Source organism: Pseudomonas sp. PvP028 (genome assembly GCF_017832255.1).
Classification (GTDB): Bacteria; Pseudomonadota; Gammaproteobacteria; order Pseudomonadales; family Pseudomonadaceae; genus Aquipseudomonas; species Aquipseudomonas syringae.
Genome location: NZ_JAFIBL010000001.1, coordinates 556,295 through 612,926, shown reverse-complemented (window position 1 = coordinate 612,926; position 56,632 = coordinate 556,295). Strand labels below are relative to the sequence as shown.

Sequence of the window (56,632 nt, the reverse complement as noted above, 5' to 3'; positions counted from 1 at the left end):
GTGTTCATCTCTCCAGCAATATAAGTCGCTAGCTCTTCCATCCTGTCAGGGTGTTTGCAAACAACAGATTCCGCTTTTGACTCAGGCTGCGCATCTGACTTCTTACCGGCTGCCTTAGGATCTACCAAAGCATTCGCCGCCAAGGCTTTCTCCGTGAGCTTCGGGTCAGACAACAAGGTCGCCATCTTCTCGTCGTCCACGGAACCGTCTGGCCGGAAGGCCCCTAGCGCCATGAAGTTAATAAGGGTCGCGCCACCAGCGTCACCCATGACGAAGCCGCCACCAACATTGGCTGAGCCTGTGATGATTGTCCCGCCGTGACTGGTGGGGCTTCCGAGGTGGGCCATAGGACGGCCATTCACCAGAATGGAAGGAAAGCCTGTAGTGATGACCGCGCCACACCCACAGGTATCCCCCACACGTGCCGCGCCCATGCCGTTGATGTTGACGTCACCGGATGCAGAAGCGATAGGCGTTGTACCGTGACCCGGCAATGGGCAGGCGTGCGTGTCGCCCAATCGGGCTGAAGAAATCATTGCATGCCGTCCCTGCGTTTTTGATCCGTAGACAACCAGCGTTTAATTGACGCGTGGGAGGCTACCGGAAGCGCAAAAAGCGGTATGTAGGGGAAATCTTAGTTTTGCGAAGGACCTTGAGAACCTGATCGAAGAGTCGGGGTTACCTCAATGGTTGCGAACCAGCATCCGTGTCACAAGCCGTCGGCCAACTCCGGTCTGCCCCGCTACGATACGGCCACCTGATCCCTTAAAAATCTGTCACTGAAGGAAGCGAATAGCGCGGTTTTCCCCCAACAAAAACCCCTTATTCAACTCCGTCACCTCCCGAATGTAATCCCACAGCAACGTGATCCGCTTGAGCTTGCGCAGGTCCTCCCGGCAGTACATCCAGAATTGACGAGTAATGTTCACTTCCTCCCTCAGCACCGGCAGCAGTCGTGGGTCTTGAGCGGCGAGGAAGCATGGCAGGATGGCCAGTGCGCGGCCTTGCAGGGCGGCGGTGTATTGGGCGATGACGCTGGTGCTGCGCAGCTGTGCCTGGGCGTTGGGCAGCAGGTTGCTCATGTATAGCAGCTCGGAGCTGAACGCCAGGTCGTCGACGTAGCTGATGAAGACGTGCTCGCTCAGGTCCGCCTTGTGTTCGATGGGCGGGTGGTTGTCGAGGTAGGCCTGGGTCGCGTACAGACCCAGGCTGTAATCGCAGAGCTTGCAACACACGTAGGGGCCGTGTTCGGGCCGCTCCAGGGTGATGACGATATCGGCCTCGCGTTTCGACAGGCTGATGAAGTGCGGCAGTGGCAGGATGTCCAGCGAAATGCTCGGGTAGCTGTCGAGAAAGTGGCTCAGTTGCGGGGTGATGAAGAAGCTGCCGAAGCCTTCGGTGCAGCCCATGCGCACATGCCCGGACAACGCGACGCTAGACCCGGAAACCTGTTCGCAGGCCATGTGCAGTGTGCTTTCGATGGACTCGGCATAACCCAGCAGGCGCTGACCTTCGGCGGTCATGATGAAGCCATTGTTGCGCGATTTCTCGAACAGCAGCGTGCCCAGCGAGGTTTCCAGCGAGTTGATGCGCCGCGATACGGTGGTGTAGTCGACGCCCAGGCGGCGGGCCGCGCTGCTGACTTTTCGGGTGCGTGCCACCTCAAGGAAAAACTTCAGGTCATCCCAGTTCAACAACCCTAGGGAGGTGATGTTTTTTTGCATGTTGACCCTGCTTTTATCTGCGTTCTTGTTAGAAGTTTGCACATCTATACTCCAAAGCACGCCCCCTGACCAATTCAAAAACAAGACTGCCGGGAGGCCACGATCATCCTTCTGCACAGGCTGTGGATGCGTGGTTTGCTGAAGGGAGAATCGCTGAAATGAATGCCTCACTGAACCACACGACGACCTCGATTGCTCGCGTGAAACTGCTGATCAACGGCGAGTGGACTGACTCGCAAAGCAGCGAATGGCAAGACATCGTCAACCCGGCCACTCAGGAAATCCTCGCCCAGGTACCATTCGCCACGGCCAGTGAAGTGGACGCCGCCGTCGCAGCCGCCCACGCGGCCTATCGAACCTGGCGTGAAACACCGATCGGTGTGCGCATGCGCATCATGCTCAAGTTGCAGGCGCTGATTCGCGAGCACTCCAAGCGTATCGCGGCGGTACTCAGTGCCGAGCAGGGCAAGACGCTGGCCGATGCCGAGGGCGATATCTTTCGGGGGCTGGAAGTGGTCGAGCACGCCTGTTCGATCGGCACGCTGCAAATGGGTGAGTTTGCCGAGAACGTCGCCAGTGGCGTTGACACCTATACCCTGCGCCAGCCGATCGGCGTGTGCGCCGGGATCACGCCGTTCAACTTCCCGGCGATGATTCCGCTGTGGATGTTTCCGATGGCGATCGCCTGCGGCAATACATTCGTGCTCAAGCCTTCTGAGCAGGATCCGCTGTCGACCCTGTTGCTGGTCGAGCTGGCGATCGAGGCGGGGGTGCCGCCCGGTGTGCTCAACGTGGTGCATGGTGGCAAGGAGGTGGTGGACGCGATTTGCACGCACAAGGACATCAAGGCTGTTTCCTTCGTCGGTTCAACGGCGGTCGGCACGCATGTCTACGATCTGGCCGGTCGGCATGGCAAGCGGGTGCAGGCAATGATGGGGGCGAAGAATCATGCCGTCGTGCTACCCGACGCCAACCGTGAGCAAACCCTGAACGCGCTGGTGGGCGCAGGTTTCGGTGCGGCGGGTCAGCGGTGCATGGCGACTTCTGTGGTGGTGCTGGTCGGCGCGTCTAGACAGTGGCTGCCCGACCTCAAGGCGCGGGCGCAGAAACTCAAGGTCAATGCCGGCCAGGAACCGGGCACCGACATCGGGCCGGTGATTTCACGACGGGCCAAACAACGCATTCTGGATCTGATCGAGAGCGGCGTGCGTGAAGGCGCGACGCTGGAACTGGATGGTCGTGAGGTTTCAGTGCCGGGGTACGAGGGCGGCAACTTCGTAGGGCCGACCTTGTTCTCGGGCGTCACCACCGACATGCAGATTTACACCCAGGAGATTTTCGGGCCGGTGCTGGTGGTGCTGGAGGTCGATACCCTCGATGAGGCTATCGCGCTGGTCAACGCCAACCCGTTCGGCAACGGCACCGGGCTGTTCACCCAGAGCGGTGCGGCGGCACGCAAGTTTCAAAGCGAGATTGATGTCGGGCAGGTCGGGATCAATATTCCGATTCCCGTGCCGGTGCCGTTTTTCAGTTTTACCGGCTCGCGGGGTTCCAAGCTGGGCGATCTGGGCCCGTACGGCAAACAGGTGGTGCAGTTCTACACTCAGACCAAGACCGTCACCAGTCGCTGGTTCGATGACGAGAGCGTCAACGATGGCGTGAACACCACGATCAATCTGCGCTGAGCGCTGGCGGTCAATTCGCCCGGGAGAACAACCATGAACATCGCATTTATCGGTCTGGGCAATATGGGCGCGCCCATGGCCCGCAACCTGATCAAAGCCGGTCACGCCTTGCAGGTGTTCGACCTCAACAAGAGCGTACTGGCTGAATTCGCCGAGCTGGGCGCACAGGTCAGCGACTCACCCGCACAGGCGGCCCAGGGCACTGAACTGGTCATAACCATGCTGCCCGCTGCGGCGCATGTGCGCAGCGTTTACCTGAACGACGACGGCGTGCTGAAAGGCATCGCGTCCGGTGTCCCGGCAGTTGATTGCAGCACCATCGACCCGCAGACCATCCGCGACATTGCCGCTGTTGCTGCGCGGCAAGGTGTGGTGTTGGGCGATGCACCGGTGTCGGGCGGCACCGGTGGTGCGCAGGCCGGAACCCTGACCTTCATGGTCGGAGGTTCTGCCGGGCATTTCGCTGTGCTCAAACCGGTGCTGGAACAGATGGGCCGCAACATCGTGCATTGTGGTGACGTGGGCACCGGCCAGATCGCCAAGATCTGCAATAACATGCTGCTGGCGATTTCCATGATCGGCGTGGCCGAGTCCATGGCGCTGGGCAATGCACTGGGTATCGATACCGAAGTGCTGGCCGGCATCATCAATACCTCGACCGGTCGTTGCTGGAGTTCCGAGGCCTACAACCCGTGGCCCGGCATCGTCGAAACCGCTCCCGCGTCACGCGGTTACAGTGGCGGCTTTGGCGCTGAGTTGATGCTCAAGGACCTGGGGCTGGCAACCGAGGCCGCGCGCGCTGCGCATCAACCGGTTGTCCTCGGCGCAGTGGCGCAACAGCTTTACCAGGCCATGAGCCTGCGTGGCGATGGCGGCAAGGATTTCTCGGCGATCATCGAGGGGTATCGCCCGAAAGCCTAGGCGTCACCCGTGTCGGGAATCAGTGGGGCGTTGATGTGTATCCGGTTTTTACATTAGGAAAACGCGGCAGAACCGGCTACTTTGGACCCCGTCAGACCCGCGCAGGGATGCTCGGTACGCTTCGATGAGAAGTGCCGCATCCTCGCCTGGAGGCTGGCGCTTCACTCATCAAACGTCCCTGACCCAGAAAAAGAAGAGATCGACCATGAAGTTCGAACCCCTCGCCAGATCGTTGATCGCGACGGCACTGATTGTCGCGTATTCCCCCACATTCGCCGCGTCACAAGCCCCGGTCGCTGCCGAAAACGGCATGGTCGTGACGGCTCAGCACCTGGCTACTCACGTGGGTGTCGATGTACTCAAGGCTGGCGGCAATGCGGTCGATGCGGCCGTAGCGGTTGGCTACGCGCTGGCGGTGGTCTATCCCGCTGCGGGCAACCTCGGCGGGGGTGGGTTCATGACCATTCAACTGGCCGACGGGCGCAAGACCTTCCTCGACTTCCGTGAAAAGGCGCCGCTGGCCGCGACTGCCAACATGTACCTGGACAAGGACGGCAAGGTCATCCCCGACCTGAGTGCCAAGGGCCATCTGGCCGTCGGCGTGCCGGGCACTGTGTCCGGTATGGAAATGGCCCTGAGCAAGTACGGCACCCGCAAGCGTGAAGAGGTCATCGCCCCGGCGATCAAGCTTGCCGAGGAAGGTTTTGTGCTGGGGCAGGGCGATGTCGACATGCTGTCGAGCGCCACGGATGTGTTCAAGGCGGACATGGCCGATTCCGGCTCGATCTTCCTCAACAAGGGCGAGCCGATGCAGGTCGGTCAGAAGCTGGTGCAGAAAGACCTGGCCAAGACTCTCAAGGAAGTGTCCGAGAAGGGCAGCGACGGTTTCTACAAGGGCTGGGTTGCCAAGGCGCTGGTCGATTCCAGTCAGGCTGGCAAGGGCATCATCACCCAGGCGGACCTGGACCATTACAAGACCCGCGAGCTGGCACCGGTCGAATGTGATTACCGTGGCTACCACGTGGTCTCGGCACCGCCTCCGAGCTCCGGCGGTGTGGTCATCTGCCAGATTCTGAACATCCTCGAAGGCTACCCGATGAAAGAGCTGGGCTTCCGCTCGGCGCAGGGCATGCATTATCAGATCGAGGCCATGCGTCACGCCTACGCGGACCGCAACAGCTACCTGGGCGACCCGGACTTCGTCAAGAATCCGGTCGAGCACCTGCTGGACGTCAAGTATGCCGCCAAGCTGCGCGCTGCCATCGAGCCGCAAAAGGCCGGTGACTCGAGCAAGATCAAACCCGGCGTCGCGCCCCATGAAGGCAGCAACACCACTCACTATTCGATTGTCGACAAGTGGGGCAATGCGGTTTCGGTGACCTACACCTTGAACAACTGGTTCGGCGCGGGCGTCATGGCCAGCAAGACCGGCGTGATCCTCAACGACGAAATGGATGACTTCACCGTCAAGGTCGGCGTGCCCAACATGTACGGGCTGGTGCAGGGCGAAGCCAACGCGATCGCGCCGGGCAAGACACCGTTGTCGTCGATGAGCCCGACCATTGTCACCAAGGACGGCAAGGCAGTGATGGTCGTCGGCACGCCGGGCGGCAGCCGCATCATTACCGCCACGCTGCTGACCATGCTCAACGTCATCGACTACGGCATGAACATTCAGGAAGCGGTCGACGCGCCGCGTTTCCACCAGCAATGGCAGCCTGAAGAAACCAACATCGATACCTTCGCGGTCAGCCCTGACACGCTGAAGATTCTCGAGAGTTGGGGTCAAAAGTTCGCAGGGCCGCAGCCGCTCAATCATGTGGCGGCGATTCTGGTGGGCGCGCCTTCGCTGGGTGGCAAACCAGTCGGTAACAACCGCTTCTACGGCGCTAACGACCCGCGTCGCAACACCGGCTTGTCGCTCGGCTACTGAGTCACGCTGCTAATCACGCCACGGCCCTGAGCTTCAGGGTCGTGGCGTTTTGCGTTCTGAGGTCTGCTCAGTTACGCACCCAGCGCTGCCTGCTCCAGCCGCTCAATGCGTCGACGGCGAATACCAGTATCAGCATCGCCAGAATAACGGTACTGGCCTGCGCTTCCTGAAACAGGCTGAGGCTGACATACAGCATCTGCCCCAGACCGCCTGCGCCGACAAAGCCCAGCACGCTGGCCATGCGAATGTTGTTCTCCCAGCGATACAGCGTATACGCCAGCAGTTGTGGCCAGAGGTTGGGCAGGGTGCCGTAGCTGAACGCCTGCCAGGCGCTGCCGCCCTGCAGACGAATCGCTTCAGCGGGTTGCGGCGCGGTATTTTCCAGCGCCTCGGCAAACAGGCGGCCCAGAACGCCCGTGGTGTGCAGCGCCAGTGCCAGCGTGCCGGCATTGGGGCCGAGCCCGGCAGCCAGCACCATCAACACGGCCCACACCAGTTCCGGAATAGCGCGCAGCGCATTGAGCAGCAGGCGACTCAGGCTGCGCAGGAACCAACCGAAGCGTCCGGCAGCGGGCAGTGCCAGGAGCAAACCTGCAATGGCGGCCAGCAAGGTGCCGAGTGCCGACATGGCCAGGGTTTCCAGGGCGCCCTGGCCGATTGCCTGCAGATGAGGGCCGCTCAGGTCCGGGCTCATGAAGCGCAACGCGTAACGGCCCATCTGCGTCAGGTTGTCGTGGCTGCCCAGGGTGAGCAGGTCGAGGCCGAGGTACACGAACGATGCGATCACTGCTGCGATCAGCGCCAGCACCAGCAGCAGATTGCCTGCGCGCTTCATGTGAACTGCCTGCGCAGCAAACGGCTGAGCTGGTCGGCGAGCAGCACCAGCAGCAGGAAGGTCAGCAGCATGCTCGCCACTTCGTCACCGGCGAACATGCGCATCGACAGGTCGATCTGCTGACCCAGTCCGCCTGCGCCGACGAAACCCATGACCACCGAAGCGCGCACGGCGCACTCCCAGCGGTATACGGTGTAGGAGGTCAGTTCGGCTGCCGCGTTGGGCAGGATGCCGTAAGCCAGCGCGGCCAGGCGACCGCTGCCTGCCTGGAGCAGCGCGTGGGCCGGGCGTTGGTCCACCGATTCGAAAATCTCCGCGTACACCTTGCCGAGCATGCCTGCATAGGTGATGGCGATGGCCAGCACGCCCGCCGTCGGGCCCAGGCCGACCGCGCGCACGAACAGCAGCGCCCAGACTATTTCCGGCACGCTGCGCAGAAAGATCAGTACCCCGCGTGCCGGCCAGCGCAGGCACTGGCCTAGCCAGCCGGGGCGGCCGCCACGTGAGGCGGCCGACAGCGACAATGCCTGGCTGGCGAGCAGGCTTGCCGGTACGGCCAGCAGCAAGGCAAGGGCAATGCCGGCTGTGGCGATCGCCAGGGTTTGCAGCGTCGCATCCAGCAGCAGCCCGAGGAATTCCGCAGAGTGCGCCACCGGCCAGAACCCGGCGAGAAAGCTGCCCATCGTCCGCGCATTATCGGCTTGCAGCAGCACCAGCGGATTCAGTTCGGCCAGACGAATGCCCGGCCAGAGCAGGGCGACCGCCAGCAATGTCAGCAACAGGCGTGGCGTTGCCGCCGGGTCGCGCTGATCCCGACTCAGCATCGTGGTGTCCAGCGTGTTTCAGCTGCATCCGAAACCGGCTGAGGGCTGAGTTGTTCGTTGGCATATAGCGTGTCGAGATGCTCCCGGCCGACCTCGCTGGCGGCGAGGTCGAAGTGAATTCGCCCGTCGCGCACCCCGATGACCCGCGGGAAATGTGCCAGCGCCAGTTCCACCGCATGCAGGCTGGCGACCAGCGTCACGTTGTGCTCGATGGCATGCTGACACAGCAGCGCCAGGGTGTGATCGGCGAGGCGCGGGTCCATTGCCGAAACCGGCTCGTCGGCTAGCAGCAGTTCGGGTTGCTGATACAAGGCGCGGGCAATGCCGACACGTTGCAGCTGTCCACCGGACAACTGCTGGCAACGTTCGAAAAGTTTGTCCGCCAGGTCCAGACGCGCCAGTACCTCGCGGGCGCCGCTGATGTCGAGTGGATGCAGCAGGTTCAGCAGGCTTTTGCCCAGCCCCCACTGACCAAGCCTGCCCGCCGACACCGCAGTCACCACCCGCTGGCGTGCCGGCAACGGCGGTGCCTGATGAATCAGCGCAATGCGGCTGCGCAGGCGCTGGCGTCGTATGCTGGAGAGCTGCCAGGGATCAGTCCCCAGAACCTGCAGCTGTCCGGCACTGGGCGGCAGAGCGCTGGCCAGCAGGTTGAGCAGCGTGGTCTTGCCCGCACCGGACGGCCCGATGATCGCGACCCGTTCGCCACGAGCGATGCTCAGGTCCAGGCCGCGCAACGCCAGTGTGCCGTCGCTGTGGCGCAGCTCGATGGCGGACAGACGCAGGGTCATTTCAGCAGGTCGGCAGCGCGTGCGGCTTCTTCGATGCCTTTGTAGTTCTCGGGCTTGGTCTCGATGAAGCGGCTGGCGGCCTGAAGATCGAGGATTGCCTTCTGCTCCGGGTTGGCCGGGTCGAGGTCGAGGAAGGCCTGTTTGATCTTCGCTGCCAGTGCCGGGTCGAGGCTGCCGCGCACGGTCCAGTTGTAGTCGAAATAAGCCGGCGTGGTCTCGAAGACATGAACCTTGTTGGTGTCAACCTTGCCGCTGGCGACCAGCTTGTCCCAGACGCTGGCGTTGAGCACGCCTGCATCGACCTTGCCCGCCTGAACCCATGCGGCGGTTGCGTCATGTGCGCCGGAATAGGCGACGCGGCTGAAGAACGTTTCCGGCTTGATGTTTTCCTTGAGCATGAAATAGCGCGGCATCAGGCTGCCGGATGTCGACGACACCGAGCCGAAGGCAAAGGTCTTGCCCTTGAGGTCTGCCAGGGTTTTCACGTTCGGATCGGAGGTGATGAATTTGCTGGTGAACTTGGCGTCCTGCTCACGCTGTACCAGTGGCACCGCATTACCGGTCTTGAGGTTGACCTGAACGAAGGTGAAACCGCCCAGCCAAGCCATGTCGAGCCGGTCAGTGGCCAGCGCTTCGACCACTGCCGGGTAATCCGCGACCGGAACGAACTCGACTTTCATGCCCAGCCGTTGCTCCAGATAAGCCCCCAGCGGCTTGAACTTGCGCAGCAGTTCGGTGGGCGCTTCGTCGGGAATGGCCGAGACGCGCAGGGTGTCGGCAGCGTGGCTGGTCAGGGCGGAGAAGGACAGGGCAAGGCCGGCGGCGAGCGCCAGGGTACGCTTGAGCATGGAGGTTCTCCGGTTCAATAGCGGAAAAAGGATAACGTGAAGCCCGCCTGCACGAGCAGGCGGCGCTTCACAGGATTCGGTGGTGATGCGCGGGGATTATAAGAGGCATGGCGAGAAAGGCCAGTTCGGCAGATTCACCGCCCAAATGCACGGCCGGCGCACGACGCGGTTTGCGCTGATAAGGGAACAGCCCCTAGACTCCACAGCCTGTTTCCCGGTAACCGAGAGTGTCGCGATGAATGAGCCAATCCGCCTGACCCAGTACAGTCACGGAGCAGGGTGTGGCTGCAAGATTTCCCCCAAGGTGCTGGACGTGATCCTCGCTGGCAGCGGCGCTCAGAACCTTGACCCCAGACTCTGGGTTGGCAATGCCTCGCGTGATGACGCGGCAGTCTATGCGCTGGATGACGAACGCGGCGTGGTCTCGACCACGGACTTCTTCATGCCCATCGTCGATGATCCGTTCGACTTCGGCCGTATCGCCGCGACCAATGCCATCAGCGACATCTATGCGATGGGCGGCGACCCGCTGATGGCCATCGCCATTCTCGGCTGGCCGGTCAATATCCTGCCACCCGAAGTGGCGCGTGAAGTCATTCGCGGTGGCCGTGCCGTCTGCGACGCTGCCGGTATCCCGCTGGCGGGAGGGCATTCCATCGATGCGCCTGAGCCGATCTTCGGTCTGGCGGTGACCGGCGTGGTGCAGAAAAAGCACATGAAACGCAACGACACTGCCTTGGCGGGGAGCACCTTGTACCTGACCAAGCCCCTGGGCATCGGCATCCTCACCACGGCCGAGAAAAAATCCAAGCTGCGCGATGAAGACATCGGTCTGGCGCGTGACTGGATGTGCACCCTGAACAAGCCGGGCAGCCGTTTCGGCAAGCTCGACGGGGTGCAGGCAATGACCGATGTCACCGGCTTCGGTCTGCTCGGGCATCTGGTTGAAATGGCGGACGGCGCAGGTCTGACCGCGCGTCTGGACTACGCTGCTGTACCGCGTCTGCCCGGCGTCGAGCATTACATTGCCGAGGGCTGTGTGCCGGGCGGCACATTGCGCAACTTTGAAAGTTACGGCGACAGGATCGGCGCACTGAGCGATGCCCAGCGTGACCTGTTGTGTGATCCACAGACCAGCGGCGGTCTGTTGGTCGCGGTCAGCCCTGAAGGTGAAGCCGAGTTTCTGATCGTGGCTGCCGAACTGGGGCTGCTGCTCAACCCTATCGGCACCCTGCACGAGCGACAGACCCACGCCGTCGAGGTGTTCTGATGGCCGACAACAGCAGCGACTACCGTGCACTGTTTCTCAACGACGTGCCGATGATGGACGCTCGCGCTCCGGTGGAGTTTTCCAAAGGGGCTTTTCCTGGCGTGATCAACCTGCCGCTGATGAATGACATCGAGCGGCAAAAGGTCGGCACCTGCTACAAGCAACACGGCCAGGACGCCGCTGTTCAGCTCGGGCATCAATTGGTCTGTGGTCAGGTCAAGGATGAACGCGTCAATGCGTGGATCGAGTTCGCCAAAGCCAATCCGGATGGCTACCTGTATTGCTTTCGCGGCGGGCTGCGCTCGCAGACGGTACAGCGCTGGCTGAAGGATGCCGGGGTCGATTACCCGCGGGTTCTTGGCGGCTACAAGGCGATGCGCACATTCCTGCTGGATACCCTGCATGAGGCGGTGAGCGAATGCAGTATCGTCGTGCTCGGCGGAATGACCGGCACGGGCAAGACCGAAGTATTGACGCAGCTGCCTAACAGCGTGGACCTGGAAAGCATCGCCAATCATCGCGGCTCCAGCTTCGGCAAGCGTGCCACTGGGCAGCCGGCGCAGATCGACTTCGAGAACCGCTTGGCCATCGACCTGCTCAAGAAGCGCGCAGCCGGTATCGAACAGTTCGTTGTGGAAGATGAAAGCCGTCTGGTTGGCAGTTGCAACGTGCCGCTGGAGCTGCACCAGGCAATGCAGGGCTGCCCGATGGTCTGGCTGGAAGACAGCTTCGAGAACCGCGTCGAGCGCATTCTCGAGGACTACGTGATCAACCTCTGCGCAGAGTTCATCACCGTCAAGGGCGAAGAGCAGGGCTTCGGCCTGTTCGCCGAGCGTCTGTTGCAAAGCCTGAACAACATTCACAAACGCCTCGGCGGTGAGCGTCACCAGCGCCTGTCGGGCCTTATGCAGGCGGCGCTGGAAGAACAGCAGCGCAACGGTGCGGTTGATCTGCACCGAGGCTGGATCGAAGGGCTGCTCGGCGAATATTACGACCCCATGTACGCTTACCAGCGTGAACACAAGGCGGCGCGTATCGAATTCGCAGGTGATCAAGCGCAAGTGCTGGCCTACCTGCGCGAGCGCTCAGTAAAAGGTTAAGCCTCGACCTCTATCCATCTGGCAAGGGACGCCATGCACTCGATTCTCGACTTCTATCAAACGCTGGGCTGGGGCCTTTCGGCGCTGGTGATCGGCACCTTTCTGCTGGCCGGAACGGTCAAGGGTGTGATCGGCCTGGGCTTGCCCACGGTGGCAATGGGGTTGCTGGGGCTGGCCATGCTGCCGGCGCAGGCTGCGGCGTTGCTGATCATCCCGTCGACGTTCACCAATGTCTGGCAACTGGCGGCGGGTGGCAATCTGCGGCCTTTGCTGAAGCGGCTATGGCCGATGCTGAGCATGATTTTCATCGGCACGCTGGCCGGGGCGTTCTGGCTGGGCATGAGTGGCGGTCATTCAATGACCCGCGCGTTGGGTGGCGCGTTGTTTCTCTACGCGTTGAGCGGGCTGTTCTTGCCGACCTTCAGGGTTGCTGCCGCTGCCGAGCGCTGGCTGGGCCCGCTGTGCGGTTTGATCACCGGGGTGATCGCGTCGGCCACCGGGGTGTTCGTGATTCCCGTGGTGCCTTATCTGCAGGCGCTGGGGCTTGAGCGCGACCAACTGGTCCAGGCGCTGGGGTTGTCGTTCACTGTCTCGACGCTGGCGCTGGCGGCGGGTTTGTCGTGGAACGGCGCACTGGGCAGCGCAGAGCTGGGCGCATCCACGCTGGCGCTGATTCCGGCCCTGTTAGGCATGCTGCTGGGGCAATGGCTGCGCCAGCGAATCAGCGCAGTGCTGTTCAAGCGTGTGTTCTTTATCGGCATGGGCTTGCTGGGGCTGCACCTGCTGATAAAAGGCTGATGAGTCATGCGCTGTATCGCGGGCATACGCGGCTTGCACTGAGGATTCAGTGTTTTCCGGATTTCATGCAGGAGAGGATGAAGGATTACGCGCTGACTGCCATTTGCCGAGCCCGTCGCTGGACGGGCTTTTGACTGCTACGAATATCAGTGCGTACGGGCGACTGCAAACTCGCTCAGTTCGACCAGTGCGTCGCGGTACTCGCTGGGCGGCAGCGCGTCCAGGCAGGCAATGGCGCGGGCCGCGTAGTCACGGGCGAGCTGCGCGGTGTAATCGAGGGCGCCGGCGCTTTCTACTGCGTTGCGGATGCTTTCCAGATCTTCCAGACCACCTTTCTGGATCGCCTGACGAACCAGTGCGGCCTGTTCCGGGCTGCCTTCGCGCATGGTGTAGATCAGCGGCAGGGTCGGCTTGCCTTCGGCGAGGTCGTCACCGACGTTCTTGCCCAGCGTCTCGGCATCGCCCCGGTAGTCCAGCAGGTCATCCACCAACTGGAAGGCCACACCCAGATGGTCGCCGAACGTGCGCAGTGCTTCGCTCTGTTCCTGGGGGGCGTTGCACAGGGCCGCGGCGCTGTGGGTAGAGGCTTCGAACAGCATGGCTGTCTTGCCGCGAATCACTTCCATGTAGGTTTCTTCGGTGGTGCTGGCGTCACGAATCTTCGAGAGCTGCAGCACTTCGCCTTCGGCGATGATGCGAGTCGCCTTGGACAGAATCTTCATGACCTCCATCGAGCCCAGTTCGACCATCATTTCGAACGAGCGCGAATAAAGGAAGTCGCCCACCAATACGCTGGGCGCATTGCCCCAGAGCGCGTTGGCGGTGGAACGACCGCGACGCATGCCGGACATGTCGACAACGTCGTCATGCAGCAGGGTGGCGGTGTGCAGGAATTCGATAGTGGCGGCGAGCAGGCGAACATCATCGCCTTCGCGACCCAGTGCCTTGCCGCACAGCAGCACCAGCAACGGGCGCAGGCGCTTGCCACCTGCCGACGTGATGTAATCACCGATTTTCGAGACCAGCGGTACGCGCGACGTCAGTTGCTTTTTGATGATAAGGTCAACGGCACTAAAGTCGTCCGCCACCGCGCGGTAGAAGGCTTGGGGTTGCATCAGCGACAGGTGCTCCGGATAGGTTGCGCCGCATGCTAGGTCGCGGGGTAGAGCGTGTCAAGGTATGACGAGCCGCCTCTTGCAACACGCGAATGCCTTGCGTACAATCGCGCACCCTAACTTTCCTGGGCAGCACCTGCCTTACGCAATGCAAACGGGCCGTTCCAGCCCCATGCAGCCATGCCAGCCGATACTCTTCTTATAAAGAGCTGGGTGAGCAGGATTTTCGGAGAAATACCATGTACGCAGTAATTGTTACCGGTGGCAAGCAGTACAAAGTCGCCCCAGGTGAATACCTGAAAATTGAAAAACTGGAAATCGCTACTGGCGAATCCGTTACGTTTGACCGCGTTCTGCTGGTTGGCAATGGCGACGACGTCAATATCGGTGCTCCCGTTGTTGCTGGCGCTACCGTTGTGGCTGAAGTGGTTTCGCAAGGTCGTCACGATAAGGTTCGTATCATCAAGTTCCGTCGTCGTAAGCACCACATGAAGCGTATGGGCCACCGCCAGTGGTACACCGAGATCAAAATTACAGGTATTCAGGCTTAATTCAGCCTAATCCTCAACTGGAGAATTGACTCATGGCTCACAAAAAAGCTGGTGGTAGTACCCGTAACGGGCGCGACTCAGAAGCCAAACGCCTTGGCGTGAAGATGTATGGCGGCCAGGCTATCATCCCTGGCAACATCATCGTGCGTCAGCGCGGCACCCAATTCCACGCTGGCTACGGCGTTGGCATGGGTAAAGATCACACCCTGTTCGCGAAAGTGGAAGGCGTGATCAAGTTTCAGGTCAAGGGCGCCTTCGGTCGCCGCTACGTGAGCATCGTTCCGAAGACTGAAGTCTCCGCAGCGTAATCACGCAGTAGCTTAAGAGCCCTGTCTTGCGACGGGGCTTTTTTGTTTGTAGAGGTAGAGAGGCAGGTGAGTCTCTTGCAAAACTGTTTGTGCGGGCTGTTGTGATGTTGACCCATGGGGTCGCTGGTTTCTGATCGGTATCGCAACGCTCATTTTTGCAAGAGTCTTATGTAATTTATGTGGTTCTGCTCGTCCCTGTGGCGGGAGGCGTGCGTTATGAAATTTGTAGATGAAGTATCCATTCGAGTAAAAGCCGGTGACGGCGGCAACGGTTGCATGAGCTTCCGTCGCGAAAAATTCATTGAAAACGGTGGTCCTAACGGTGGTGATGGTGGTGATGGCGGCTCGATCTTCATGGTCGCCGACGTCAACCTGAACACGCTGGTCGACTACCGTTACACCCGTCACTTCGACGCCGAGCGCGGCTCCAACGGTGGCAGCGCCGACTGCACCGGTCGCAAGGGTGAAGAGCTGGTGCTGCGTGTGCCGGTCGGGACCACCATCATCGACGCCACCACTCAGGAAATCATCGGTGACCTGACCAAAGATGGTCAGCGCTTGATGGTTGCCCAGGGCGGCTGGCACGGTCTGGGTAACACCCGATTCAAGTCCAGTACCAACCGCGCTCCGCGCCAGACCACGCCGGGCAAGCCTGGTGATCAACGTGATCTCAAGCTCGAGCTGAAAGTGCTGGCAGACGTCGGTCTGTTGGGCCTGCCGAATGCCGGCAAGAGCACCTTCATCCGTTCGGTGTCTGCGGCCAAGCCAAAGGTTGCCGACTATCCGTTCACCACGCTGGTGCCAAACCTGGGCGTGGTCAGTGTCGATCGCTGGAAAAGCTTTGTGGTTGCCGACATTCCGGGTCTGATCGAGGGTGCATCCGACGGCGCGGGCCTGGGGATTCGCTTCCTCAAGCACCTGGCGCGTACCCGTCTGTTGCTGCACCTCGTCGATATGGCGCCGCTGGATGAAAGCAGCGCTCCGGATGCGGCTGAAGTGATCGTCAACGAGCTTGAGAAATTCAGTCCGTCGCTGGCCGAGCGTGATCGCTGGCTGGTGCTGAACAAGTGCGATCAGATTCTCGAAGAGGAGCAGGAGGCGCGCAAGCAGGAGATCGTCGATCGTCTGGAGTGGACCGGCCCTGTTTACGTGATCTCTGCCATTGCCAAAGAAGGCACCGAGCAGCTGACTCGCGACATCATGCGTTACCTCGAAGAGCGCAGCCAGCGTATCGCCGAAGAGCCTGGTTACGCCGAAGAGCTGGCCGAGCTCGATCAGCGCATCGAAGACGAAGCCCGTGCCCAGTTGCAGGCACTGGACGATCAGCGTGCCCTGCGTCGCAGCGGCGTGAAGAGCGTGCATGACATCGGTGACGATGACTGGGATGAAGAAGACGTGGACGATGAAGACGGTCCGGAAATCATTTACGTCCGTGACTGATCGCTTGAAGTAAACTTGAACGCCGCTACGATTGTTAGCGGCGTTTTTGTATCCCGAATTTGAAAATCTCTGGCTAGGGTTGGAAGAAGATGCGCAGCAAAGTGACGGGCGCCCAGCGCTGGGTTGTGAAGATTGGCAGTGCCTTGCTGACGGCTGATGGCAAGGGTCTGGATCGCAACGCCATGGGTGTTTGGGTGGAGCAGATGGTGGCGCTGCACGAGGCGGGTGTCGAGCTGGTACTGGTGTCTTCCGGGGCGGTGGCTGCCGGCATGAGCCGTCTTGGCTGGACGGCACGACCCAGTGCCATGCACGAGCTTCAGGCTGCTGCGGCGATTGGTCAGATGGGCTTGGTGCAGGCGTGGGAATCGAGCTTTGCCGAGCATGGTCGACATACCGCGCAGATCCTTCTGACCCACGATGACCTGTCGGACCGCAAGCGCTACCTGAATGCCCGTAGCACCCTGCGCACGCTGGTCGAGCTTGGGGTTGTGCCGGTCATCAACGAAAACGACACAGTGGTTACCGACGAAATCCGTTTTGGGGATAACGACACGCTGGCGGCGCTGGTTGCCAATCTGGTCGAGGCTGATCTGCTGGTCATCCTGACCGACCGTGACGGCATGTTCGACGCCGATCCGCGCAACAACCCGGAGGCGCAGCTGATTTACGAGGCGCGTGCCGATGATCCGGCACTGGATGCGGTGGCCGGTGGTACGGGCGGTGCGCTGGGGCGTGGCGGCATGCAGACCAAGTTGCGTGCAGCGCGTCTGGCGGCGCGTTCCGGTGCGCATACTGTCATCGTCGGCGGGCGCATCGAGCGCGTTCTGTCGCGGCTCAAGGGTGGTGAGCGGTTGGGCACGCTGCTGTCCCCTGAGCGTGGCATGCTTGCAGCGCGCAAGCAGTGGCTGGCAGGGCATCTGCAGACCCGCGGTACGCTGGTGCTGGATGATGGCGCGGTTGCGGCGCTGGCCAAGGATCACAAAAGCCTGCTGCCGGTAGGCGTCAAGGTGGTCCAGGGCAGCTTCCGGCGTGGCGAGATGGTGGTATGCGTCGCCCCGGACGGTCGCGAGATCGCTCGTGGCCTGAGTAACTACAGTGCCATCGAAGCCCAGAAAATCATTGGTCACTCTTCCGAATCCATCGTGCGCGAGCTGGGCTATATGGCCGAGCCTGAGCTGATTCATCGGGATAACCTGATCCTCGTCTGACTCAAGACTGCAAAAAAGGACTATTTGATGCGCTTCATGAAAGGTTTGTTGGCCGCTGCGTTGCTGATGCCGGTGCTGGTCTCGGCCGAAGAGATCGGTCAGGTGTCGACCGTGTTCAAGATGGTCGGGCCTAACGATCGAATTGTGGTCGAGGCGTTTGACGATCCCAAGGTGGACGGTGTGACGTGCTACCTGTCACGCGCCAAGACGGGCGGCGTGAGGGGTGGTCTGGGATTGGCCGAGGACCGTGCCGAGGCGTCCATCGCCTGTCGTCAGGTCGGGCCGATCCGTTTCAAGGAAACCCTCAAGGATGGCGACGAGGTATTCAAGGAGCGTACCTCGCTGGTTTTCAAGACCATGCAGGTGGTGCGTTTCTTCGACAAGAAGCGCAATGCATTGGTGTACCTGGTCTACAGCGACCGTGTCATCGAAGGCAGCCCGCAGAATGCCGTGACCGCCATTCCGATCCTGCCATGGACAACCGCGCCCGCGCCTTGAGTCTGTAGCAGGATAGTTACAGGGCTATCGTTCCTCACCACTCCAGCGTGGGAATGCCCTTCGTGACGCTCTGCGTCACAGATCTGCACGGCGCCGCATATTGATGTTTCCCGCTACTTTCCAGTACGCAATAAAAAACCGACCCTGAGGTCGGTTTTTTAACAAGCGGGTCGCTTAGGCTGCAGCAGCAAGGCTCAGAGCCTTGATGTGACCGTTCAGACGACCTTTATGGCGAGCAGCCTTGTTCTTGTGGATGATGCCTTTATCGGCCATACGGTCGATAACAGGAACAGCCAGAACATAAGCGGCTTGCGCTTTTTCTGCGTCTTTTGCGTCGATGGCTTTAACTACATTCTTGATGTAGGTACGAACCATGGAACGCAGGCTGGCGTTGTGGCTGCGACGCTTCTCAGCCTGTTTTGCACGTTTTTTGGCGGAAGGTGTGTTGGCCACCGTCGAGCTCCTCGAAAGACTTTGTGAAATAGCAAACAAAATAGGCCGCGAATCATGCCGATGAGTTGAAGTCTTGTCAAGGGCAGTTAAGGTGTTCCGCTGAGTGGTTGCGACATTTGACTGGAGGATTTATTTCCGGCCTGTGACCTGTAAACTCGCGGCCTTTGCTTCGGGCGTTTTTGCGGCGCGAAGTATTGCATAAATGGCTGGCTTTATCGCCCATCCTTTGCCGAGGCGCACAACTCTTTCAATGAATCTACTCAAGTCACTCGCCGCCGTCAGCTCTATCACCATGGTTTCCCGGGTTTTGGGCTTTGTACGCGACACCATCATCGCGCGCACTTTCGGTGCCGGAATGGCCACGGATGCGTTCTTCATCGCCTTCAAGCTGCCCAATCTGCTGCGCCGTATTTTCGCCGAGGGTGCCTTTTCCCAGGCGTTCGTGCCGATCCTGGCCGAATACAAGAGCCAGCAGGGGGAGGAGGCGACGCGCACATTCATTTCCTATGTCACCGGATTGCTGACCCTGGCGCTGGCGCTGGTGACGCTGCTCGGGGTGATCTTTGCGCCCTGGGTTATCTGGGCCACCGCGCCCGGCTTTGTCGACACCCCGGAGAAATTCGCCCTCACCTCGGATCTGCTGCGGGTGACCTTTCCTTATATATTGCTGATCTCCCTGTCCTCGATGGCCGGTGCGATCCTCAACACCTGGAACCGTTTTTCAGTGCCGGCGTTCGTGCCCACGCTGCTCAACGTCAGCATGATTTTCTTCGCGCTGTTCCTGACGCCGTACTTCGATCCACCAGTGATGGCGCTGGGCTGGGCGGTTCTGGTCGGCGGCCTGCTGCAGCTGCTTTACCAACTGCCGCACCTGAAAAAGATCGGCATGCTGGTGCTGCCGCGCCTGAATCTGCGCGACACCGGGGTCTGGCGGGTAATGAAGCAGATGCTGCCCGCCATCCTTGGCGTTTCTGTCAGTCAGATTTCTCTGATCATCAACACGATCTTTGCCTCGTTCCTCGTCGCCGGTTCGGTGTCATGGATGTACTACGCCGACCGCCTGATGGAGCTGCCTTCCGGCGTGCTGGGTGTGGCGCTGGGTACGATTCTGCTGCCGATACTGTCCAAAACCTACGCGCAACGGGATCGCCAGGAATATTCGCGAATTCTCGACTGGGGTCTGCGACTGTGTTTCGTGCTGGTGCTGCCTTGCACTCTGGCGCTGGGGCTGCTTGCCGAACCGTTAACCGTTTCGTTGTTTCAGTATGGTAAATTCGACGCACTCGACGCGGCCATGACCCAGCGTGCGCTGGTCGCCTATTCGGTCGGGTTGCTTGGGATCATCCTGATCAAGGTGCTGGCCCCCGGCTTTTATGCTCAACAAAATATCCGCACCCCGGTGAAAATCGCGATCTTCACCCTAATAGTGACTCAATTGCTCAACCTGGCCTTTATCGTGCCCTTGCAGCATGCGGGTCTGGCGCTGGCGATCAGTGTGGGGGCGTGCATCAATGCCGGGTTGCTGTTCTGGCAGTTGCGCAAGCAGGATCTGTTTCAGCCGCAGCCTGGCTGGATGAAGTTCCTGTTCAAGCTGGTGATTGCCGTCGCGGTGATGTCGGCGGTGCTGCTGGGGCTCATGCATGTCATGCCGGCGTGGGACGAAGGTCACATGCTGGAGCGTTTTCTGCGTCTGGGTGCGCTGGTTGCCGCCGGCGTCGTGACCTATTTCGCCATGCTTCTTTTATTAGGCTTCCGCCTCAGGGATTTCGCCCGCAAAGCCATTATGTAGGGCGCGTCGCAGGGGTTGACCTTCGGTTTTTGTCGCCACACGCCGAGAACCTTCATCCGGTCTTGGTGTGTTGCCTGTCGTCCACGGCCGTGTGTGGTTATAATCGGCCACTTTATGAGCAAGAAGTGCGTTATGCAGCTGGTTAGAGGCCTTCACAACCTGCGCCCCGAACATCGGGGCTGCGTCGCCACGATTGGCAATTTCGACGGCGTTCATCGCGGCCACCAGGCTATCCTGGCGCGTCTGCGCGAGCGTGCCGTCGAATTGGGTGTGCCCAGCTGTGTGGTGATCTTCGAACCGCAGCCGCGTGAGTTCTTTGCGCCCGAAACGGCGCCGGCCCGTCTGGCCCGCCTGCGTGACAAGCTCGAGCTGCTGAGTGCCGAAGGCGTTGACCGGGTACTTTGCCTGTCCTTCAATCAGCGTCTGTGCAAGCTCAGCGCGGCGAGTTTCGTCGAAACCGTGCTGATCGACGGCCTGGGTGTTCAACACCTCGAAGTGGGAGACGACTTTCGTTTCGGCTTCGACCGGGTCGGTGACTTCGACTTCCTGCAACAGGCCGGCACAACGTATGGTTTTACCGTAGAAGCGGCGCAGACCGTTGAAATAGATGGCATCCGGGTCAGCAGTACCAAGGTGCGCAAGGCTCTGGCTGCGTCGGACTTTGCCCTGGCCGAGCGCATGCTCGGTCGTCCGTTCCAGATAGCCGGGCGGGTGTTGCACGGCCAGAAGCTGGCACGTCAGTTGGGTACGCCCACCGCCAACGTGCAACTCAAGCGTCGTCGCGTGCCGCTGAGCGGGGTCTATCTGGTCAGCACGGAGATTGATGGCAAAGCCTGGCCGGGGGTCGCCAACATCGGCGTGCGCCCGACGGTAACGGGTGATGGCAGTGCCCACCTTGAAGTGCATCTTCTGGATTTTGCCGGCGATCTTTATGACCGGCGTTTGACGGTGGCTTTCCACCACAAGCTGCGTGATGAGCAGCGTTTCGCCTCACTGGAGGCGCTCAAGACGGCGATCAATGCGGACGTCGCCGCCGCCCGTGCCCATTGGCATGGCTAACCGCTAAACAAGAGCCTGAAATGACTGACTATAAAGCCACGCTAAACCTTCCGGACACCGCCTTCCCTATGAAGGCCGGCCTGCCCCAGCGCGAGCCGCAAACTCTGCAGCGCTGGGACAGCATTGGCCTGTACCAGAAGCTGCGCGAGATTGGCAAGGATCGTCCCAAGTTCGTCCTGCACGACGGTCCTCCGTACGCCAACGGCAATATTCACATCGGTCATGCGGTCAACAAGATTCTCAAGGACATGATCCTGCGTTCCAAGACCCTGGCGGGCTTCGATGCCCCGTATGTGCCGGGTTGGGATTGCCATGGTCTGCCGATCGAGCACAAGGTCGAAGTGACCCACGGCAAGAACCTCTCCGCAGACCGTACGCGTGAGCTGTGCCGCGCTTATGCGTCCGAGCAGATCGAAGGCCAGAAGTCCGAATTCATCCGTCTGGGCGTGCTGGGCGACTGGAGCAATCCGTACCTGACCATGAACTTCGCCAACGAAGCCGGAGAAATCCGCGCGCTGGCCGAGATGGTCAAGGGCGGTTTCGTCTTCAAGGGCCTCAAGCCGGTCAACTGGTGTTTCGATTGCGGCTCGGCACTGGCTGAAGCCGAAGTCGAGTATCAGGACAAGAAGTCCTCGACCATCGACGTCGCGTTCCCGATCGCCGACGAAGCGAAACTGGCAGCCGCTTTCGGCGTGCCGTCGCTGGGCAAGCCTGCGTCCATCGTGATCTGGACCACCACACCGTGGACGATCCCGGCCAACCAGGCGCTGAATGTCCATCCGGAATTCGAATACGCACTGGTCGATGTCGGCGACAAACTGCTGGTGCTGGCTGCCGAACTGGTCGAAAGCTGCCTGGCCCGTTACAAGCTGGAAGGTACCGTCATCGCGACCACCACCGGGCAGGCGCTTGAGCTGATCAACTTCCGCCATCCGTTCTACGACCGCCTGTCGCCAATCTATCTGGCTGACTACGTCGAGCTGGGTGCTGGCACGGGTATCGTTCACTGCTCGCCTGCCTATGGCGTAGACGACTTCAATATCTGCAAACAGTATGGCCTGAGCAACGACGACATCATCAGCCCGGTGCAGAGCAACGGTGTGTATGTCGAGTCGCTGGAGTTCTTCGGTGGCCAGTTCATCTTCAAGGCCAACCAGAACATCATCGACAAGCTGGTCGAAGTCGGCAGCCTGATGGACACCGAAACCATCAGCCACAGCTATATGCACTGCTGGCGCCACAAGTCGCCATTGATCTACCGCGCAACCGCGCAGTGGTTCGTGGGCATGGACAAGCAGCCTGAGAGCGGCGAGACCCTGCGCAAGCGGGCGGTCAAGGCCATCGAAGACACTGAATTCGTTCCGGCATGGGGGCAGGCGCGCCTGCACTCGATGATCGCCAACCGTCCTGACTGGTGCATCTCGCGTCAGCGCAACTGGGGCGTGCCGATTCCGTTCTTCCTGCACAAGGAAAGCGGCGACCTGCACCCACGTACCGTCGAGCTGATGGAAGAAGTGGCGCAGCGTGTCGAGAAAGAGGGCATTGAGGCCTGGTTCAAACTCGACGCCAGCGAGTTGCTCGGTGACGAAGCCGGCAAGTACGACAAGATCTCCGACACCCTGGACGTCTGGTTCGACTCGGGCACCACGCACTGGCATGTGCTGCGCGGTTCGCACCCGATGGGCCATGAAAGCGGTCCGCGTGCCGACCTGTACCTGGAAGGCTCGGACCAGCATCGCGGCTGGTTCCACTCCTCACTGCTGACCGGCTGCATGCTGGACGATCACGCACCGTATCGCGAGTTGCTGACCCACGGGTTTGTGGTCGACGAGAACGGCCGCAAGATGTCCAAATCGCTGAACAACGTGGTAGCGCCGCAGAAGGTCAACGATTCGCTGGGTGCCGACATCATGCGCCTGTGGGTATCGGCGACCGATTATTCCGGCGAGATGGCGGTGTCCGACCAGATCCTGCAGCGTAGCGCCGACGCCTACCGTCGTATCCGCAACACTGCACGCTTCCTGCTCTCCAACCTGACGGGCTTCAACCCGGCGACCGACATCCTGCCTGCCGAGGAAATGCTCGCGCTGGACCGTTGGGCCGTGGACCGTACGCTGCTGCTGCAACGCGAGCTGCAAGAGCATTACGGCGAATACCGTTTCTGGAACGTGTACTCGAAGATCCACAACTTCTGCGTGCAGGAGCTGGGCGGTTTCTACCTCGACATCATCAAGGATCGTCAGTACACCACGGCGGCCAACAGCACTGCGCGTCGCTCCTGCCAGACGGCACTGTTCCACATCTCGGAAGCGCTGGTGCGCTGGATCGCGCCGATCCTGGCGTTCACCGCCGACGAGCTGTGGCAGTTCCTGCCCGGCGAGCGCAATGAATCGGTGATGCTCAACACCTGGTACGAAGGCCTGACCGAAATGCCTGCCGACTTCGACATGGATCGCGCCTACTGGGAGCGGATCATGGCGGTGAAGACCTCGGTCAACAAGGAAATGGAAAACCTGCGCGCTGCCAAGGCCATTGGCGGCAACCTGCAGGCCGAAGTGACCCTGTATGCCGAGGAGTCGCTGGTGGCTGACCTGTCGAAGCTGAGCAACGAGCTGCGCTTCGTGCTGATCACCTCGACAGCCAGTGTGGCACCGTTCGCATCCGCGCCAGCCGATGCCGTGGTCACCGAAGTTGCCGGTCTGAAGCTGAAAGTGCTCAAGTCCAGTCATGCCAAGTGCGCCCGTTGCTGGCATCACCGCGAGGATGTAGGGGTCAATCCCGAGCATCCGGAAATCTGCGGTCGTTGCGTAGACAACATCAGCGGTGCAGGCGAGGTCCGTCACTATGCCTAACGCCTCGTTCGGCCGCCTGGCCTGGCTGTGGTTGAGCGTGCTGGTTCTGGTCATTGACCAGGCCAGCAAGTATTACTTCGAGAACGCGTTGAGCCTGTATCAGCAGATCATCGTGATTCCCGACCTGTTCAGCTGGACCCTGGCCTACAACACCGGTGCCGCCTTCAGTTTTCTGGCTGACGGTGCCGGCTGGCAGCGCTGGTTGTTCGCCCTGATCGCAGTGGTGGTCAGCGCTGTGCTGGTCGTCTGGCTCAAGCGTCTGGGGCGTGATGACACGTGGCTGGCCGTTGCACTGGCGCTGGTATTGGGCGGCGCATTGGGCAACCTCTACGACCGTATCGTGCTGGGCCACGTGATCGACTTCATTCTGGTTCACTGGCAGAACCGCTGGTACTTCCCGGCGTTCAACGTCGCGGACAGTGCGATCACCGTCGGCGCAATCATGCTGGCGCTGGACATGTTCAAGAGCAAGAAAACCGGAGAGACCGTCAATGACTGAGCAATCTTCGACTCAAGGCTCGTCTGACGAGCTGCGCATCGGTCAGAATACGCAGGTCACTCTGCACTTCGCCCTGCGTCTGGAAAACGGCGATACCGTCGACAGCACCTTCGAAAAGGCTCCGGCCACGTTCAAGGTCGGTGACGGCAACCTGCTGCCCGGCTTTGAAATGGCGATTTTCGGTTTCAAGGCGGGCGATAAAAAGACCGTCGAGATTCTGCCGGAAAACGCCTTTGGTCAGCCCAACCCACAAAACGTGCAGATCATGCCACGCTCGCAGTTCGTGGGCATGGAACTGTCCGAAGGGTTGCTGGTGATCTTCAATGACGCCGCCAATACCGAGTTGCCCGGCGTGGTGAAAGCTTTCGATGACGAGCAGGTCACCATCGACTTCAATCACCCACTGGCAGGCAAGACTCTGAGCTTTGAAGTGGAAATCTTTGAAGTGAAGGCGATTCTGGCTTCCTGACCTTCGCCGTCAAGCCCGGCTCAGGCCGGGCTACCCCGTACCAATCATGAGGCACCGCATGCAAATCAAACTCGCCAACCCCCGCGGCTTTTGTGCCGGAGTGGACCGCGCGATCGAAATCGTCAATCGCGCTCTGGAAGTGTTTGGTCCGCCGATTTATGTGCGCCATGAAGTTGTTCACAACAAATTTGTCGTCGAGGACCTGCGCTCTCGCGGTGCGATCTTCGTCGAAGAGCTGGATCAGGTGCCGGATGACGTCATCGTTATCTTCAGCGCCCACGGTGTTTCCCAGGCTGTACGTACCGAGGCGGCAGGCCGTGGTCTGAAAGTGTTCGATGCTACCTGTCCGCTGGTGACCAAGGTGCATATAGAGGTCGCCCGTTACAGCCGTGATGGCCGCGAGTGCATCCTGATCGGCCACGCCGGTCACCCGGAAGTCGAAGGCACCATGGGCCAGTACGACGCCGCCAACGGCGGTGCGATCTATCTGGTCGAGGACGAAGAGGATGTTGCCAGCCTGCAGGTGCGTAATCCTGAAGCCCTGGCCTTCGTGACCCAGACCACCTTGTCCATGGATGACACCAGCCGGGTGATCGATGCCTTGCGCAAGCGTTTCCCGGCCATTGGCGGGCCGCGCAAGAACGACATCTGCTACGCCACGCAAAACCGTCAGGACGCAGTCAAACAACTGGCCGATGAGTGCGATGTGGTGTTGGTGGTGGGCAGCCCGAACAGCTCCAACTCCAATCGCCTGCGCGAGCTGGCCGAGCGCATGGCGACTCCGGCGTACCTCATCGACGGCGCCGAAGACATGCAACAAGGCTGGTTCGACGGGGTAGAGCGTATCGGCATCACTGCGGGCGCTTCGGCCCCCGAAGTGCTGGTGCGCGGCGTAATCCAGCAATTGCAGGCCTGGGGCGCGAGCGGTGCGGATGAGCTTGCCGGCCGCGAGGAGAACATCACCTTCTCGATGCCCAAGGAATTGCGCGTCAAGTCGCTGCTCTGAGGCTATTCAGCCACACAGCGCTGCATCGATTTTGGTGTCCTCGACCCTCACGCGCCCGGCCGGTGCGACTATCACTCGATAGTTGCTCACCGGCTGATCTGCGGCACATACGTGCAACGTCCTGGCGGTCCTGCGCCGCAACGTGCCCAAACCATTGAAACTGATCTCCTCCACACGCTTGCGGTTATCGACCACTCGCGCTGTGCCGCTATTGGCGCGTTCTATCAGCACCGGATCGTTTTCGTCGGGACCTTTGCCATCCGCGTCGAGTATGATCCGCCAGCCGTTGCTCCAGTCGTTCTCGATGGCATGAAGCGTAACGATCTGATTGCGTGTGATTGCGGCCGCTCTCGCCGAGCGAATGCCGCTGGCCAGCTCCCGGGCGGTTGCAAGGCCGCGGCTGGAATCGATGAGTTCCTTGAAAGAAGGGGTTGCTACGTTAGCCAGGATGGCCACCAGTGCAACGACGATCAATAATTCGATCAGTGTGAATCCTGCATGCTTCATATGCTTTCCTCCCTGGAAACCGCCGTTTCAACACACTGCGGGCGTTCGTCGTCGCAAAACAACCGTACGTCCCGCTATGGATTTTCCAGCGGCGTTGCTGCCTTATAGTCGTAACGTCTAGGAGACACTCAATGCGTCATATAGCCAAGGGATTCAGCCTGATCGAATTGTTAGTCACTGTGTCCCTGGTGGGCATCCTGGCGGCTATCGCTATCCCGAATTTCACCAGCTCCATCCAGAGCAACAAGGCCGATACCGAGCTCAGCGATTTGCAGCGGGCGCTCAACTATGCGCGACTCGAGGCGATAAACAGGGGAGTGGCGGTGCGTATAGCGCCGACCAGCGGGACGGCATGGACCAACGAATTGCAGGTGTATCTGGTTTCCGATACTCAGGCGACACCCACGGCGTTGCGAAAAGTAGCGGCCATGAGCAGCGGCGCCACGCTGGTGGCCGATAACAATGCCACGGCAATTGATTTCAACAACCTGGGCGCGCTCATCGCCCCGGCTGCGGCGGTGACCATGACCTACACCCGAGGCACTATTATCAAGACCATAAAGGTCTGTCTGACCGGTCGGATCACCCTGGGTGGAGGCTGCTGATGGCTGGTGAAACCCGATATCGCCAGACCGGCATGACCTTGATCGAGGTGCTGGTCTCGGTATTGATTCTGGCCATCGGCCTGCTGGGCGCTGCGGCCATTCAGCTCAACGCGCTCAAGTACACCGACAGCTCGGCGATGACCAGCCAGGCGAGCTTCATTGCCTACGACATGATGGATCGTATCCGCGCCAATGTTGATGGTAATGCCAGTGCCAATGGGTCGACCAATGTACTGGCGACTTATGCCTTGGCGAATCTGGATGCGGCACCTGCGGCCAACCCGAACGATGCCAGAGCGCAGGATCTGTCTGATTTCAGAAGCAACATCATCAACTTTGCAGGCCAGAGCGGCACGGGCAGCATCACTGTCAGTAATGCTCCGGAAGTAACCATCACCATTGGCTGGAGCGATAACCGCGCTGCGGGTGCGAGTAATCAGGCAACAGGAAGTCCTGCGGCAACTCCGGTACCTCGGAGCTTTCAACTGGTCTCCCGGATCGGGGTCAACCCATGAGAAAGCTTTCCAGAGGCTTCGGCCTGGTCGAAATCATGGTGGCGCTGGTCCTGGGGCTGGTGGTCAGCCTAGGTATCGTGCAGATATTCACGGCGGCCAGAGGCACCTACCAAAGCCAGAATGCCGCAGCGCGGATGCAGGAGGATGCGCGTTTCCTGCTGAGCAAGCTGATGCAGGAAATCAGGATGACCGGCATGTATGGCTGCCTGAGCTTCAGTAACTACACGCCTGTATCTCCTGCTATCCCGTGGCCGATCGCACTGGATACTCCAATTCTCTGGGATAATCCGAGCAGGACGCTGACGCTGGTGACCGCCGACGTGGGTACCACAGGCAGTTCGCCCACCTGGACCATTGTTTCAAACTGTCAGACTACGACACAGCTCTACGCCAATGCTCGAACGCCGGCTACGGGGGAGACGGCCTTTCCGTTGCGGCAGTTGGTCTACACGCTCAGCGGAACAGACTTGACCATAAAATATGGCACGGACGGCACTCCGCAGCCGCTGTTGCAGAACGTCGCGGACTTCAGTGTTTCTTTCGGCATGACGGGTAATCCGATGTCCTATACCACGGCTGTTACCAAGGCCAACGCCGACGCTGTACGCAGTGTGCGTATCAGCCTGACGCTGCAGGATGGACAGAACGGCATCGTCAAGCCTCAGCAGTACAACGTTGTTGCTTACCTGCGTAACCGCTTTTGAACGGGCCTGGCATGAACAAGATCGTGCGATTCAATTCGATACAGACTTTCCCTGCGCGACAGCGCGGCATGGTGTTGCTGGTCAGTCTGGTATTTCTGCTGCTGCTGACGCTGCTGGGTATCTCTTCCATGCAGAACGCTACGCTGCAGGAAAAGATGGCGGGCAGTGTCGTGGTTCGTAATGTGTCGTTTCAGGCAGCCGAGGCACAGTTGCGTCTGGGCGAGTCTAAGATCATGGAGTCCGGGTTTTCAATGGTTCCCTGTACGCCACCGGCTGCCTGCGCCCCGCCGTCGGATTCAACGACCGTAGTCAGGCCGGGATTGGGCACTTCCGGAGTGACCTGGATCGGGACTGCCAATGCGTTGTTCGGCATCCAGAATCTGGGTACAACGCCTACGCCCATAAAACGTCCTGCAAATTGCACGGGCTCGGTAACGATGTATCGGGTAACAGCCATCGCCATTCAAGGCACCTCACGAACAGTGCTGGAGAGTATTTATGCCAACTGCTAAGGCGCTTCGTGGTGGCTTGAAATACCTCTATGGCGCGCTGTTGGCGTTGTATCTGGCAAGCCCCGTTTATGCCTTCACGCCAGCGCAAGTGCCCTTGTTGAGCTCTCCGGCGGTGCCACCGAACCTTATGCTGCTCGTCGATAACTCGGGCAGTATGTACAACATCATCTGGGATTCGGGATTTGATGCCTCGGTCAATCGTCCTAACATCAGCTACTACTCGACTCAGTGTCTCAGTGGCGTAATCACTGTTGTATGCCCGTTCATAACGACGCTTTCGGATGACGATACTCTGTCGGTGGGCGATATTAATGCCTACAGTATTTTCACCCTGTCACTGATGTGTCCATTTGGCGGGCGTCCGGTTTTTCGCAATAACACTCAGTATTGCCTTAACCTGCCCGATCCGGCCGGGAACGGGCTGACGCGATATACCGCTGATTACCTGTCCTACCTCATTGATCTGGTCCCTCCTAATTTCTTTGGTGTACGCGACTACACCAATGGCGTGATCCCCAACGATTACCGAATGAACGTCGCGAAAACCGTGGCGACCAATCTGGTGACCAACAACACCTCGCTCAGAATCGGTCTTGCCACGTTCAATGATCCAAACAATTTTGATTTAGGGCCCGGAGGCAAGATAGCCAGGGTTGTTTCGGACCTGTCGCCGGTAGCGATCAGTACCTATCAACCTACGGGTGTCTCTCAACAGAAGGCTACTCAAAACATCACCGACCTCAAAACAGCTATCAGCAACCTGACGCCGTCAGCCAACACTCCGCTGGCTGAAACTTACTATGAGATCACCCGCTACTTTCGGGGAATGACGCCGTTCTATCAAAGCGGATCGACCTATGTGAGCCCGATCCAGTACCGCTGCCAGAAAAACTACGGTGTCGTTATAACCGATGGCTTGCCGACCTATGACCGGACGTTCCCGACCAACGACCCTGACGATGTTCTGGACACCACTCGCTCGCTACCCAACTGGGATTTGAACGCAGCCAATGACGGTGCCAACCTGTCTGGCGATGGTGAGGGAGATACGCTGTATCTGGACGATCTTGCCAAGTTCGCCTATGACATTGACCTGCGCCGGGATGCCGTGACGACGGGTGGCGATCTGACTGGCAAAAGCTGGGATACCGCAGGTTTCGTGAAACAGAACATGAGTACCTACACCATCGGCTTTACCGCATCGAACCAGATGTTGAACGATGCTGCCAACGATACCCACGGGCACGGCAAATACTTTCAGGCCAACGACAGTTCGGGGCTCAGCTCGGCGCTGGATCTCGCATTGAGCGACATCTACGCCAAGGTCGGCTCTGGCGCAGGCGGCGCGGCAAACTCATCGACGCTTCAGACGGGTACTCAGTTCTACCAGACGCTTTACGATCCTACCGATTGGCACGGCACTATCAAAGCCTTCAATCTGGATCAGATAACAGGTGCCTTGAGCGCGCCTGTCTGGACGACTGACACGGCTATCGTCACTGGCTCGACGCCGCCGGTATTCGAGTCGTGGAGCACGCTTTCCACTCCGACGAAGATTCCCTTGGAGTATGCCAACTTTAGCCCTGCTCAACAGACTGCGCTGAATGCGACGTTGCCAACCAATGCCACCGGGGCAGAGCTTATTGCCTGGGCCAAGGGCACCGCCAATGCGAAGTTTCGGGCACGCCCCCGGCTGCTGGGCGATATCGTCAACTCTTCGCTTGGTATTGCACTCCCTTCACAGAAGACCGCCTCTGACCTGACGGGTGACACCACCTACACCACGTATCTGGCCACAAAGGCAAACAGCATGACCCCCAGCATTCTGGCCAATGCCAATGACGGCTTTTTCAACGTCATCAATACCAGTGATGGTTCAAGACGATACGCATACATGCCATCCACTGCGCTGACTTCGCTGGCTACCATTGCATCGGCCAATTACGGATCCGGCGTACACAAGTTCACCGTGGATGGGCAGATTGCGGTGTTCGATACGCAGTTGTCAGCCGGTTCAGCGTGGCGCACCGTCGCTTATGGCGGTACCGGGTCGGGCGGCAAAGCGTTCTTCGCCATCAAGCTATTCGAGGGTACGAGTAACACCGTCAGCGCGTTATGGGAGGTCAAGGCACCTGACACGTCCAATGCCAACAACAAATTCAACAACCTTGGATACGCCTATTCCAAACCGGATGTTGCGCGGATGGCGGATGGTACCGGGATTGTGGTGGTCGGGAACGGTTACGGCAGTTTTACCGGCAGGGCGTCGCTCTATGTGCTGAATGCCAATACCGGGGCGTTCATTGCCGAGATCCAGACGCCGTTGCTTAACAACGAAACCGATAACGGGCTTTCTTCGGTCAAATTGCGTGTCAACGCTCAAAACGTGGTTCAGGCTGCCTACGCTGGCGACCTGAAAGGTCGGCTCTGGAAGTTCGACATGAGTGGCGCCACCGCCGCCAGCTGGAAAGTGGCTTTTGGCGGCGCGCCTTTGTTCACGGCACCGCGCGGCGCCAACCAACCGATAACGGTTCAGCCTTTTGTGCTCGATCATCCACTTAACGGCAAGATCGTTTATTTCGGAACGGGCAAGTTCATCGAAGTCGCAGACAAGCAGACAACTGCTCTTCAGGATTTTTACGCGATATGGGATGCCGACTCCGGGGCGGGCAGTACCGTCGAGGCGAACCTGCAGGCGCAGGCGGTCAATGGCAGCGTCGTCAGTAACGGAACCACCTATTTCACGTCGACAACCAACGATGTGGACTGGTCAGTCAAGAAAGGCTGGTACATGCCGCTCTCGGCCGTGACGCCCTACCTGGGCGAGCGGATCATTTACCCCGCGCAGACCAGCCATGGGCGGATCATCTTCTCGACAGCCTCCGTGAACTCCGCCGACCCTTGTGAGAGCACCGGCACCGGTCGTGTATTCGAGCTCAATGCCGCGACTGGCAGCATGCTTAACTATCAGGTACTCGATACCAACGGCGATAGCGCTATCAACAGATCAGACCTGCTTGTCGCGGGACTGGGGTACACCGGCATCCCGGTCGTCTCGGCTATTGTCGCGGGTACGAGAGACGGCAACGAGGTGAAGATCGTCAATAACTCCACCGGCGCCCCGCCTGATGGCCTGCCGGAAAAGGGCGGGATTGGCAACCAACGCATCATGTGGCGACAAATCCAATAGGGAAACGAATCATGCGAGCGACATCCAGGGGCTTTACGTTGATCGAACTCATGATCGTCGTGGCGATTGTCGGTATTCTGGCCGCCATCGCGTATCCCAGTTACACCGAGTACGTGAAACGTACTCAGCGTTCGGCGATTGCCAGTCTGCTGTCCGAGCAGACCCAGGCGCTGGAGCGGTTTTATTCACGAACGGCCCCTCAGCCCACTTACATGGGGGCCACCGTGAGCTTAGGCAATACGTACTACAAGATAACGCCAACCCTTAACGCTACCGACTTCACCCTGACAGCTGACCCTATCGGAGGCACGCTGATGGCTGGCGACAAGTGTGGCAGTTTCGTGATCACTAGCACCGGGGCGCGTACCAACACTGGCGCAACCAGCGGTGTCACTGTCAAAGACTGCTGGGGCCGCTAAACCGTTTCCTTGTCACGAGACCAAGATGTCCAAGCAAAAAATAGTCATTGTCGGCGGTGGCGTCATAGGTCTGTTGACCGCCTTCAATCTGGCGTCCGAGCAGGTCAGCGTCGTGCTGCTGGATCGTTCGGGCGTTGGCCAGGAATCTTCCTGGGCGGGCGGCGGGATTGTTTCGCCGCTTTACCCGTGGCGCTACAGCCCGGCGGTCACCGCGCTGGCGCACTGGTCGCAGGACTTCTACCCGCACCTCGCCGAGCGTTTGTTGGCTCAGACCGGTATCGACCCTGAAGTACACAGGACCGGCCTATACTGGCTCGATCTTGATGACGAGCAGCCTGCGCTTGAGTGGGCGGTCCGTGAAAAACGCTCGTTGAACCGCGTGGATATCTCGGCGGTGAATGATGCCGTGCCGGTGCTGGGTGAGGGCTATTCGCGGGCGATCTACATGGCCGATGTGGCCAACGTACGCAATCCCCGCCTGGTCAAATCGCTCAAGGCGGCCTTGCTGGCAATGCCCAATGTCGAGATTCGCGAGCAGTGTGAAGTCAGCGGCTTTACCCGTGAAGGCAGCAGGATTTCGGGTGTGCAGACACCTGCCGGGGATATCACCGGTGATCAGGTGATTCTGGCGGCGGGTGCGTGGAGCGGCGAGTTGCTCAAGACCCTGGGGCTGGAGCTGCCGGTCGAGCCGGTAAAGGGCCAGATGATTCTCTACAAGTGTGCATCGGACTTTCTGTCGAGCATGGTGCTGGCGAAAGGGCGCTACGCTATCCCGCGTCGTGACGGGCATATCCTGATCGGCAGTACTCTTGAGCACGAAGGTTTCGATAAAACCACCACGCAGGCCGCATTGGAAAGTTTGAAGGCATCGGCCGTCGAATTGCTTCCGCCATTGGCCCATGCCGAGCCGGTCGCCCAATGGGCAGGCCTTCGCCCTGGCTCGCCCGAGGGCATCCCCTTTATCGGACCTTTGGAAGGTTTTGACGGCCTGTGGCTCAACTGCGGGCATTACCGCAATGGCCTGGTGTTGGCGCCGGCGTCCTGCCAGTTGATTACTGACCTGCTGTTGGAGCGCGAGCCGATCATCGATCCGGCACCCTACGCGCCGGCGGGGCACCTCGCAGGCTAGTCATCCTGTCGGTCACGCGGAGCGTGGGGCGCGACGATGTTCTCGCGCGCACCTATCGTTCCGCACGCTCTAGTGGAATGCCTTTCGTGACGCTCTGCGTCGCACGGTTTTTGCCGCGCAACGCATTCAATCCAGGCCCAGCTTCTTCAGGCGATAGCGCAGTGACCTGAACGACAAGCTGAGCCTTTCTGCTGCGGCGGTGCGGTTCCAGCGGGTTTCTTCCAGAGCCTGCAGAATGAGCTGGCGTTCGACGCTTTCCAGGTAGTCTTCAAGGTTGTCGATGTCGGCCAGGCTCGGGCCGTCGCTCTCCTGAGGGCTGGCTGACTCTGTCAGGCGCAGGTCGCTGGCGTGGATTTCGTCGTTCTCGCACAGCGTGTAAGCGCGCTCCAGCATGTTTTCCAGTTCGCGCACGTTACCGGGGAAGCGGTAGCTCTTCAGCGTTTCCAGCGCCTGCGCGTTCAGGCGCGCGACGGGTTGTGCGCCGTTCCCGGCAAGGCGCTTGAGCACGCTGGCTGCCAGTTGGTCGATATCCTCACGCCGCTCGCGCAACGAGGGCACGCGTACTTCGATCACGTTCAATCGGTAATACAGATCCTGCCGGAACCGACCTGCCGCGACCTCTGCATTCAGGTTCTTGTGGGTGGCGCACAGAATGCGCACGTCGACGATCTGCTCTTGCTGGCCGCCGACGCTGCGAATGGATTTTTCCTGGATGGCGCGCAGCAGTTTGACCTGCATGGCCAGCGGCAGGTCGGCGACCTCATCGAGAAACAGCGTGCCGGTGTGCGCCGCTTGAAACAGACCGGGCTTGTCTTCGTGGGCACCGCTGAAACTGCCTTTGCGATGACCGAAGAATTCGCTTTCCATGAGTTCGGAAGGGATGGCGCCGCAATTCACCGGGATGAAAGGTTTGTCGATGCGCGGGCCCTGCTCGTGGATCAGACGCGCTACAAGCTCCTTGCCGCTGCCCGACTCGCCGCTGATGTAGATCGGCGCCTGGCTGCGGGCCAGCTTGCCGATCTGATTACGCAAGGTACGCATTGCCAGCGAGTCGCCCAGCAGTCGGTTGTCGATGCTTCGCGTGGGTGGTGCGCCGGGCAGGCTCAGCGCGCTATTGACCAGCTCGCGCAGCCTGCCGAGGTCGACCGGCTTGGTCACAAAATCGAAAGCCCCGGCCTTCAGCGCGTTGATCGCGGTATCCACATTGCCGTGTGCAGTGATCATCGCCACCGGCACGTGGGGGTAGCCGTGCTGTATGTGTTGCACCAGCTCAAGGCCATTACCATCAGGCAGACGCATGTCGGTCAGGCACATGTCGAACGGTTCGCGGGCCAGCCAGTCATGGGCTTCGGCAACGTTACGTGCACTGCGGGTGTCGAGTTTCATGCGTCCCAGCGTGATCTCCAGGAGTTCGCGGATATCCGGCTCATCATCGACTATCAGGATTTTTTGCCGTTGGCTCATGCTCAGCTCGTCTTGAACGGGTGGGCGAAGGTAATGCGCAGGCAGCTGCCACCCGTGGGGCGGGGCGCATATTCCAGATGCGCCTGATTGCTTTCGCACAGTTCACGTGACAGATATAGACCAAGGCCGGTGCCTTTGCTTTCTGTGGTGAAAAACGGTTCGAAGATCTTGCTCAGGTGTTGCTCGCTGACCCCCGGCCCGTCGTCCAGCACTTCCAGCGTAGGCAAATCGCTTCTCGGTTCATTGTGCAGTTTCAGCCAGACCTGCGCTGACGGATGATTCTTGCCGCTGTAGCGCAGGCCGTTCTGCACCAGGTTGGTCATGATTTGCGTCAACTGTCCAGAATCCATGCGGGTTGTCAGCGTGCCGGGGCTGATGTCGACATGAATCGCCTGATTGGGCGCTGTGGAACTGCGAAATTCAGCGACAAAGTGTTCCAGCCAGGTTTTCAGATCGAGCAGTTCGGGTTGCGCTTCGCGTCTGCGCGACAATTGCAGGACATTTTCGATGACCCGATCAATGCGCCCCGACTGCTCATGAATGATCTGCCCCAGGCGTCGATCCGCTGCACTGAGCTCTTCCGATTCATTAAGCAGTTGAGCCGCATGACTGACGGCGCCCAGCGGGTTGCGTATCTCATGGGCAATCCCGGCGGTCAGGCGTCCCAGTGCGGCGAGCTTGAGCTGCTGCGCCTGATGGGCGATCTGCGACAGGTCTTCGAGAAAAACCAGCGTCTGACGCTGATCGCCACGGTTGAGTGTGGCAAAGCTCGGTTGCAGTACCAGCCCGACGGGGGCGGTGGTGATACTGCGCGGCACCATGATCGGATTGACGAGCCACTGGCGCAGGCGTTCAACCAGCTGCGGCGAGCAGGTGTCGATCATCTGGCCGACCAGTTGCTCCTGGCTCAGCAGGTGCAAGGCACTCTGGTTGGCCAGCAGCACCTGGTGATTGGCGTCCAGCACCAGAATGCCGGTACGCATGCGCTGCAAAATGAGTGCGTTGAGTGCTTCGAGGCTGTCGACATCCGCTGCGCGCTGTTCGGCCAGTACCTCGCTGACCTGCATGCGCGCTGTCAGCGCCTGCACCAGCAGGGCGGCGGCGAAGCATAAGGCGCCCAGCGAGCCAGCCTGCACGTAGTCGTTGGAGACCGAGGGTGTGCCGAAGCTGATATAGAACGTCAGGTAGATGATGCCGATGGCCGAAACCGCAGCGATCAACAAGCCGATACGGCCGCGCAGCAACACGTTGCTGATCGCCACCGAGGCAATCAACAGGTTGCCGATACCGCTTGAAGGCCCGCCCGCTGCATAGAACAGCGCGGAGAGCATGATCGCGTCAGTCATCGCCAGGCCGAAAAACTGTGCCTGACGGCTGGGGCGTTCCAGCAGCACGACGACCAGAATGTTGAACACCAGATACAACCAGCAGCCCGAGCGGAACAGGTTCGGGTTGGCCAGTTGCAGCAGCTCGGTTTCCAGGCTGCTGGAAATCAACAACACCAGTACGACGCCGATGGTCAGTCGATAAAGGTGGTACAGCCGCAGAATCCGCTGTGCCTGCGGGCTGACAAGGGACGGTGAATCAGCGGTCACGTGCCGCTGGGCCTTGCAGCCTGTGTGCCTCGCTGCAATACCATTGCTGTGCCTGGCTCAGTGCACGATCCTGTGGCAGATGCACGCCACATTGCGCGCATCGCACCATGGGTGTCGACGCCAATTCAGGCGGCTCGGCGCGGGGTTTCGGCTTGGGCGGATTGATCAGACGCTTGACGAACCAGACCACCGCCGCGATCAACGCGACCCACATAAGTAAGCGAATCATGACTACCAGCTTAGTGATTGACGATGGCGCAGTGTAGCCAAGCCGCGAGCGGGCGCACAGTGGCAAAATTGATGCACAAAAAAAGAGGCCCGAAGGCCTCTTTTTTCATGCGCTCAGGATCAGTCGAACAGACCCAGGGTCATGTAGCTGAACCACGAACGGCTCTTGGTGCCTTTCGCTTCGGCGTCTTTTGCTGCCTGTTCGTCCAGCTCGGCCTGATTCTCCGGCAGCAGCTCTTTCGGAATGGAGTCCTTGGCGTCCTGGTACTGCTTCTTCATGTCCTGATCGGCGCGGGTCTGGCCCGGTGGCAGCGGTGCGCTGCCGTCGATCAGGCCAAGGGTCGCTTTCGACAGCCATGAGCGGTTATCGGCCTCGGCTTCACGCGGGGTGAATTTGCCGTCAGCCAGTTGCGGGTGGTTCGGGTAGTTGGTCTTCAGCACTTCCAGGCTGGTGGCAGCCAGGTCGTCAAGGTGCAGACGCTGATAAGACTCGACCATCACCGCCAGACCGTCGCCGACCGAAGGCGTCTCCTGGAAGTTTTCCACTACATAGCGGCCACGGTTGGCGGCGGCGACGTAGGCCTGACGGGTCAGGTAGTAGTCGGCTACGTGGATTTCGTAGGACGCCAGCAGGTTGCGCAGGTAAATCATGCGCTGCTTGGCGTCAGGCGCATAGCGACTGTTCGGAAAGCGGCTGGTCAGCTGGGCGAACTCGTTGAACGAGTCACGGGCAGCACCCGGGTCACGCTTGGTCTGGTCCAGCGGCAGGAAGCGCGCCAGAAGGCCCACGTCCTGGTCGAAGGAGGTCAGGCCCTTCATGTAATACGCGTAGTCGACGTTCGGGTGCTGAGGATGCAGGCGGATGAAACGCTCGGCAGCGGATTTGGCTGCTTCGGGTTCACCATTTTTGTAGTTCGAGTAGATCAACTCGAGCTGAGCCTGATCGGCGTAGCGACCGAACGGATAGCGAGATTCCAGCGCCTTGAGCTTCTCAGTGGCACTGTTATAGCTGTTATTTCCCAGGTCGGCCTGCGCCTGCTGGTACAGCTCGACTTCGCTGAGGTTTTCGTCGATGACTTCCTTCGACGAACAGGCCGCAGTCAATGCGAGGATGGCGATCAGCAGCAGGTGTTTCACTTGCATGGCGGCTTGCGTCCCTATAACGGCCTGCTGTCTTGGGCGGGGCCGTCCTGTTATGATGAGCGCCCCGCGATACCGGCGGGACAAAAGACGCCGTATTTAACCACAAGCGCGCTGCCGAAACCAAAGGCTAGCCGCCACCTAGTCTGGTCATGTCCGAAAATATAGAACTCCGCGCAGAGGTGCCGTCCGAATTGGGCGGTCAACGCCTCGATCAAGTCGCCGCACAATTATTCGCTGAGCACTCGCGCTCGCGCCTTTCCGCCTGGATCAAGGACGGCCGCCTGACTGTGGACGGAGGCGTTCTTCGCCCTCGCGACATCGTGCACGGTGGCGCTGTTCTCGAGCTGATTGCCGAGCAGGAGGCCCAGGGTGAATGGGTCGCTCAGGACATCGAGCTCGACATCATCTATGAAGACGACCAGATCCTCGTCATCAACAAGCCTGCCGGGCTGGTGGTGCATCCGGCCGCCGGTCATGCCGATGGCACGCTGCTCAACGCCTTGCTGCACCATGTGCCGGACATCATCAATGTTCCGCGTGCCGGCATCGTGCACCGTCTGGACAAGGACACCACCGGTCTGATGGTGGTCGCCAAGACCATTCAGGCGCAGACACAGCTGGTTACCCAGTTGCAGAGTCGCAGCGTCAGCCGTATCTACGAGTGCATCGTGATCGGCGTGGTGACCGCAGGCGGCAAGATCGACGCACCGATCGGCCGTCACGGCCAGCAGCGCCAGCGCATGGCGGTGATGGAAGGCGGCAAGCAGGCGGTCAGTCATTACCGCGTGCTGGAGCGTTTCCGTTCGCACACCCATGTCCGGGTCAAGCTGGAAACCGGGCGTACCCACCAGATTCGCGTGCACATGGCGCACATCAACTATCCGTTGGTCGGCGACCCTGCCTATGGCGGTCGTTTCCGTATTCCGCCAGCCGCCAGCCTGACCATGGTCGATTCGCTCAAGACCTTCCCGCGGCAGGCGTTGCATGCCCGCTTCCTGGAGCTGGATCATCCGACCACCGGTAAGCGCATGAGCTGGGAATCGCCGTTACCGGACGATTTCGTCTGGTTGCTGTCTCTGCTCAAGCAGGATCGCGAGGCGTTCATCGGGTGAATGACTGGCTGATACCTGACTGGCCTGCGCCAGCACAGATCAAGTCCTGCGTTACCACTCGCTCGGGTGGGGTCAGCCTGGCCCCATTCGACAGCTTCAATCTGGGCGATCACGTCGATGACAGCCCGCAGGCCGTGGCGACCAATCGCCAGCGCCTGACCTCCAGTCTCAATGCTCGGCCCGCCTGGTTGAAGCAGGTGCACGGCGTAGACGTCGTACCTGCCGATCCATCCCGCGTTGTTGAAGCCGATGCCAGCTGGACGAGCACGCCTGGCGTGGCCTGCACCATCATGACCGCCGATTGCCTGCCTGCGCTGTTCTGTCGTCGTGACGGTACGCGTGTGGCTGCCGCGCACGCCGGCTGGCGTGGACTGGCGGCCGGGGTGCTGGAAGCGACGGCCAACAGTCTGCAGAGTGCTCCCGAAGACATCATAGTCTGGCTAGGACCGTCTATCGGTCAGCCGTCGTTCGAAGTTGGCCCCGAGGTGCGCGAGGCCTTTACCGCCAGCCACCCGCAGACAGCCGCTGCGTTTGTCGCCAGTTCGAATCCTGATCGTTTCATGGCCGACATCTACGCACTCGCCCGATTACGACTGGCAGCCCAAGGTATCTCTGCCGTGTACGGCGGCGTGCTGGATACCTTCACCGACCCGCGCTTCTTTTCCTACCGCCGCGCCGCGCGCACTGGCCGCTTTGCTTCGCTGATCTGGATCGAACACGCCTGATTGCCGGGCTGTTTTGCACAAGCCAGCTAGGCTTGCCTGAACGCTCATCTGATCTGTATCAAACCCGGCCCGCTTGAAACGCGCAGAATCGTCCGCATCTAACTTGCTATTCAGCAGGTTTTCTTTATAGGTGTGTTCATTGCTCCGGCCTGCATTAAAGGAAGGTGACAAATGCGTATCGACAGATTGACCAGTAAATTACAGTTAGCGTTATCCGATTCCCAGTCGCTGGCCGTTGGCCTCGACCATCCCGCCATCGAACCTGCGCACTTGATGCAGGCGCTGCTTGAGCAGCAGGGCGGTTCCATCAAGCCTCTGCTGTTGCAGGTAGGCTTCGACATCAACAGCCTGCGCAAAGAACTGAGCGCAGAGCTGGACCGCCTGCCAAAAATCCAGAACCCGACCGGCGACGTCAACATGTCGCAGGATCTGGCGCGCCTGCTCAATCAGGCTGACCGTCTGGCGCAGCAGAAAGGCGACCAGTTCATTTCCAGCGAGCTGGTGCTGCTCGCGGCAATGGACGAGAACAGCAAGCTCGGCAAATTGTTGCTGGGGCAGGGCGTCAGCAAGAAGGCCCTGGAAAATGCCATTAACAACCTGCGCGGCGAAGGTGCCGTGAATGACCCGAACGTCGAAGAGTCGCGTCAGGCGCTGGACAAGTACACCGTCGACCTGACCAAGCGTGCCGAAGAGGGCAAGCTCGACCCGGTGATCGGTCGTGATGACGAGATTCGTCGCACCATTCAGGTCCTGCAGCGCCGCACCAAGAACAACCCGGTGCTGATCGGCGAACCTGGCGTGGGTAAGACCGCCATTGCCGAGGGCCTGGCGCAGCGCATCATCAATGGCGAAGTACCCGATGGCCTGCGCGGCAAGCGCTTGCTGTCGCTGGACATGGGCGCGTTGATTGCCGGTGCCAAGTACCGGGGTGAGTTCGAAGAGCGCCTCAAATCGCTGCTCAACGAACTGTCCAAGCAGGAAGGCCAGATCATTCTGTTCATCGACGAGTTGCACACCATGGTTGGTGCCGGCAAGGGCGAAGGCTCGATGGACGCTGGCAACATGCTCAAACCTGCGCTGGCGCGCGGCGAGCTGCATTGTGTGGGGGCTACCACGCTCAACGAGTACCGCCAATATATAGAGAAGGATGCGGCGCTTGAGCGTCGATTCCAGAAAGTCCTGGTCGACGAGCCAAGTGAAGAAGACACCATCGCGATCCTGCGTGGCCTTAAAGAGCGCTACGAAGTGCACCACAAGGTCGCCATCACTGACGGCGCGATCATCGCGGCGGCCAAGCTGAGCCATCGCTATATCACCGACCGCCAGTTGCCGGACAAAGCCATCGACCTGATCGACGAAGCGGCCAGCCGTATTCGCATGGAGATCGACTCCAAGCCTGAAGTGCTCGACCGCCTTGAACGTCGCCTGATCCAGCTGAAAGTAGAAGCTCAGGCCCTCAAGAAGGAAAAGGACGAGGCAGCGATCAAGCGCCTGGAAAAACTTCAGGGCGAAATCGAGCGTCTTGAGCTTGAGTACGCGGATCTTGAAGAAATCTGGACCTCGGAAAAAGCCGAGGTCACCGGCTCGGCACAGATTCAGCAGAAAATCGAACAGTCTCGCCAGGAACTGGAGGCCGCGCGCCGCCGGGGCGATCTGAACCGCATGGCCGAGTTGCAGTACGGGATCATTCCGGACCTGGAGCGCAGCCTGCAAATGGTCGACCAGCACGGTAAGCCGGAAAACCAGTTGCTGCGCAGCAAGGTAACCGAGGAAGAAATTGCCGAGGTCGTGTCGAAGTGGACCGGTATCCCTGTGTCGAAGATGCTCGAAGGCGAGCGCGAGAAGCTGTTGCGCATGGAAACCCTGCTGCACAACCGGGTGATCGGCCAAGAAGAAGCGGTGGTCGCGGTCTCCAATGCCGTGCGTCGTTCGCGTGCCGGGCTTTCCGACCCTAATCGTCCGAGCGGATCGTTCATGTTCCTCGGCCCGACCGGCGTGGGTAAGACTGAGCTGTGCAAGGCGCTGGCCGAGTTCCTGTTCGACACCGAAGAGGCGATGGTGCGTATCGACATGTCCGAGTTCATGGAGAAACATTCCGTGGCTCGCCTGATCGGTGCACCGCCAGGCTACGTTGGTTACGAAGAGGGCGGCTACCTGACCGAAGCCGTGCGTCGCAAACCGTATTCGCTGATTCTGCTCGACGAGGTCGAGAAGGCGCATTCCGATGTATTCAACATCCTCTTGCAGGTGCTTGAAGACGGACGCCTGACTGACAGCCACGGGCGCACGGTGGACTTCCGCAATACCGTGATCGTTATGACTTCCAACCTGGGCTCGGCGCAGATCCAGGAACTGGTCGGTGATCGTGAGGCGCAGCGTGCTGCGGTGATGGACGCAGTCGGTACGCACTTCCGTCCGGAGTTCGTTAACCGGATCGACGAAGTGGTGATCTTCGAACCGCTGGCGCGTGACCAGATCGCCGGTATCACCGACATCCAGTTGGGCCGCCTGCGCAAGCGTCTGGCCGAGCGCGAGCTGTCGATGACCCTGAGCCCCGAGGCGCTGGACAAGCTGATCGCCGTTGGTTACGACCCGGTCTATGGCGCACGGCCGCTGAAGCGGGCGATCCAGCGCTGGATCGAGAACCCGCTGGCGCAGATGATCCTCTCGGGCAGCTTCATGCCTGGCACGACCATCACCGGCAAGGTGGTCGACGACGAGATCACGTTTGTCTGACAGCGCTCGTCACCGCTCTATAGAAGGGCCCTCGAACCGAGGGCCTTTTTTTGAGGCGCGGTCAGCAGTAGAATCAGGCCCGAGAGGCGATCTGAAAAAAAATCGCAAATCATTGTCTTAAAAAGCAATTTATAGGGTTGACAGGTGTTTTTAAAATTGTAGAATAGCGCGCCTCAGAGACGTGAACGCAACGATACAAACGAAGCGGAAAGGTCGATGAGATTGAAATCAACGAGTTAACAGCAAGCTGATTTCAAGGCGACAGGTTGTAAAGTTGAATCTGAAATCGATAGTTCCGCGATAGCTCAGTTGGTAGAGCAAGTGACTGTTAATCACTGGGTCCCTGGTTCGAGTCCAGGTCGTGGAGCCAGATTTCGCAAGGTTCAATGCAGTTTCAGTCGGGGTATAGCGCAGTCCGGTAGCGCGCCTGCTTTGGGAGCAGGATGTCAGGAGTTCGAATCCCCTTACCCCGACCATATTTGGGTCGTTAGCTCAGTTGGTAGAGCAGTTGGCTTTTAACCAATTGGTCGTAGGTTCGAATCCCACACGACCCACCATTTTTGGTTCCAAGGTTCACCTTGGAGCCGAATCTTAAAGATCTGATGCCACTCGTATCAGGTCGCAGGCAGCTGGTTGAGGTGCCTTGATTTACCGGGGTATAGCGCAGTCCGGTAGCGCGCCTGCTTTGGGAGCAGGATGTCAGGAGTTCGAATCCCCTTACCCCGACCAAACACTGTTGTGGCTGTATCTTTAGGACCTTGATGGGTGTTCATGTCTCAGTTTGAGGCAGGCTTTACCGTATGAGGGGTCTTATACCCAAACAAGCAGCCGTCTGTCGCGAAACATAGCGCCAGCAAGCTGTGATGTCAAATTGGAGCGCCCCGTACCGAGCGAAAGCTTGTGTACGGGGCGTTTTTTTTGGCAAAAAATGCTGTGCTGCGCGTGTATCGGCCCATATGAGGCAGTCATTAGGCCCGATAACTAAATAATCAGCATCGCGATGCATCTGCTGATAATGGCAGATTGAGTATTTTTACAAATATCCAACGCAAGTGATCAGCCTGACCTGCCGATCCATCCGGCCAATTCCAGCATTTCAGGGCGTAGATGCCGAGCATCCTGGCTTGGGACAGGTCTTTCCTCGATCACTGGTTCAGCACCAGTTCCTCCGCCGGCAATGTTGTTCTGTACCCACCTGGTGAGTTCCCCCAAGCTTCTCAACAGATCTTCTGGACTGGAGCAGCCTAACGGTAGCTGGCTGACTGCGGTGTCGCGGTCACTAGTGGGTGAGGGCGTCTCGTCGCGGTTCGCTGTCCTGGTATCTGGAGCAGTTGATGGGCACATGGTCGAGATCGGTGTAGGCAGTGCGCGGGGCCTGGCCAAGGCCTGGCCAGCTGAGCTTTCGGCTTCTGCAGTGGTTTCGCGAGTCTTAGTCGACGCAGTCAAGTCCTTAACTGGAGCAGATATTGATCGGTGTCTATCAGCACGCAGCGTCGCATCCGGTTTTGCCATGTAGCTGATTTTGGCCGGCCGCTTTCCTCGTTCATTCATCACCTCCCGCATCATGTCGTAGTCGGGTTCGATGTAATCCATCGTGGTAGCTATATTCGAGTGGTTCAGCAATTTCTTGGTCAGATAGATGTTGCGCTCCGGTAGCGTCATTAGTTCACTGGCGATCGTGTGTCGGAAGCGGTGAGGCGTCATCCGTATACCGGTCATCGCAGTGAGTTTTTTATACATCGCCTCGACTTGGTTGGAGTTCATCTCATTGCGGCGGTAGTGGCCTGAAAATCTGTTTACGTTGAACAACTGGTCTGTCACGTTGACCAGCGGTCGGCCCTTGTACTGATCACGTTCCGCAATGTTGTTAACGGTGTTGATCAGCGAGATGTAAGCGATCGACAGCTGGGCGTTGTAACCCTCACGTGCGTAGGTGGCCAGGTCGACAATGGTCAGATCTGCTTCAGGCCAAGGCGTACCGGTACGGTTGAACATCTCTCCGTCGGCGCCCATGCAGAACATGTCCATGGCTTCGGCCATTTCAAGCATGCGGTTGCGTCTGCCCTCTGGGATGGAGGTATCTTCGCCGGCCGTGCGCAACGCGTTCCGGACATCTTCAGTCAGGACGGTGCGATCGGCGTCGGAACAAACTCTGGCCGCTGCAAGGATGCAGTGTCGGATTACGCTGGGGTCCGCCCGGGTAAGCCGGGCTTCCTCTTTTTCTTCACCGCCGGTGATCATCAAGCGGGCTACGATTTCCATCTCGCCGAGAACATCCCGTTCATCATTGTCTTCATCGGCCTTGGCATTGATATGCTCGTCAGAGCTTTCTAGGTCATCAGCGTCCAAGGTCTTGACCTGGCTCGGGGTGTTTACCAATCGAATAGCGTCGGCGAACGGAGCCAGGCTAACGCCCGAGTTCGGGGCCAGCTTGATCCTGTTGACTGTCAAGCCAAGTTTTTTCGCGAAATCCCCTAAGAGGCCGAAACTGTTACCCGCCTCGACGATGAACAGGCGCGGTGCGTAAACCGCAATGAGCTGGTTGAGCAGGTTATTCAACGTGGCGGACTTACCTGCACCTGTGGGGCCGAACAGAAACATGTGGGCATTCATCTGACGATCCAGCTTGTTGAATGGATCAAATGTCAGTGGAGCCCCACCACGGTTGAATAGCGTGATACCAGGATGCCCAGTACCACTGGAGCGACCCCACACCGGGCACAGGTTTGCAACATGCTGGGCGAGCATCATCTGCACGTACCAGTCCATGGATCGCTTTTGATTGACGTCGAAATTCCCGGGAAGCCAACGCAGGTAGCTGTTGAGCGGGGCCACCTCGTCGTCAGATGCGACGGGTTCCATACCGGCACCCAGCAATGCGTTGGTCAACTGCATGCTGCGCGCGGTGAGCTGTGCTTCGTCATTTCCCTTGAGGTAAAAGGCGATGCTGCCTCGGTACAGCTTGTGCTCACGACCGATCAGTTTCCTGGCATCGTTTACCGCTTCGCGGGTCAGTAGTGAAGCCTGGTTGTCACCCACCGACTTGCGTGCCAGCTTTTCAAGATGAGCCTCCAGCACGTCTTGAGGTGTGATGACCAGGGTGATGGCCAACACAGTGTCCTCAGGCAACTTGTCGAACAGGGCATGCAAGGCATCACCGCCTTTACGTGTTTCGCCAGTCAGGTGGCCGGTCTTCGGGGCTTCGCGCATGGAAGCCTCTAGGACTCAAAGAATGTTGGTAGCGGTGGTGACCAGGTAGATCGTGACGCCGATCAAGCAAACACCGACTACCGCGGTACTGCCCAGGTCAGCCCATTTGGCCTTGCCCATGTGGATCTCGTGGTAGACGCCCAGCGCATGTCGCCCCACCAAAATGATGCCGAACGCGCACATGCATAGACCCAGCAGCGTGAAGCCGTCGAAGGCATAGTTTTGGAAGGTCTGCAGGAAGCTGGTCCCAGTGCCGCGTGTGGGTGCTTGTGCACCCGGTAGAGCCGCGAAACTAGTGCCAGGTGTGGCAGCCGTCAGCAGCACCGAAAAAGGCCGGCGTTTCAAAAAAGCACGTGCCTGAGTGAACAGTGAATACAGCGTCATCTTTATCTCCTTGGAAAAATCAACTCAACAGCATGAAAGTCATAATCATGAACAGCACGGCCCAACGAGCGGCAGAAGCGGCAGCAGCCGATCTGTCGAGGTTTCGGGTTGCCGCCTTCCATGAGCGCAAAGCATTGGCCCTTGGGCAGGCCGACGACATGGGCTGGCTCAATCATTGGCACGCTGACCTGCTGCACCTGGTCATGACTGGATGATGTGAACGCGGTATTGCCCGTTGCACTGTCATTCGCCGAGCTGGCCGGGGTGGATGTGAAAACCTGAACCTTAGGCAACTGGTTTGTCAGCAGCTCGGCGGTGGACGTTTCGCGGACGCGCAGCATGAACACGTTGTTGAAGTTACCGATCACCTGGCCAGCCTTGGCCTTGTTGCCGATCTTCGCTTCGATATCGCTCATTGTCTGGGTGTAGGCAGTCACCTGCATGCCGGCACCACCACCCTTGTTGATCATCGGAATGAATTCCTCACCCATCAGCTCGTTGAACTCATCGGCATGGAGGTTGATAGGCACTTTGGTGCCAGGGACGCCGCCCGGTAGTCCGTCGTCGACACCGAACTTGTAGATATGGCCAGCGACCGAGCCTTCGGCTTGGCCGCAGCAGTGACTTGAGCAGATGCGGCTTTAGTTGCACGCAGGTCCTGGAGTTTCACCTGCAGCTCCTCGATCCGAGCGCCCATGACGACAACCTCTTGCATCGAGGCCGCCTGCTGAGTTGCGTCCTGAGACGCCTCCTGCACCTGCTTGACGAGAGCTTGAACAGCATCGATTCGGTTGGAGAGTGCCTGCTGGCCGGCTCTGAAATCATCGATGGTCACGGACTTCAACTGGCTAGCGGCATCGAGCCTGTCATCCACGCCGTTGATGCGTCGGGTGATTGCGTTAACGGTTTCCAGGTTCGCAGCGGACTCAAAGCCGGCCTTGAGGTGGAAAATCTGCCACTGCTGGTGGACCAACATGCCGATCAGCACGATCAGGGTCAGTACTTGCAGGATGGCAGCGCGGGAAAGAGAAGGGCGCAGTGGCAGCTTCATGGAGGACCTCACTCAAGATGTGAGGCACGTTCGCAAAAAGCGTGATCGGAAGCAGTAGGAAACCCTTTTTCTGTCGGAATGGGTTTTAGATTAGCGGATTTAAACCAGCTTTCGCGGCTTACAGAGTGGCTAAGAGGAACCCTGTGTAGGACAACGGGATAAGGCTTTATTTGGTTTAGATATGGCAATGAGAAGTAAACCACGCAGGATGCTTTGAAGTTGTATTGCCGCGTTGTGCCAATCGGTGTACTGAAAAACATTGGTTGCCTTGACTCTTTAGGTCGAGAAATGACGCCTTTCTAATAAAAACTAGGAGTTGAAAAAATACGCCAGGTGAAATGTGGAGTAGAGGCATTACTACCTGCGCGGTCGCATAATACGACCCGTGGTGCTATTTATTTAAAAAACGGTTCAGCTTAGGATCCAATCTCACCTCAAAACCAATATTGGAAGAAAATGAGAATGGAAAATAATTGCGAAACTAACTCATCCAAGCAATCGAACGTCGATGTCTTGGATACCATTCCGCATCAAGGGCGAGATTTTTTTTGGGAGCGGCATCAGTTTGCTCGTCACGGATATTTGAAAATCAACCACCTGATGGATGCAGGTGTGCGAGATAATATTATGGCCGAAGTAAAGTATTTGTTGGCCAATCATGCAAAACGCCGAGACATGTTGATTGAGTCCACAGGTAATACGCCACGATACTTGAGTAATGTTACACGAGATACGATTGCAGAGCACGGTGCCTATATTACAAAAGCTTATGATTCAAATTATCTGAAGGGTCTTGTGGCCCATATTGTAAAAGAAGAAATTATTCCTACACCCTGGATCTGGGACAACTATATTATCAACTCGCAGCACAAAGCGGGTGATACTCATGGGTGGCATTGGGGGGACTACCCGTTCACGATAATCTGGATTGTAGAAGCGCCACGCATCGAAGCAGGTGGACTTCTCGAATGTGTGCCTCACACAGATTGGGATAAGAAAAATCCGCGAATTGAGAACCTCTTAGTAGAGAACAATATTGAGTCGCATTACCATCAAACCGGAGATGTATATCTGCTGAAGACAGATACAACATTGCATCGTGTAAAACCACTAACTGAAGATGTGACAAGAATCATCTTGAATATGGCGTACGAGCGTGCAAAAGACGTGGATCGCTACGTCGAGCATGAAACTTTTGTCTTCAGAGACTGAACCAGAATGTTCGGTTTTAATCGCGGTAAAAAAGTCAGATTCAGTCACACAAACATCGTAAGTGCTGATTGGAAAAGACTATCTAAGTTTTATCGCAATGTATTCGGATGCCACCAGGTAGGTCCTGTGAGAAAGCTTTCAGGCGATGCTGTCTCTGGTGGTACTGGGGTCCCAGACGCGATAATCGAAGGTATACATCTATCACTTCCGGGCTGTGAGGACTCTGGAATTACGTTAGAGATATTCCAATACATGGAAGGAGTTAACAGAGAGGTGGCGTATGCAAATTCACGCGGTATAACCCATCTCGCCTTTGAAGTCGAAGACCTCGTTGATATCTGTGCAAAAGTAGTTAGGAACGGGGGGTGGATGCTTGGCAAGGTAGTCAAGCAAAACGTAAAGGGAGTTGGAGTTTGCGAGTTCCTATATGTTCGAGATCCTGAACGAAATATTATCGAGATACAAAAATGGACCAAGCCAGAAAAAAGAACCTAGCACAGTTTGATTTGGTACATGCACGGTACCCCTTTGACGACCCCAAAATGGTTGGTTTTACTGAGTCGGTAAACTATGTTAATTCACTAGCGGAGTCTCAGCCAGGATTCATCTGGCGAGAAAAATACGAAGACAAGAAGCTGGTACAAGAGTTGTGGGGGGAGGGTTTTGCCTACACTCTTTCATTATGGCAAGACACAGAGTCTCTCAAGTCATTCTTGTATCGTACTCCACATGCAGAGTTTATTCGGAGAGGTAAAGAATGGTTTTTGCCTATAAAGCATCCCAGGGTTGTTCTGTGGTGGGTTCCTGAGGGGCACATACCAACTTTATCAGAGGCACATGAAAGGCTCGAATTACTATATGAACACGGTGCATCTGACTTGGCATTCGACCTCCGTTCTACAGAACCTCCCGCGGTGGCATATTAATGAAAAACACTCAAAGACAGAATCAGCAGCTGCTTGCCGACTATTATCGTAAAAATCTAGGCGATCCAGCAGGCATGGCAGGGCAATCCAAAAGCCTACATGAAATGAGGGCGCGAGCCGAAAGCTATGAGGATAGTTGGAATATTCAAGAGGAAAATCTACTGGGTGATTTCCGTCCTCCTAGAACCAAGGATGAGTTTCTACAATGGTATCTAAGTTGTGAGAAAAAAATAAATGATGACATTGCCTTTTTTGTCGATTTCTTAAAAAACGAGTCGACACTTGAACAGGTGGCTTTCTACATATGTATGGAGGAAATGGTTGACGGATCATTCGATGACCTAATGGCCGTTACCCAACTAGGAATGCCGATTCAATGCAAAATGGTCGCGGGCAATAATTATTGGGACGAAATGGGTAATGGAAATTTCAGTCTAGTTCACTCGACCATGTTTCGACAATCTTCTGACTATATGAGGGTCGTCCTTTCTAACGCAGGGGTCTCAATAGATGTCCCGCCTACAGAGTGCTTGATGAATGGTAACATTCTGCTTATGTGGGCCTCGCGTAGGGAGTACAACGTAAGACTTATAGGCGCTATGGGATTGGTAGAAGGCTCAGCACCAACCCGGTTTGGTGCAACAACTTTCGCGATGGAGCGCCTTGGATTGCCAAAAGATGTAATCGCTTATCACAAAGCTCACATAATGATTGACACCTATCACAGCGAGGCTTGGTACGAGACAGTTTTGAACCACTACTCGTCATGTGGGGAAGAGATTATTAAAGAGCTCTCGATTGGCGTGATGGTTAGGTACAATGTTGCTGTTAGATACTACACCTATATGTACAGTAAGCTTCGGAGTATAGGCTTATGACTAAGGGGGCTATTGTAGTCATAGATCCAGTTAGCTCAGGACGTCGTTATGGTCTAGAAATCCTTCAGAAGGGTTACACATCTGTAGCATTGGTGACTAGAACTAAATTTCCAGGACGACTTCATCGGTTATTCAGTAGTAGCGATTTTCAAGAAGTTATATTCTCGGAAAATCTGATTGATTCAATCGAGAAGCTATCGTTGCAAAACGTTAAAGCTATAGTGCCAGGTTCCGACTCGGCACTAAAGTTTTGCGACACTTTAGCTGAGCACTTAGGGTTGACTGGTAACCCAGTCAGAACGCAGAAAGCGCGGTATAGCAAACTCGAAATGAAGCGAGCGCTCAAGTTGAACAATGTGCCTACTACCGGTGTAGAAGCACTGTCGTTGGACACCGCGCGCAAATCAGACTTGAGTTTCACGCAGTTTCCTGTGGTCGTAAAGCCCACTCAGGGGACTGGAAGTAAGAACGTTAAAGTCTGCCATAATGTTGGAGATATATACCGTGCTCTTTCATTGATTGAGTCAACCAATGAAAGTTTTAATTCGGGCGAAAAAGAGGCGCTGATAGAGCCATATATCGTTGGTAAAGAGTACTGCGTCGCGATTGCTAACTTTGGCAAAGGAAATGACAAGGAGCTTTTGTGTATAGCGGAATATGAAAAAATACAAATAAACAATAATCCAAGTATATACAAGAACATCAGGTCAGTGCGGATTGATGATGATCTTTCCAGCAGGATTTTCGATTACGCGACGCGAGTAAATAAGGCTCTTGAGGCAGATTACGGAATAAATGATATCGAGCTCAAAGTCGATGGTGATGATATTCAGCTGATCGAGCAAAACGGCCGATTACCAGGCGCCGATTTGCCGAGAATGATAGAGCTGTGTACTGGGAGAAATCTTTATCAGGTCAATATCGATATTTACCTTGGTCTAGCCGGAGTGCCTCGTGTGCCGGTAGAGTACAAGAAACACTTCTGTGTTTGCTGTCTTATTAACTTTGAGTCTGGTTTAATCGATCGGATCGAGGGTGTGGCTGAAATTGAAAAGCTATCCTCATTTCAGGATATGAATATTATCGTGAGCGAAGCTGAAATTATTGAGCCTACTCACGATTTTCTATCTACTTGGGGTTTTGTTTTTTTGCTACACGATGATGCTGAAACGTTGATGCAGCATTCTAAGATGGTGCACGAACATATGAAAATTATATACAAGGTTTGAGAAATCACGGTATTACTAGGAATATAAGGGCTTAGCTTATGACACATTGGATGTTATCATTATTTGTTGTGCTTATCACAGCTTTAATCGTGGGGTCGATTGCAGAAAGAGTGGGCCAGAGCCGAGTAATTGGTGAAATCGCATCAGGCCTCCTCCTAGGTGCATCTGTTCTTGGTGGGGTTTCACCTGAGCTCTTCAACTATTTATTCGTCGGATCGCCAGGCCAGCACTTGAAAGAACTAGCCGAACTAGGCGTCATAATTCTGATGTTTGAAGTCGCGTGGCATGCTCCAGCATCTTTAGAGAATATTGCTAAGAAACATGCGCCAATTGTCATCGCTGTAGCTGGCATAGTATTTTCGTTCTCGATCGGATGCGTATTGGCCTACGTTGCGAAACCCGTGATGGCTCCAGAAAAACCTTTTTTCTCTTTTATTCTATTCTGCGGATTAGCGCTATCTATTACTGCGCTTCCGGTTTTGGTAAGAATTATCAGGGAGAATACATTCATCAATAAGTCGTCTGGATCCATTGCTCTAGCTTCTGCTGTCTGTTCGGACATGGTAGCTTGGGCAGGGGTTGCAGTGATTTCTGCTATGTATGCCTCGGGCTACACCTCGACTAAACAAATTACAATTAACGGAATTCTTTTTTTAACGTTCATTGTTACATCTCTTTACGTAGTTAGCCCCATTATTCGTAAATTTAAGTGGTTAGATGGCGACCGATTTCCAGCCTTTGCGCAGATAACTATTGCCTTCAGCTATTGCCTTCTTTGCTCCGAAATCTCTGACTCACTGGGTTTCAACCGTGTCACCGGTGCTATAGTGGCTGGTTATACATTAAGTCGAGTTCCAGGCTTAGAAGGTAATTGGAAAAAAATTGTAGGGGGATTTAGTAGCTTAGCATTGACGCCGGTATTTTTTGCATACTCTGGAATACAAGCCTCATTAAGTCTTAGTGGTAGTCTTGTGGTTTGGCTGCTTCTATTCTTCGTTGGAAGTCTTATTGGTAAGCTTGGAGGGTGTTATTTGGGCGCGCGTATTGTTGGATTGCCCAAATCCACTTCTGTCGAAGTGGGTGTTCTAATGAATACTAAAGGGCTGGTCGAACTCGTGGTGCTAAACATTGGCTTGGAAATTGGTGTCGTTAATCAAGCAACTTACAGCGTGCTTCTGATTCTCGCTCTAGTTTCAACGGGTATGACTATTCCTGTGTTGAATTGGTGGTACAAACGTGCGGGGAAAAGCCAATCAGCTCCTGCTGAAGCTGTTACATAACTTGCAAGCTGTCACCTTGATGCTGTCGATTTGATATGCATGGGAAGGGCAGCATCTGTGCAAAGCCTGTGATTAAATTCCTCGCATAAGAGAGCCTAAAACCCTTCAATAACAGCACCTGGGCTCCCTGGGTGCTCACGCTCAAAGCTACCATTTCTAAACTTTTAATGTCTGCGGTAACAGAATTTTGGTATCGTCATACAGGTTGTTGCTCGATGCAAACGAGCTTCACCAGCAGGCATAATGCCAGCAAGATAACAATAATAACTAGTGATAATTGCGCTTATTTAACTGCCTCCCCATTTATGAGCAAATTTCAGCGTGCTTCGCTCGCTACCGCTGCTCGTCCCTGTTTTGTGTGCAATGGATATTTTATGCGTAGGGATCAAATCGACATTTTACCGTATATGGCAGCTTTTGCGATTGTTGTCGAGGTAGGGAGTTTTATCGAAGCCTCAGACGTGCTAGGCATCACCGCTTCCGCTGTAAGTAGACAAGTTTCTAAGCTAGAGAGGGCTTTATCGCTCAGATTGCTAGAGCGTAGTACTAGACATCTGAGGTTAAACAATGACGGGGAAAGAGTTTATGATTTCTGCAAAAAGATCCTCGAGAGTTCTTCTCAGATTTTTGAGCTTAAGGAGCAGTTGCATAATGAGCCCAAAGGTATTATAAGAATCGCCGCCCCTAGACTCCTCATACCCGCTCTTAGCGAGGTTATTCCAAGCTTCTTAACTCAGTATCCTCTTATCGACGTACAATCTTTCTTCAGTGGTTTTTCTGAGAGTGATAATAACACTGACACTGAGATGGATATCATACTTAAGCTCTCAGCGGTTCCGCCTTCTAATTTTATTGCGCGGAAGCTTACTGATGTTCGTCGAAGCCTATATGCTTCGTCACAGTACTTAGAGTGTCACGGGTTGCCTACGTCTGTTGATAAACTTGCTCTTCATAGTTTCATCAAAATAAACAATCGGGTTGACGAAAAAGAATGGCATTTTAAAAGCGATGATCGTACATGCTCGTTTGAGGTTTCTAGCCGCTATAGCGCTAATGATTATGAGGCTGCGCTCAATGCAGCGATAGGTCATCTTGGAATTGTGGCATTACCAAGGCTTTATGCAAGGGCTGCGGTAAGAGAGGGGTTGGTAGTGCCTGTTTTAGTTGATTGGCAGTTGATAGATGGCGGAGAGAAAGAGTTTGTTTGGTTTCTCTATAATCAAAACAAGTACGGGTCTTTGAAAGTCAAGGCTGCAGTAGAGTACTTAATAAAGCATCTGCGCCTTAATTTAGAAATTGATTAGTATAAGCTATGCGATAACTTCACTCTGCACTAATATTTAATGCAATAGCGGGGGCGCTTTTTGGGCTTGTTGCGCCCTTTCTAACCTTTATATCGTCATCACTTCTCACAACCGTGCCAACCTATATCCCCGCAGCTTTTAACGCGGTTTGGAAATTCATGCTCCTTTGGTGCTCTGTAAAGACTTGACAAGTGAAATGACAGCAAAAACAAAATCTTGTACAATAGTGCCCTTTCCGAGCTTAGAGCTCGTTGTCAACGTTTTTACTGTGTTGGGATAAGGAAATCTTATGGATGTGTTGATGGGGTTGTTGGCAGCATTGATGTGGGGAGGAACAGATTTTTTGGTAGGGTTGAACGCTAGGGCCGTTGGGGTTAAGCGGGCAGTTTTTTTTGGGCAAATGGTGGGTTTTACCATAACTACCGCGTTACTCTTATTTTTTCCAAGTGTTATTATTAATGCTATTTCAGTCTCTGTGAATGTATGGCTCTTTGGATTTCTTGCATCTTCGTTTACGGTCCTTGGAGCGCTGGCTATATCTAAAGCGTTTGCCCTTGGTAAAGCTTCTATAGTTGCTCCTGTAGTTACGTCGTACGGTGTTGTCACCACACTGCTTTCGTGGGCAAGTGGAGAGTATTTAACTGTATTTCAGTTGGTGTTTATAGTTGTATGTGTTTTTGGAGTCATCTTATCGAGTGTACAACCTAAGTCGGATGCTCAGCCTGGAAATCATACTCGCAAATCTATTCTTTTTGCTATATTGGCAGCTATGCTTTATGGCACAAGCTTTTGGCTTCAGGGTAGGTTTACCCTCCAATACTTAGGCCCCATTGCCATGCTATGGCTAAGCTACGCTGTCGGTATTACTATTCTTCTATTCATGATGATTAATGTGAAGAATGGCCTAAGAATACCGAGACCTAGAAGTTGTTTTTTGTTGATCGCCACAAGTCTACTTAATCTCGGCGGATTTTCCGCTTTCTCTTGGGGAACAGCTCTCGGGTCTGTTTCCATTGTGACGGTAATCAGTACTCTTTCTGGTGGGGTCGCAGCAATTCTCGGATTTCTTTTCTTCAAGGAACGTTTGGGGATGATTCAAATTTCTGGCGTTTTGTTAGTTATACTCGGTGCTGTGATGCTCCATTCTTAATTTTCTCTCGATAGTTATTAAATGTTTAAGCATGTTTTCTCATGTTTAGCTTCAGATGACTCGTGGAGATATTGTGTGAATAACTAATCAGTAAACTCAGTTCTGTAATTTGCTTCAATAAATTTGAATCCAGTTCCGATTATGGAATGACGAGCGCCGTCTGATTTCAAAGTTTACTTAATCAACGTTTTTTTAAATAAGGCCACCCGAAGATGGCCTTGTTTTACGAGTTTATGAGTTGCCTTGCAAGGGCCATTTCCACAGAATCACCGTCCTGGTTCAACGAATCAAGTCCGGACTCTGGAACATCCCCTGAAGTGCTCTGCGATACGGCGATCTTCTTGGCCATCAGCTGCAGGCAGGTAATCTGCGAGCTGCCGATGTAGCCGAAAAAGATCACCCGGACGTCCTGCTTCTGTCCGATCCTCCATGAGCGCCTTGCCGCCTGTTGCACCGTGTAGACGTTGTAACCCGTCTGCATGAAGGCAATGGTTGGAAAGTCGAGCAGATCCAGGCCTGTTTTTACGAGCTCCGGGTTGGTGATCAGTACGTCGACGCCTCGATCAACCTGGTCAAGGATCCAGTACTCGCGCCTGGCGGTGTCCACCGATGCACGAAGCACTGCCACCTTCAGTCCCGATTGTTCGAGCACCCGCTTCATGCGGCTTGTGGTGTCTCTGGTATGGATGCGCGCGGGAATGGGATCGCTGGCCAAAGCGCGATTGTCCATGAGCATCTGCCACAGCTGCTGGTCGACGGTGTCTTCAGCCAAGGGTTGACGCAGTGCGCCCAGTCTTGCGAATCGGTGCTGGTCGCTGCGCGTGATTTGATTGCACTCTTCTTGTTCTGCCTGGCTGAGTATCACCGGCACAGTCTGCCGCTGTTTACCCTTCAGGTTACCCCGACCATTTTCGCCCAGCTGTATCAGGGTTGAAGATCAGGACTCAAGAGCACTCGCTTTGAGTCCAACAGAAAAGGTGTCCTTCGGCAGCGCTATACATCGGCCGATAATGGCAGATTGAGTAAGTCTACAAAGCTCTAACGCAGTTGATTAGCCTGACCTGCCGACCCATCCGGCCAGTTCCAGCATTTCGGGGCCTATATGTCGCATACATTCATTCTCAGCGAAGTGAGCAATGAGGATAGGTGGGCTTTATGATGTATTGCAGTTGTCATATTAAAGCGCAGCTCTGTGGTAGCTCTGATGGACCACGCGGTTTCCTGATGCTACGCGATGGGCATTTGGCAGCCGCAGGCTGGCTAGTTCATAAATGGTATGCAGTACATACCCGAAAATTGTAACATTGCCAACGTAGGTAACAGTCTCAGTACGTTGATGCAACGTCATCCATAGAATCAGACGAGGAAAAGTGAAGTGAAATTAATCACAACGGTAACCACAAGTCTGCTAATGCTCATGAACGGTGCTCACGCCGAAGGACTGACCA

51 protein-coding genes, 4 tRNA genes and 5 pseudogenes (2 of these 60 cut by a window edge) are annotated in these 56,632 nt (G+C 57.1%); 40 read left to right on the top strand and 20 right to left on the bottom strand.

Translation table 11 applies throughout. The annotated features are described in order from the left end of the window. Both JOE34_RS02845 and JOE34_RS02840 read right to left on the bottom strand, forming a co-directional pair. Positions 1-536, bottom strand: the 5' end (the start) of a protein-coding gene (locus JOE34_RS02845) for a polymorphic toxin type 44 domain-containing protein (protein ID WP_209995095.1). 625 nt of this gene lie to the left of the window's left edge; 536 of the gene's 1,161 nt are visible here — the first part of the coding sequence; the start codon lies at positions 534-536; the stop codon falls past the left edge of the window. Between the two features lie 240 nt (positions 537-776). Next, positions 777-1,724 carry a LysR family transcriptional regulator gene (locus JOE34_RS02840; RefSeq protein ID WP_209995094.1) on the bottom strand — a complete coding sequence of 316 codons (948 nt, stop codon included), beginning with the start codon at positions 1,722-1,724 and terminating at the stop codon, positions 777-779. A gap of 158 nt (positions 1,725-1,882) precedes the next feature. Here JOE34_RS02840 and JOE34_RS02835 point away from each other — a divergent pair, with 158 nt between their 5' ends. The 3 genes from JOE34_RS02835 (at position 1,883) to ggt (ending at position 6,263) form a co-directional block, all read left to right on the top strand. Continuing rightward, positions 1,883-3,409 carry a CoA-acylating methylmalonate-semialdehyde dehydrogenase gene (locus tag JOE34_RS02835; RefSeq protein ID WP_209995093.1) on the top strand — a complete coding sequence of 509 codons (1,527 nt, stop codon included), beginning with the start codon at positions 1,883-1,885 and terminating at the stop codon, positions 3,407-3,409. 33 nt (positions 3,410-3,442) lie between these two features. Beyond that, on the top strand, positions 3,443-4,330 hold the full coding sequence (mmsB, locus tag JOE34_RS02830) for a 3-hydroxyisobutyrate dehydrogenase (protein ID WP_044313489.1): 888 nt from the start codon (positions 3,443-3,445) through the stop codon (positions 4,328-4,330). 205 nt (positions 4,331-4,535) lie between these two features. Continuing rightward, positions 4,536-6,263: a gamma-glutamyltransferase gene (gene ggt, locus JOE34_RS02825; protein WP_044313490.1), complete on the top strand. Its 1,728-nt coding sequence runs from the start codon at positions 4,536-4,538 to the stop codon at positions 6,261-6,263. A gap of 67 nt (positions 6,264-6,330) precedes the next feature. Here ggt and phnE read toward each other — a convergent pair whose 3' ends face one another. The 4 genes from phnE to JOE34_RS02805 are packed head-to-tail and all read right to left on the bottom strand — an operon-like array spanning position 6,331 to position 9,561. Next, on the bottom strand, positions 6,331-7,098 hold the full coding sequence (phnE, locus tag JOE34_RS02820) for a phosphonate ABC transporter, permease protein PhnE (protein WP_058445492.1): 768 nt from the start codon (positions 7,096-7,098) through the stop codon (positions 6,331-6,333). Next, positions 7,095-7,922 (bottom strand): ABC transporter permease, encoded by an 828-nt coding sequence (locus JOE34_RS02815; RefSeq protein WP_003392863.1) that lies wholly within the window; start codon positions 7,920-7,922, stop codon positions 7,095-7,097. Before JOE34_RS02815 ends, phnE begins: the two co-directional genes overlap by 4 nt. Next, positions 7,916-8,713 (bottom strand): ATP-binding cassette domain-containing protein, encoded by a 798-nt coding sequence (locus JOE34_RS02810; RefSeq protein WP_103363326.1) that lies wholly within the window; start codon positions 8,711-8,713, stop codon positions 7,916-7,918. The genes JOE34_RS02815 and JOE34_RS02810 overlap by 7 nt, the downstream gene beginning before the upstream one ends. After that, positions 8,710-9,561: a putative selenate ABC transporter substrate-binding protein gene (locus JOE34_RS02805; RefSeq protein WP_004414986.1), complete on the bottom strand. Its 852-nt coding sequence runs from the start codon at positions 9,559-9,561 to the stop codon at positions 8,710-8,712. Before JOE34_RS02805 ends, JOE34_RS02810 begins: the two co-directional genes overlap by 4 nt. Positions 9,562-9,796: 235 nt before the next feature. Between JOE34_RS02805 and selD the strand changes: the two genes are divergently transcribed. The 3 genes from selD to JOE34_RS02790 are packed head-to-tail and all read left to right on the top strand — an operon-like array spanning position 9,797 to position 12,729. Next, on the top strand, positions 9,797-10,831 hold the full coding sequence (gene selD, locus JOE34_RS02800) for a selenide, water dikinase SelD (RefSeq protein WP_003408410.1): 1,035 nt from the start codon (positions 9,797-9,799) through the stop codon (positions 10,829-10,831). Next, positions 10,831-11,931, top strand: coding sequence for a tRNA 2-selenouridine(34) synthase MnmH (mnmH, locus tag JOE34_RS02795; protein ID WP_209995092.1), 1,101 nt, complete (start codon positions 10,831-10,833; stop codon positions 11,929-11,931). The genes selD and mnmH overlap by 1 nt, the downstream gene beginning before the upstream one ends. A gap of 33 nt (positions 11,932-11,964) precedes the next feature. After that, the gene (locus tag JOE34_RS02790; RefSeq protein ID WP_209995091.1) at positions 11,965-12,729 is read left to right on the top strand and encodes a sulfite exporter TauE/SafE family protein; all 765 of its coding nucleotides are present in this window, start codon (positions 11,965-11,967) and stop codon (positions 12,727-12,729) included. Between the two features lie 146 nt (positions 12,730-12,875). Here JOE34_RS02790 and JOE34_RS02785 read toward each other — a convergent pair whose 3' ends face one another. Then, complete coding sequence (locus JOE34_RS02785; RefSeq protein WP_003344609.1) at positions 12,876-13,844, bottom strand: polyprenyl synthetase family protein; 969 nt, start codon at positions 13,842-13,844, stop codon at positions 12,876-12,878. Positions 13,845-14,083: 239 nt separating this feature from the next. Here JOE34_RS02785 and rplU point away from each other — a divergent pair, with 239 nt between their 5' ends. The 5 genes from rplU to JOE34_RS02760 all read left to right on the top strand — a co-directional run bounded on the left by rplU (position 14,084) and on the right by JOE34_RS02760 (position 17,849). Beyond that, positions 14,084-14,395, top strand: a complete 312-nt coding sequence (rplU, locus tag JOE34_RS02780) for a 50S ribosomal protein L21 (RefSeq protein ID WP_002551971.1) — start codon at positions 14,084-14,086, stop codon at positions 14,393-14,395. A 32-nt stretch (positions 14,396-14,427) separates the two neighbouring features. Then, complete coding sequence (gene rpmA / locus JOE34_RS02775; protein WP_002551972.1) at positions 14,428-14,703, top strand: 50S ribosomal protein L27; 276 nt, start codon at positions 14,428-14,430, stop codon at positions 14,701-14,703. A gap of 216 nt (positions 14,704-14,919) precedes the next feature. Beyond that, positions 14,920-16,143: an Obg family GTPase CgtA gene (gene cgtA / locus JOE34_RS02770; protein WP_002551973.1), complete on the top strand. Its 1,224-nt coding sequence runs from the start codon at positions 14,920-14,922 to the stop codon at positions 16,141-16,143. An 89-nt stretch (positions 16,144-16,232) separates the two neighbouring features. Then, positions 16,233-17,351: a glutamate 5-kinase gene (gene proB, locus JOE34_RS02765; RefSeq protein WP_096113842.1), complete on the top strand. Its 1,119-nt coding sequence runs from the start codon at positions 16,233-16,235 to the stop codon at positions 17,349-17,351. A 27-nt stretch (positions 17,352-17,378) separates the two neighbouring features. Further along, positions 17,379-17,849 (top strand): CreA family protein, encoded by a 471-nt coding sequence (locus tag JOE34_RS02760; RefSeq protein WP_003318791.1) that lies wholly within the window; start codon positions 17,379-17,381, stop codon positions 17,847-17,849. Between the two features lie 174 nt (positions 17,850-18,023). On the opposite strand, the gene rpsT is transcribed toward JOE34_RS02760, so the two are convergent. After that, the gene (rpsT, locus tag JOE34_RS02755) at positions 18,024-18,302 is read right to left on the bottom strand and encodes a 30S ribosomal protein S20 (RefSeq protein WP_003344603.1); all 279 of its coding nucleotides are present in this window, start codon (positions 18,300-18,302) and stop codon (positions 18,024-18,026) included. 250 nt (positions 18,303-18,552) lie between these two features. Between rpsT and murJ the strand changes: the two genes are divergently transcribed. From murJ to ispH, 6 genes are all read left to right on the top strand, one after another. After that, complete coding sequence (gene murJ, locus JOE34_RS02750; RefSeq protein WP_032661007.1) at positions 18,553-20,091, top strand: murein biosynthesis integral membrane protein MurJ; 1,539 nt, start codon at positions 18,553-18,555, stop codon at positions 20,089-20,091. Between the two features lie 132 nt (positions 20,092-20,223). Next, complete coding sequence (ribF, locus tag JOE34_RS02745) at positions 20,224-21,150, top strand: bifunctional riboflavin kinase/FAD synthetase (protein ID WP_003371105.1); 927 nt, start codon at positions 20,224-20,226, stop codon at positions 21,148-21,150. A gap of 20 nt (positions 21,151-21,170) precedes the next feature. Beyond that, complete coding sequence (ileS, locus tag JOE34_RS02740; protein WP_016567128.1) at positions 21,171-24,002, top strand: isoleucine--tRNA ligase; 2,832 nt, start codon at positions 21,171-21,173, stop codon at positions 24,000-24,002. After that, positions 23,995-24,501 carry a signal peptidase II gene (gene lspA, locus JOE34_RS02735; protein ID WP_003318787.1) on the top strand — a complete coding sequence of 169 codons (507 nt, stop codon included), beginning with the start codon at positions 23,995-23,997 and terminating at the stop codon, positions 24,499-24,501. The genes ileS and lspA overlap by 8 nt, the downstream gene beginning before the upstream one ends. After that, complete coding sequence (locus JOE34_RS02730) at positions 24,494-24,970, top strand: peptidylprolyl isomerase (RefSeq protein WP_003318786.1); 477 nt, start codon at positions 24,494-24,496, stop codon at positions 24,968-24,970. The genes lspA and JOE34_RS02730 overlap by 8 nt, the downstream gene beginning before the upstream one ends. Before the next feature lie 58 nt (positions 24,971-25,028). Next, on the top strand, positions 25,029-25,976 hold the full coding sequence (gene ispH / locus JOE34_RS02725; protein ID WP_209995090.1) for a 4-hydroxy-3-methylbut-2-enyl diphosphate reductase: 948 nt from the start codon (positions 25,029-25,031) through the stop codon (positions 25,974-25,976). Between the two features lie 6 nt (positions 25,977-25,982). Here the strand turns inward: ispH and JOE34_RS02720 are convergent, their stop codons facing one another. Next, positions 25,983-26,483, bottom strand: a complete 501-nt coding sequence (locus tag JOE34_RS02720; protein WP_003318784.1) for a GspH/FimT family pseudopilin — start codon at positions 26,481-26,483, stop codon at positions 25,983-25,985. Between the two features lie 131 nt (positions 26,484-26,614). Here JOE34_RS02720 and JOE34_RS02715 point away from each other — a divergent pair, with 131 nt between their 5' ends. The 7 genes from JOE34_RS02715 to thiO are packed head-to-tail and all read left to right on the top strand — an operon-like array spanning position 26,615 to position 33,557. Continuing rightward, positions 26,615-27,088, top strand: coding sequence for a GspH/FimT family pseudopilin (locus JOE34_RS02715; RefSeq protein WP_003344589.1), 474 nt, complete (start codon positions 26,615-26,617; stop codon positions 27,086-27,088). Next, a complete protein-coding gene (gene pilV / locus JOE34_RS02710) occupies positions 27,088-27,603 on the top strand; it encodes a type IV pilus modification protein PilV (protein ID WP_116817612.1) in 516 nt (171 codons plus the stop codon). The genes JOE34_RS02715 and pilV overlap by 1 nt, the downstream gene beginning before the upstream one ends. Next, positions 27,600-28,307, top strand: coding sequence for a prepilin-type N-terminal cleavage/methylation domain-containing protein (locus JOE34_RS02705; protein WP_003392826.1), 708 nt, complete (start codon positions 27,600-27,602; stop codon positions 28,305-28,307). Before pilV ends, JOE34_RS02705 begins: the two co-directional genes overlap by 4 nt. A gap of 11 nt (positions 28,308-28,318) precedes the next feature. Beyond that, positions 28,319-28,819 (top strand): PilX N-terminal domain-containing pilus assembly protein, encoded by a 501-nt coding sequence (locus tag JOE34_RS02700; RefSeq protein WP_003392823.1) that lies wholly within the window; start codon positions 28,319-28,321, stop codon positions 28,817-28,819. Next, positions 28,806-32,009 carry a PilC/PilY family type IV pilus protein gene (locus tag JOE34_RS02695; protein WP_024664669.1) on the top strand — a complete coding sequence of 1,068 codons (3,204 nt, stop codon included), beginning with the start codon at positions 28,806-28,808 and terminating at the stop codon, positions 32,007-32,009. Before JOE34_RS02700 ends, JOE34_RS02695 begins: the two co-directional genes overlap by 14 nt. An 11-nt stretch (positions 32,010-32,020) precedes the next feature. Then, positions 32,021-32,428 (top strand): type IV pilin protein, encoded by a 408-nt coding sequence (locus tag JOE34_RS02690; RefSeq protein WP_003392819.1) that lies wholly within the window; start codon positions 32,021-32,023, stop codon positions 32,426-32,428. 25 nt (positions 32,429-32,453) lie between these two features. After that, positions 32,454-33,557, top strand: coding sequence for a glycine oxidase ThiO (gene thiO / locus JOE34_RS02685; RefSeq protein WP_024664668.1), 1,104 nt, complete (start codon positions 32,454-32,456; stop codon positions 33,555-33,557). A gap of 126 nt (positions 33,558-33,683) precedes the next feature. On the opposite strand, the gene JOE34_RS02680 is transcribed toward thiO, so the two are convergent. The 4 genes from JOE34_RS02680 to JOE34_RS02665 all read right to left on the bottom strand — a co-directional run bounded on the left by JOE34_RS02680 (position 33,684) and on the right by JOE34_RS02665 (position 37,987). Continuing rightward, entirely contained in the window at positions 33,684-35,021 is a 1,338-nt protein-coding gene (locus JOE34_RS02680; RefSeq protein ID WP_003344575.1) for a sigma-54 dependent transcriptional regulator, read from the bottom strand. Between the two features lie 2 nt (positions 35,022-35,023). Further along, positions 35,024-36,616: an ATP-binding protein gene (locus JOE34_RS02675; protein WP_016567133.1), complete on the bottom strand. Its 1,593-nt coding sequence runs from the start codon at positions 36,614-36,616 to the stop codon at positions 35,024-35,026. Next, positions 36,606-36,845, bottom strand: a complete 240-nt coding sequence (locus JOE34_RS02670) for a PP0621 family protein (protein ID WP_011266590.1) — start codon at positions 36,843-36,845, stop codon at positions 36,606-36,608. Before JOE34_RS02670 ends, JOE34_RS02675 begins: the two co-directional genes overlap by 11 nt. Before the next feature lie 119 nt (positions 36,846-36,964). Then, positions 36,965-37,987, bottom strand: a complete 1,023-nt coding sequence (locus JOE34_RS02665; protein WP_003344571.1) for an outer membrane protein assembly factor BamD — start codon at positions 37,985-37,987, stop codon at positions 36,965-36,967. Between the two features lie 149 nt (positions 37,988-38,136). Between JOE34_RS02665 and rluD the strand changes: the two genes are divergently transcribed. The 7 genes from rluD (at position 38,137) to JOE34_RS02630 (ending at position 43,289) form a co-directional block, all read left to right on the top strand. Continuing rightward, positions 38,137-39,099 carry a 23S rRNA pseudouridine(1911/1915/1917) synthase RluD gene (gene rluD / locus JOE34_RS02660; RefSeq protein ID WP_002551999.1) on the top strand — a complete coding sequence of 321 codons (963 nt, stop codon included), beginning with the start codon at positions 38,137-38,139 and terminating at the stop codon, positions 39,097-39,099. Next, entirely contained in the window at positions 39,096-39,824 is a 729-nt protein-coding gene (gene pgeF / locus JOE34_RS02655) for a peptidoglycan editing factor PgeF (protein ID WP_122220589.1), read from the top strand. The genes rluD and pgeF overlap by 4 nt, the downstream gene beginning before the upstream one ends. Before the next feature lie 171 nt (positions 39,825-39,995). Beyond that, positions 39,996-42,560 carry an ATP-dependent chaperone ClpB gene (clpB, locus tag JOE34_RS02650; RefSeq protein ID WP_024664665.1) on the top strand — a complete coding sequence of 855 codons (2,565 nt, stop codon included), beginning with the start codon at positions 39,996-39,998 and terminating at the stop codon, positions 42,558-42,560. A 294-nt stretch (positions 42,561-42,854) separates the two neighbouring features. After that, a tRNA-Asn gene (locus JOE34_RS02645) sits at positions 42,855-42,930 on the top strand. Between the two features lie 29 nt (positions 42,931-42,959). After that, positions 42,960-43,036 (top strand) — tRNA-Pro (locus tag JOE34_RS02640). 5 nt (positions 43,037-43,041) lie between these two features. Further along, positions 43,042-43,117 (top strand) — tRNA-Lys (locus JOE34_RS02635). A 95-nt stretch (positions 43,118-43,212) separates the two neighbouring features. Then, positions 43,213-43,289: transfer RNA gene (locus tag JOE34_RS02630), tRNA-Pro, on the top strand. A gap of 327 nt (positions 43,290-43,616) precedes the next feature. Here the strand turns inward: JOE34_RS02630 and JOE34_RS25760 are convergent. The 6 genes and pseudogenes from JOE34_RS25760 to JOE34_RS02605 all read right to left on the bottom strand — a co-directional run. Beyond that, positions 43,617-44,381, bottom strand: a complete 765-nt coding sequence (locus JOE34_RS25760; RefSeq protein WP_264692893.1) for a tyrosine-type recombinase/integrase — start codon at positions 44,379-44,381, stop codon at positions 43,617-43,619. Further along, positions 44,370-45,770, bottom strand: a pseudogene (locus JOE34_RS02625) (conjugative transfer ATPase); the annotation flags it as partial. The gene JOE34_RS25760 and the pseudogene JOE34_RS02625, both read right to left, overlap by 12 nt. A gap of 15 nt (positions 45,771-45,785) precedes the next feature. Further along, a complete protein-coding gene (locus tag JOE34_RS02620; protein WP_003392802.1) occupies positions 45,786-46,154 on the bottom strand; it encodes a TIGR03745 family integrating conjugative element membrane protein in 369 nt (122 codons plus the stop codon). 19 nt (positions 46,155-46,173) lie between these two features. Then, positions 46,174-46,266, bottom strand: a pseudogene (locus JOE34_RS02615) (TIGR03758 family integrating conjugative element protein); the annotation flags it as partial. After that, positions 46,262-46,753 (bottom strand): annotated as a pseudogene (locus tag JOE34_RS02610) (TraM recognition domain-containing protein); the annotation flags it as partial. The pseudogenes JOE34_RS02615 and JOE34_RS02610, both read right to left, overlap by 5 nt. Positions 46,754-46,767: 14 nt before the next feature. Continuing rightward, positions 46,768-47,205, bottom strand: a pseudogene (locus JOE34_RS02605) (hypothetical protein); the annotation flags it as partial. Between the two features lie 462 nt (positions 47,206-47,667). Between JOE34_RS02605 and JOE34_RS02600 the strand changes: the two are divergent. From JOE34_RS02600 to JOE34_RS02565, 8 genes are all read left to right on the top strand, one after another. After that, entirely contained in the window at positions 47,668-48,417 is a 750-nt protein-coding gene (locus JOE34_RS02600; RefSeq protein WP_003392791.1) for a hypothetical protein, read from the top strand. A 6-nt stretch (positions 48,418-48,423) separates the two neighbouring features. Further along, entirely contained in the window at positions 48,424-48,912 is a 489-nt protein-coding gene (locus JOE34_RS02595) for a VOC family protein (protein ID WP_003392788.1), read from the top strand. Continuing rightward, positions 48,885-49,343: a DUF3291 domain-containing protein gene (locus JOE34_RS02590; protein WP_003392787.1), complete on the top strand. Its 459-nt coding sequence runs from the start codon at positions 48,885-48,887 to the stop codon at positions 49,341-49,343. Before JOE34_RS02595 ends, JOE34_RS02590 begins: the two co-directional genes overlap by 28 nt. Then, a complete protein-coding gene (locus tag JOE34_RS02585) occupies positions 49,343-50,221 on the top strand; it encodes an iron-containing redox enzyme family protein (RefSeq protein ID WP_122220603.1) in 879 nt (292 codons plus the stop codon). The genes JOE34_RS02590 and JOE34_RS02585 overlap by 1 nt, the downstream gene beginning before the upstream one ends. After that, complete coding sequence (locus JOE34_RS02580; protein WP_024665703.1) at positions 50,218-51,450, top strand: ATP-grasp domain-containing protein; 1,233 nt, start codon at positions 50,218-50,220, stop codon at positions 51,448-51,450. Before JOE34_RS02585 ends, JOE34_RS02580 begins: the two co-directional genes overlap by 4 nt. Positions 51,451-51,488: 38 nt before the next feature. Beyond that, entirely contained in the window at positions 51,489-52,730 is a 1,242-nt protein-coding gene (locus tag JOE34_RS02575) for a cation:proton antiporter (RefSeq protein ID WP_010405930.1), read from the top strand. Positions 52,731-52,945: 215 nt separating this feature from the next. After that, positions 52,946-54,034 (top strand): LysR family transcriptional regulator, encoded by a 1,089-nt coding sequence (locus JOE34_RS02570; RefSeq protein WP_161421643.1) that lies wholly within the window; start codon positions 52,946-52,948, stop codon positions 54,032-54,034. Between the two features lie 289 nt (positions 54,035-54,323). Next, entirely contained in the window at positions 54,324-55,184 is an 861-nt protein-coding gene (locus tag JOE34_RS02565; RefSeq protein ID WP_122220601.1) for an EamA family transporter, read from the top strand. A gap of 223 nt (positions 55,185-55,407) precedes the next feature. On the opposite strand, the pseudogene JOE34_RS02560 reads toward JOE34_RS02565, so the two are convergent. Beyond that, a pseudogene (locus JOE34_RS02560) lies at positions 55,408-55,866 on the bottom strand (DNA topoisomerase III); the annotation flags it as partial. Positions 55,867-56,595: 729 nt separating this feature from the next. On the opposite strand from JOE34_RS02560, the gene JOE34_RS02555 reads away from it, so the two are divergent. Next, positions 56,596-56,632, top strand: partial view of a hypothetical protein gene (locus JOE34_RS02555; protein WP_003392770.1) — the 5' portion only. The gene runs 416 nt beyond the window's last position; only the first 37 of its 453 coding nucleotides appear in the window; the start codon lies at positions 56,596-56,598; its stop codon lies off the right edge, out of view.

Excerpts from the sequence above, each read along its gene's own strand:
- rluD (WP_002551999.1), top strand. The coding sequence starts at position 38,137 with ATGTCCGAAAATATAGAACTCCGCGCAGAGGTGCCGTCCGAATTGGGC.
- JOE34_RS02665 (WP_003344571.1), bottom strand. The coding sequence starts at position 37,987 with ATGCAAGTGAAACACCTGCTGCTGATCGCCATCCTCGCATTGACTGCG.
- JOE34_RS02565 (WP_122220601.1), top strand. The coding sequence starts at position 54,324 with ATGGATGTGTTGATGGGGTTGTTGGCAGCATTGATGTGGGGAGGAACA.
- JOE34_RS02575 (WP_010405930.1), top strand. The coding sequence starts at position 51,489 with ATGACACATTGGATGTTATCATTATTTGTTGTGCTTATCACAGCTTTA.
- rpmA (WP_002551972.1), top strand. The coding sequence starts at position 14,428 with ATGGCTCACAAAAAAGCTGGTGGTAGTACCCGTAACGGGCGCGACTCA.
- ggt (WP_044313490.1), top strand. The coding sequence starts at position 4,536 with ATGAAGTTCGAACCCCTCGCCAGATCGTTGATCGCGACGGCACTGATT.
- JOE34_RS02815 (WP_003392863.1), bottom strand. The coding sequence starts at position 7,922 with ATGCTGAGTCGGGATCAGCGCGACCCGGCGGCAACGCCACGCCTGTTG.
- JOE34_RS02810 (WP_103363326.1), bottom strand. The coding sequence starts at position 8,713 with ATGACCCTGCGTCTGTCCGCCATCGAGCTGCGCCACAGCGACGGCACA.
- JOE34_RS02590 (WP_003392787.1), top strand. The coding sequence starts at position 48,885 with ATGGACCAAGCCAGAAAAAAGAACCTAGCACAGTTTGATTTGGTACAT.
- ileS (WP_016567128.1), top strand. The coding sequence starts at position 21,171 with ATGACTGACTATAAAGCCACGCTAAACCTTCCGGACACCGCCTTCCCT.
- JOE34_RS02580 (WP_024665703.1), top strand. The coding sequence starts at position 50,218 with ATGACTAAGGGGGCTATTGTAGTCATAGATCCAGTTAGCTCAGGACGT.
- thiO (WP_024664668.1), top strand. The coding sequence starts at position 32,454 with ATGTCCAAGCAAAAAATAGTCATTGTCGGCGGTGGCGTCATAGGTCTG.
- JOE34_RS02680 (WP_003344575.1), bottom strand. The coding sequence starts at position 35,021 with ATGAGCCAACGGCAAAAAATCCTGATAGTCGATGATGAGCCGGATATC.
- JOE34_RS02585 (WP_122220603.1), top strand. The coding sequence starts at position 49,343 with ATGAAAAACACTCAAAGACAGAATCAGCAGCTGCTTGCCGACTATTAT.
- mmsB (WP_044313489.1), top strand. The coding sequence starts at position 3,443 with ATGAACATCGCATTTATCGGTCTGGGCAATATGGGCGCGCCCATGGCC.
- proB (WP_096113842.1), top strand. The coding sequence starts at position 16,233 with ATGCGCAGCAAAGTGACGGGCGCCCAGCGCTGGGTTGTGAAGATTGGC.
- ispH (WP_209995090.1), top strand. The coding sequence starts at position 25,029 with ATGCAAATCAAACTCGCCAACCCCCGCGGCTTTTGTGCCGGAGTGGAC.
- cgtA (WP_002551973.1), top strand. The coding sequence starts at position 14,920 with ATGAAATTTGTAGATGAAGTATCCATTCGAGTAAAAGCCGGTGACGGC.
- pilV (WP_116817612.1), top strand. The coding sequence starts at position 27,088 with ATGGCTGGTGAAACCCGATATCGCCAGACCGGCATGACCTTGATCGAG.
- phnE (WP_058445492.1), bottom strand. The coding sequence starts at position 7,098 with ATGAAGCGCGCAGGCAATCTGCTGCTGGTGCTGGCGCTGATCGCAGCA.
- murJ (WP_032661007.1), top strand. The coding sequence starts at position 18,553 with ATGAATCTACTCAAGTCACTCGCCGCCGTCAGCTCTATCACCATGGTT.
- ribF (WP_003371105.1), top strand. The coding sequence starts at position 20,224 with ATGCAGCTGGTTAGAGGCCTTCACAACCTGCGCCCCGAACATCGGGGC.
- JOE34_RS02785 (WP_003344609.1), bottom strand. The coding sequence starts at position 13,844 with ATGCAACCCCAAGCCTTCTACCGCGCGGTGGCGGACGACTTTAGTGCC.
- JOE34_RS02670 (WP_011266590.1), bottom strand. The coding sequence starts at position 36,845 with ATGATTCGCTTACTTATGTGGGTCGCGTTGATCGCGGCGGTGGTCTGG.
- JOE34_RS02600 (WP_003392791.1), top strand. The coding sequence starts at position 47,668 with ATGGAAAATAATTGCGAAACTAACTCATCCAAGCAATCGAACGTCGAT.
- JOE34_RS02620 (WP_003392802.1), bottom strand. The coding sequence starts at position 46,154 with ATGACGCTGTATTCACTGTTCACTCAGGCACGTGCTTTTTTGAAACGC.
- JOE34_RS02835 (WP_209995093.1), top strand. The coding sequence starts at position 1,883 with ATGAATGCCTCACTGAACCACACGACGACCTCGATTGCTCGCGTGAAA.
- JOE34_RS02695 (WP_024664669.1), top strand. The coding sequence starts at position 28,806 with ATGCCAACTGCTAAGGCGCTTCGTGGTGGCTTGAAATACCTCTATGGC.
- JOE34_RS02790 (WP_209995091.1), top strand. The coding sequence starts at position 11,965 with ATGCACTCGATTCTCGACTTCTATCAAACGCTGGGCTGGGGCCTTTCG.
- JOE34_RS02570 (WP_161421643.1), top strand. The coding sequence starts at position 52,946 with ATGCAAACGAGCTTCACCAGCAGGCATAATGCCAGCAAGATAACAATA.
- clpB (WP_024664665.1), top strand. The coding sequence starts at position 39,996 with ATGCGTATCGACAGATTGACCAGTAAATTACAGTTAGCGTTATCCGAT.
- JOE34_RS02705 (WP_003392826.1), top strand. The coding sequence starts at position 27,600 with ATGAGAAAGCTTTCCAGAGGCTTCGGCCTGGTCGAAATCATGGTGGCG.
- JOE34_RS02595 (WP_003392788.1), top strand. The coding sequence starts at position 48,424 with ATGTTCGGTTTTAATCGCGGTAAAAAAGTCAGATTCAGTCACACAAAC.
- lspA (WP_003318787.1), top strand. The coding sequence starts at position 23,995 with ATGCCTAACGCCTCGTTCGGCCGCCTGGCCTGGCTGTGGTTGAGCGTG.
- JOE34_RS02720 (WP_003318784.1), bottom strand. The coding sequence starts at position 26,483 with ATGAAGCATGCAGGATTCACACTGATCGAATTATTGATCGTCGTTGCA.
- rplU (WP_002551971.1), top strand. The coding sequence starts at position 14,084 with ATGTACGCAGTAATTGTTACCGGTGGCAAGCAGTACAAAGTCGCCCCA.
- JOE34_RS02805 (WP_004414986.1), bottom strand. The coding sequence starts at position 9,561 with ATGCTCAAGCGTACCCTGGCGCTCGCCGCCGGCCTTGCCCTGTCCTTC.
- JOE34_RS02730 (WP_003318786.1), top strand. The coding sequence starts at position 24,494 with ATGACTGAGCAATCTTCGACTCAAGGCTCGTCTGACGAGCTGCGCATC.
- selD (WP_003408410.1), top strand. The coding sequence starts at position 9,797 with ATGAATGAGCCAATCCGCCTGACCCAGTACAGTCACGGAGCAGGGTGT.
- mnmH (WP_209995092.1), top strand. The coding sequence starts at position 10,831 with ATGGCCGACAACAGCAGCGACTACCGTGCACTGTTTCTCAACGACGTG.
- JOE34_RS02840 (WP_209995094.1), bottom strand. The coding sequence starts at position 1,724 with ATGCAAAAAAACATCACCTCCCTAGGGTTGTTGAACTGGGATGACCTG.
- JOE34_RS02760 (WP_003318791.1), top strand. The coding sequence starts at position 17,379 with ATGCGCTTCATGAAAGGTTTGTTGGCCGCTGCGTTGCTGATGCCGGTG.
- JOE34_RS02715 (WP_003344589.1), top strand. The coding sequence starts at position 26,615 with ATGCGTCATATAGCCAAGGGATTCAGCCTGATCGAATTGTTAGTCACT.
- JOE34_RS02690 (WP_003392819.1), top strand. The coding sequence starts at position 32,021 with ATGCGAGCGACATCCAGGGGCTTTACGTTGATCGAACTCATGATCGTC.
- JOE34_RS02700 (WP_003392823.1), top strand. The coding sequence starts at position 28,319 with ATGAACAAGATCGTGCGATTCAATTCGATACAGACTTTCCCTGCGCGA.